Below are 50,002 nucleotides of genomic sequence, written 5' to 3' on the forward strand. Positions count from 1 at the left end.
AACCCGTCCTTGGGGGCTTGGCCGCGGCATCCATGCCGCGGACACCCCCGCAACCGGACCCACCCCGCCTTCGACAGATTTCTGCGATATGTCGGAACGGTGTTCTGTGTTGCTGTTGATGGGTGTCGACCTTGGTCGACACGTAGATCCACGCCATGCGTGGATGCTCTTCGATGAACTATCGAAATATTCGATTTCATGCAGATGGGGTTAGATCCATTTTCCGCAAGAAAACGGATCTGACCCCGGATTGATTTCCATATCTGACAGAAGTGTCGGCCAAGGTCGACACCTACCGACAGCTGCAGGAATCTGTCAGAGGCGGGGCGGTGTGGGTTGGCAGGACCGTTGGCGCCATGGATGGCGCCATCGAGCCCCCAAGGACGGGTTTACGGCGTGTCCTGCCAACCCACACCGCTCCGCCACCCCACGGAACCCCAGCTGTTGCTGTTGCTTTGGCTGTTGCCGTTGAGGTTGCCGGCCAGCGGCCGGCACTACTGCTTCGGCAGGTGCAGGGCGCAGCCCTGCCGAACCCCCTTTACCCCCGCGGTCGGCCGCGCGAGGGCACCAGTGCGAAGGTATCCACCGCCAGCTTCTCGGCATGGTTCAACCACGCGCGGATTTCCAGATCATCCACTTCGTGGTCGAGCCCGAATGACACGTTGATCTTGCCATCGGCATCAGGCTGCACCCACTGTTGGGCCAGCACCACCTTGCGCTGCGAGGACACCGCTTCGATCCAGAAACCGCGATCCGGGCGCGTGCTCGCCACCAGCTGCAGCATGTACTGGCCGGCGCGGGTACGGCGGCCCTTCTGCGTGATCATGTGCGCCTGGCGCACGCTGGGGCGGGGGCCTTGGAAGGCATCCAGTGGTGCATCCACGTCGATGCCGTTGCGCAGCTGGCCATCCCGGTACAGCTTGATGCCGTTGTCGCGGTTCACCAGCAGCGCGCACCAGTCGCCGTCGGCCGAGCCATCCTCGAACGCGGTGCAGCGATCAACGTAGGCGAGCGTGTTGTCCGGGTCGGCATCGTCGAACTGGCGCGAGGTGTTTTCCAGGTACACCGATTTCAGGTCCCAGTCCTTGTCGTATTCCAGCAGCACCGGCGGCTGCACGTGCTGCAGGCCCACCACCACCTGGTCGTCGCTGTCGATCTTCAGCTGCCGCGTAGGCTCACCCAGCCACAGCGAGCGGGCGAAGGCCAGGTACTGCGGATAGTCGCGGCCGCCATCGCGGCGTGCCGCGGCGCTGGCACTCGGCGCGCGCTTGTCGTCCAGCAGCGAACGGCCAAAGCCCATCGTCTGCAGGTTCGGATCGAGCAGGCTGAGCAGGGTGGCCCCGGAATCCAGGGTCGAGCCGTCTTCGGCGGCCAGCTGGCGCGGGGCCACGCCATCACCGAGGAACAACAGCAGGTTCTCGCGCTTCTGCTTGGTCAGGATATGGCTGAGGTCATTGGGCATGGCCAGGTGATCGGAGGCGATCACGATCAACGTGTCCTTGCCGTACGGGCTGGCCTGGATGCGTTCGACCAGCTGCGAAATCAGGCGGTCGGTGCACTTGAGCGCATTGAGCATGCCGATGTTGCCGTACTGGCTCTGGTAGCGCTCGCCCTTGCAGGCCACCGGCAGGTGCCCGGCCGGGTGGTGCGTGTCCATGGTCAGCGTGGTCAGCATGAACGGCGCATCCTGTCGCGACAGCTGCTCGAAGCGCTGGTAGGCGGTGTCCAGCAGCACGTCGTCATGCACGCCCCACGCCGAGTAGTGGATACGGCCGATCTTCTTCTGCTGCTTGAACCACGCCAGGTCATGCACTTCATCGAAGCCGTGGCTGGCCAGGAACTGGCCCTTGCCGGCGAACTGGCCGTTGGCACCGCCCAGGTAATGGTTGGTGTAGCCCTGCTGCTTGAGGTAATCGCCCAGGCATACGGCCTTGGGCAGGAAGCTGCCCATGCGGTCCATGCTGTTCTCATCCCCCTGCGAGGTGGTCAGCGGCACGCCGCACATCGACGACACCAGGCCGGCAATGGTCCAGCCACCGCCTTCGGCCGAGGCCAGCCCGCGTACATCCAGCGACCTGGCCGCCAAGCGGTTGAGATTGGGCATCAGGCCGGGAAACACGGCCTCATCCAGATAGGTGCGCTCCAGGCTCTCGCCGTAGATCCAGACGATGTTGCGTGGGCGCTGCAGGGCCTGCGTGGGCACCTGGTATTCGGGGGCGATACGGGCGAAATCCACCGGGCGCAGCTGCTGGTACAGGCGTTGGCCATCGCGGGCCAGTGGGCTGATCATGATTGTGGCCACCCACAGCGCGGCGAAACCGGCAAACCATGCACCACCGGCCGTGGGGCGGCGCCAACGCTTCACCCGCGTAGCGAACAGCGGCAGCAGCGACACGGCGGCCAGCACGATGAAGCCGGCGATATAGCCCTTGAAGTCGGCGACACCGGCGCCTTCCATGTCCGCACCCAGGTGGTACAGGGTGGCGGCGTTGAGTCCGTCACCGGACAGCTTGTCGATCAGCCACCAGGCACTGAGCGCCAGCAGCAACAGCGAGAACAAGCCTGCTTTCCACCACACCCATTTTGCGGACGCGAGGAACAACCAGGACAGCAGCAACAGCGACAGCAGCAGAATCCAGAGCATAGGCAGCTTCGGCAGTGACGGGGTGGCGATGGACGTCGTACCGACGCGTGTCCATCCGACCGGCGCTGCTGCAAGCACATCTGCATGACAGGCCGATGACCCGATAGTGCATGCACGAACCTGACTGAAATGTTTGTTGAAATCGTGCGCGCGATATCACGCTGCGAACGTAAATCGAGCGTGAAAACTCACGCTCGATTGCATTAAAAAACTGCATGAATGCACTGTTTTCGCTGATCCACGTCGAGCGTGGATGCGACACTATCGATGCCCGCGTTCCTCGCGCGAACGCGCACGGCGATCGAACAACAATGCGCTGGTCACGATGCCCAGCCCAAGCACCACGCCGATCAGCAACAGCACCAGTGCGATGGCGGGATAGCCCAGCACATGCCAGCCGGTGTCGATCTTCATCATCATTGCCGCCGCCATGATCAACGCGGCGCTGATGATGCCGGCGGCCACGCGGTTGGCGATCTTCTGCAGGTTCTCCATCAGCCGCGATTCTTCCAGCCCGGTCACCTTCATCTGCAGGCGGTTCTCGGCCAGCAGCGCCATGATGTCCGACAGCTTGCGCGGCCCGTCGCGCAGCAGTTGCTGCAGCTCCATCGCCTCGCTGGCCAGGTTGGCGGCCGACAGCGATTTTTTCAGGCGCGCGCGCATCACGTGCTGCAGCTGGCGTTCGACGATGCGGCGCGTGTCCAGATCCGGTGCCAGCAGGCGGCATACGGTTTCAAGGTTGAGCAGCGCCTTGCCGAGCAGGCTCAGCTCCGGCGGCGTGCGCAACCCGGATGAGGTGGCGATGCGCACCATGTCCAGCACCACGCGCCCTTCGGAGAAATTCGCGCTGGCGGCATAGCGTGCGATCAGCTGGCCGGTCTCGCGCAGGTAGCGCTCCTCATCGAATGCCTCCAGCCGCGTGCTGATGCTGATCAGGTCGTCGGCCACTTCCTCGCCGCGGCCATCGACGGCGGCAAACAGGATCTTCAGCAGGCGCTCGCGCAGCCGCGGCGGCATGTGCGCGACCATGCCCAGGTCGAAGATGGCCAAGCGCCCATCAGGCATCACCCGCAGGTTGCCGGGGTGCGGGTCGGCGTGGATTTCGCCGTGCACGAAGATCTGGTCCAGATAGCCGCGGATCAGCGCCGCCGCCAGCGGGTCCATCGCCTGTTCGGTGCGGCGCACATCGGGAATGGCATCCACGCGTACGCCGGTGGCCAGTTCCATGGTCAGCACGCGATGGCTGCTGTAGTCCCACAGCGGCTGCGGAATCCACAGGCGCCGGAACGGCTTCAGGTGCCGGCCGAAGCGCGACAGGTTCTCGGCCTCGGCGTGGTAGTCCAGCTCCTGCATCAGCGTCTTGGCGAATTCATTGAGCCAGTCGCGCAGGCGCACGCGGCGACCGATCTGGGTCAGATGGTCGGCGGCCAGGGCGAAGCTGCGCAGCACTTCCAGATCCGAACGCAGCTGCGCGGCCACCTCGGGCTTCTGCACTTTCACCGCCACCTCGCGACCGTCGTGCAGCACCGCGCGATGCACCTGGGCGATGGACGCACAGCCGAGCGGCTGCGGATCGAATGCGGCGAACAGCTTGTTCACCGGTGCACCCAGTTCCTGCTCGACGATGGCGTGGATGCGTTCGACCGGAATCGGCGCCACCTTCTCCTGCATGCGCTCCAGCGCGGTGGCGAACTCCACCGGCACCATGTCCGGACGGGTCGACAGCATCTGCCCCAGCTTGACGAAGGTGGGCCCCAGCGCTTCCAGGTCACTGACGAACTGCTCCGGATTGCCGTCCGGTGGCACGTCGGTGTGGCTGCCGGCAGCGTCCAGGTTCATGCCGGAGAACACGCCGGAATGGCGGTAGCGCATCAGCAGGCGCAGGATCTGGCTGCGCCGGTTCATGCCCCTGATCAGCGGCGGATTGCCTGTGGCGGTGGACGGATTGCTCAAACGACACTCCTCGAAGACGACGACCCGATGTCCGTGATCCCGCCGCCGGCGGGACCGGATTACGCTTCCAGTGTCCCTGCCGCCCGGTGGGCGCGCGGTGAACCCGCTACCGCAGGTGGCGCCTGATCGGTCAGAATCCGCTCATTCCCTTTACTGGATCCCCCATGGCCGGTGCCAGCCTGTTTGCCCTGCTTGACGATATCGCCTCCCTGCTCGACGACGTCTCGGTGCTGACCAAGGTCGCCGCCAAGAAGACCGCCGGCGTGCTGGGCGACGACCTGGCGCTGAACGCGCAGCAGGTAACCGGCGTCAACGCCAACCGTGAATTGCCGGTGGTGTGGGCGGTGGCCAAGGGCTCGCTGGTGAACAAGGTGATCCTGGTGCCGGCGGCGCTGGCGATCAGCGCGCTGGAAGCCTGGCTGCACAGCCGCGGCTGGAACGTGCCGCTGATCGTGCCGCTGATGATGATCGGCGGCGCCTTCCTGTGCTTCGAGGGCGTGGAGAAGCTGGCGCACCGGTTCCTGCATTCTGCCGATGAGGACGCCGAACACCAGGCCGAGCGGCGCAAGGCGCTGGCCGATGCGCAGGTGGACATGGTCGCGTGGGAAAAGGACAAGGTGAAGGGCGCCATCCGCACCGACTTCATCCTCTCGGCCGAAATCATCGTGCTGTCGCTGGGCGTGGTTGCCACGGCGTCGTTCATCAACCAGGTCAGCACCCTGGTGGTGATCGCGCTGGCGATGACCGTGTTCGTCTACGGGCTGGTCGCCGGCATCGTCAAGCTGGACGACCTGGGCCTGTACCTGTCGCGCAAGGGCGCGGCGCTGGCGGCAGTCGGCCGTGGCCTGCTGGTGTCGGCACCGTGGCTGATGAAGTTCCTGTCGGTGGCCGGTACCGCGGCGATGTTCCTGGTCGGTGGCGGCATCCTGGTGCACAACGTGCCGGCGCTGCACCACGCGGTGCAGGCGCTGGGCGGTGAAGGCCAGTGGGGCTGGCTGGTCAACGCGCTGGGCAACATGGTGGTCGGCATCATCGCCGGTGCCATCGTGCTGGCGGCGGTGACCGGGTTCCAGAAGCTGCGCGGCAAGTAAGCGCCGGCCCGCTGCGCGGAAGAGGCCGACCTTGGTCGGCGGTTTGTTGTCCGCGCGTGCCAACCAAGGTTGGCACCTACCCAGCGGTTTCCGGCGCCTTGCCCGGTAGAGGCTGACCTTGGTCGGCGGTTTTATTCCCCGCGCGTGCCAACCAAGGTTGGCACCTACCCAGCGGTTTCCGGCGCCTTGCCCGGTAGAGGCCGACCTTGGTCGGCGGTTTTGTTCCCGCAAGCGCCAACCAAGGTTGGCACCTACCCGCGAGCTAGCCCGCGTGTACCCGGTTCTTGCCTTGGCGCTTTGCTGCGTACAGCGCGTCATCGGCGCGCCGCAGCAGCGTATCGGCATCGTCTCCCGGCTGCCATTGCGCCAGGCCCGCGCTGAAATGCACGGGGATGCGCCGCTCCTGCAGGGTCAGCACGCGATGCGCCAGTGAGCGCTGCAGCCGCTGCACCGTGGCCATGCTGTCCGCGCCGGGGGTTTCGGGAAGCACCAGCACGAACTCGTCGCCGCCCAGCCGGGCGATGCCATCAGTGGCACGCAGCAGCAGGCGGCACACCGCCACCAGGTGCTGCAGCAGCGCGTCGCCGCCGGCATGGCCGTGTTCGTCGTTGGTCTGGTGGAAATCATCCAGGTCGATCACCGCCAGTCCGAGCGGCGAGTGGTTGCGTGCGGCGCGGGCCAGCTCGCGCTGCAGCAGTTCATCCAGGCCACGCCGGTTCAGGGCCTGGGTCAACGGATCGATACGCGCCAGATCGCCGGCCGCGCGCAGATCCTGTTCCAGCTGGTTGATGCGCTGTTCGGCGCGTTCCACTTCCTGCCGCGCGCTGGCCAGGTGATCGCGCGCCTGCGCCGCCTGCTGCTGCACTTTGCCGGTGTCCTGCATCACTTCCTGCAGCAGGTGGTTGAGGTCGGCGATGCTGCGCGCCTCGCGCAACTGCAGCGCGTAGCTGCCGATGCGGTCGTGGTATTCACCGGTGCTGGCAGCCATGCCATCCATGCGCTCGATGAACTCGCCCATCAAGCTGCGCATGGCCGCTTTCGAATCGTCGATTCCCTGCCGCAGCAGGCCCTGCTTGTAGATCACCTCGCGCAGCTCGGCGCGGGTGCGCTCGACCGATTCGGCTTCCAGCGGCCCGGCCAGCAACTGGCGCACGGCCGCGATCTGGCCCTGCAGCCAGCTGCGGTCATCCAGCAACTCGCTGACGTTCTCCAGCAGCAGGGCGAACAACTCAAGCAACAACGCCTGCTGCTCCTGCCAGCTTTCGGCGCGCACGCCAATCTGGTGGCCCAGCTCGCGCGCGCCCTGTTCGATCGGTTCCAGTGCCGCGCCCGGTTGCCATTGGCGCAGGCGTACGGCCAGGGCCTGCGCCTGCTCGCGCAGGTCGGGATCGTGCTGCAGCAGCGCGACCACCGCGCCGCCCAGCAGCAACCGCAGCTGCTCGGACAGGCGCAGGCTGTCGGGCTGGCCATCGGGCGAGTGCTGGTCGATGGTGCGGATGTATTTATCGATCAGCTGCCGCATCGCCCGGCCATAGCGCGGCCAGTCGGCACTGGCCTGCGCCGATTGCAGGCGATCACCCATGTCGCCCAGTTCACCCGGCAGGGTGGCCATGCCATTGGCGAAGGCGGCCAGCAGCGGCTCGGGGGCATCGGCCCCGGCAAACAGCTGCTGCAACGCCACGCTGCTACCGCCCTGCAGTACCACCCGATCGCCGCGCCCGTCATCGACCACCGCGCGCACGCGCGCAGGCGGCCCGATGGCGGTGCCGGGGGCAGGGCGGGGGTCGGGCTGGTCCGTCATGGAACGCATCCTGGGATGGCAGGGGGCTGGTCACAGCATATCGGCGCAACCGGCGGTGGCTTGAACCGATAGGATGGGCGACAGGATGCCGCAGTGGAGGTGGGTATGCGTGTGATGTTGCTGGGGGCGACGGGACTGGTCGGAGGCCACGCCCTGTCGCAGCTGCTGGCTGACCCCCGCTGCAGCGCCGTGGTCGCGCCCAGCCGTCGCCCGCTGGCTGCGCCGCACGGGAAACTGCACAACCCGGTGCTCGACTTCGCCCGGCTGCCCGATGCGCCGGACTGGGCCCGGGTGGACGCGGTGATCTGCGCCCTGGGCAGCACCATCGCCCAGGCCGGCAGCCGCGAGGCGTTCCATCGCATCGACCACGATTACCCGCTGGCCTTCGCCCGCCTGGCCCTTGCGCAGGGTGCCCAGGCCTTCGCGCTGAACTCGGCCGCAGGCGCCAACCCGCGTTCGTCGATCTTCTACAGCCGGGTCAAGGGCGAGCTGGAGCGCGACCTGCGCGCGTTGGGTTTCCCGTCGCTGACGCTGGTGCGGCCGGGGCTGATCGGCGGCGAGCGGCAGGAGGTCCGCCGTGGCGAACACTTCGCGCTGCAGGTGCTGGGTGTGCTGGGGCTGGTGTTGCCACGTGCTTGGCGGATCAATCCGGCACCGGTGATTGCCCACGCGCTGGTGGATGCGGCGCTGGCGGCAAAGCCGGGCGAGCACGTGGTGCCGTCGCGCGATCTGGTCGGCTGATGTCCCGCGCGCTGCGCCTGAACCAGCTGCTGCAGGTGCTGCGCCGCCATCGCCGGCCGGTGGCCGGGCAGGCGCTGGCCGAAGAACTGGGCATCAGCCTGCGTACGCTGTACCGCGATATTGAAACGCTGCGCGAGCAGGGCGCCGATCTGCGCGGGGAAGCCGGTGTCGGCTACCAGCTGGAACCGGGCGATGTGCTGCCGCCGCTGACCTTGCCACCGGCCGAGATCGACGCGCTGGTGCTTGGCCTGCGCTGGGTGGCGGCACGCACCGAGCCGGCCCTGGCCGAGGCCGCGCGTGATGCCCTGGCGCGCATTGCGCATGTGCTGCCGGCGGCGCGACGCGAGGCGCTGCGTGACAGCGGCCTGCGGGTGGGGCCATCGCGAACGACGGCCAAGGTACCCCCGGCGCGGCTGCAGGCCGTACGCGAAGCGGTGGGCACGCAGCAGCGGCTGCAGTTCGCCTATGAAGATGCGCAGGGCCGGCGTACCGAGCGCGTGGTCTGGCCGTTCGCACTGGGGTACTTCGATGAAGTGCCGATGCTGGCGGCGTGGTGCGAGGGCCGCGAGGACTTCCGTCATTTCCGCCTGGATCGTATTCGCCATGCGCGTGCGTTGGAAGAGCACTACCTGGTGCCACGCGCGACCTTGTTGCGGCGCTGGCAGAAGGCGCAGGGCATCGCTCCGGATTGGCTGGACCGTTCGTGATGTATCCGCTTTGGTAGAGGCCGAGCCTGCTCGACCGCTTCTGGTCGTTGCTCTGGCTTTGGTAGGTGTCGAGCTTGCTCGACGCTGCTGACAGGATCTGTCAGCAGGGCAGGGCCACCATGACCGCTCCCAACCAAGGAGCTTTCCCATGTTCAAGCCAAGCACCCTGCTGCAGTACGTGCGCGACGTTGCCACCAGCGCCACCTTCTACAGCGGCATCCTCGGCACGGCACCGGTCGAACAGTCGCCCGGCTTTGCCCTGTTCCTGCTCGGCGATGGCGCCGCGCTCGGCCTGTGGCAGCGCGACGACGTGCAGCCGCCAGTGCATGCGCGGGCTGGCGCCGCCGAACTGGCGATGGTGGTGGCCAATCCTGATGAAGTGCGGCAGTTGCACGATGCCTGGCGCGCACTCGGTGTGCAGATCGCCCAGGCGCCGGTAACGCTGGAATTCGGGCACACCTTCGTCGGTGTCGACCCCGATGGCCACCGCCTGCGTGTCTACAGCCGCGCCGAGGGCATGGTCGCGCGCGATTGATCCAGGAATTTCGTATAGCAGAGCCCAAGCTCGGCTTGTTTCATGCCTTCATCCACGCATGGCGTGGATCTACTGAAAAGCAGCCGAGCATGGCTGGGCGACATAGTGGAGCAGGCACAAAAAAACGCCGGGCAGTGCCCGGCGCTTTTTCAGGTCATGTGCCAACCAAGGTTGGCACCTACCGATCAGCTGGCCAGCGCCAGATCGTCCATCATCGCGCGCAGGAAGCGGGCCGCTTCACCGCCGGTGGCGGCGCGGTGGTCGAAGGTCACCGACAGCGGAATGACCTTGTGCGCTTCCACGCCGCCCATCACCGGGGTCATCTGGTGGCGGGCACGGCCGGCACCGACGATGGCCACGCACGGCGGCACCACGACCGGGGTCGCGTAGCGGCCGGCGAACATGCCGAAGTTGGACAGCGAGATGGTGTAGCCGCTCAATTCCGAGGCCGCGATCGAACGCGCTTCCACCTGCTCGCGCAGACGGTTCACGCCTTCACGGATGCCACGCGCGTCGAGCATGTCGGCGTTGCGCAGGGCCGGCACGAACAGGCCGTCGTCGGTATCCACGGCGATGCCGATGTCCACCTGCGCGTGCAGGGTGCGGGTCAGCGCTTCACCGTCGAACCAGGCGTTCATCGCCGGCACCTTCTGCGCGGCGACCACGATCGAGCGCACCAGGCGTGCGGTGACGTCGTTGCCCGGCAGCCAGGCGTGGATGTCGGCGTCGTCGTTCAGCGTGGTCGGCACGACCTTGCTGTGCGCATCGGCCATGACGCGGGCCATGTTGCGGCGCACGCCCTTCAGCGGTTCCGGCTGGCCCTTGGCGACCACGCCCGGCGGCTGGGTGCGCATCGGCTTGCCGGCAGCGGACAGCGGGGTACGTGCGTCGGACTGTACCGGTGCGGCCACCTGGGCCGGCGCCGGTGCGGCGGTAGCCGGTGCAGCAACCGCTGTCGGTGCCGTGCCGATCTTCGCGCTGCCGTCGGCGGCGGCCTGCTTGACGTCGGCCATGGTCACCGCGCCGTCGGCGCCGGTGGCACGTACGCGGCTCAGGTCCACGCCCAGCTTGCGGGCGGTGGCCCGCACCGCCGGCACGGCCTTGACGCCGCCCACGGCCAGCGCCTGTTCGGCATGCACAGCGTTGGAGCTCTGCATCGCGCCGACCACGGTGCCGGCGTCATCACGCTCGGCGGCAGCCGGCTTGGCTTCTTCTGCAGCTACCGGGGCGGCTGCGGTGGGCAGCGGCGGCGGCGTCGGAGCTGCGGCGGCAGCCGGTGCGGCATGGCCGTGGCTGTGGCCGGTGTCCTGGCCGTCAGCACGCTGCGGCAGGTTCGGGTCCAGCGCGAAGCTGGCCAGCACCGCGCCGGTCGTGATGATGTCGCCGGCAGCGCCGGACAGCTTCAGGACCGTGCCGGAGAACGGCGAGGGCACTTCGACGACGGCCTTGGCGGTCTCCATCGAGACCAGCGGCTCGTCCAGCTTGATCACATCGCCTTCCTTGACGAACCACTCGACGATGGTCGCGTCCGGCAGGCCTTCGCCCAGGTCGGGCAGGTTGAAGTTCTTGGTCTGGCTCATTTGCAGTTCTCTTCCAGCAGTTCCAGTTCGCGGGCAGGCAACCAGCCCGTCGCGCCATTGGCGCGCTCGGACCACCACCACCCGCCGTGTTCGTGATGAAGCTTGACCATCTCGCCGTTCTCCACATCCAGCTCGCGGGCGTCGTAGTCGCGCAGGGCTTCGGCGCGACCATCGTCCAACAGCTGCAACCACGCTACCGGTGCCCATCCGGCGCGCCCATCGCTGGTGCGCACCCAGGCAAACGCCGGCCATTCCTCGTCACGTACGCCTACTTCGACGATCTGGCCGGTGCGGAACCGGAGCGGGTTGGGATACTGGCTGCGGTAAGCCCCGAGAAGGCGGGCCCGCATGTCAGCCTGCCGCCACCGCGCGCTTGGCCGCCGCCACGATCCGCTCCACGCTCGGCAGATACTTCATCTCCAGGCGGAACAGCGGAATGTGGGTGTCGTAACCGGTGACGCGCTCGACCGGAGCCAGCAGGTCGTAGATCGATTCCTCGGCCAGGCGTGCGGCGATTTCCGCGCCGAAGCCCGCGGTCTTCGGGGCCTCCTGCACGATCACGCAGCGGCCGGTCTTGGCCACCGACTCGGCGATGGTGGCAAAGTCCAGCGGACGCAGCGTGGCTACGTCGATGACTTCGGCACTGATGCCTTCGCCGGCCAGCTTGTCGGCCGCTTCCAGCGCTTCCTTCACCTGCGCGCCCCAGGTCACCAGGGTCACGTCGGTGCCATCGCGCAGCACGAAGCACACGTCCAGCGGCAGGGCTTCGCCGTCGTTGACGACCACTTCCTTGTACTGGCGGTAGATGCGCTTGGGCTCCATGTAGATCACCGGATCCGGCTCGCGGATCGCGGCCAGCAGCAGGCCATACGCGCGCTGCGGCGAGGACGGCAGCACCACGCGCAGGCCCGGCACGTTGGTGAAGATCGCTTCGTTGGCCTCGCTGTGGTGCTCCGGCGCACGGATGCCGCCACCCCACGGCACGCGCAGCACCATCGGGCAGTGCAGGCGGCCACGAGTGCGGTAACGCAGGCGCGCGGCGTGGCAGATGATGTGGTCGACCATCGGGTACATGAAGCCATCGAACTGCGCTTCGGCCACCGGCTTCATGCCCTGTGCGGCCAGGCCGATGGTGAGGCCGGCGATGGTGGTTTCATCCAGCGGGGTGTCGAGGATGCGGTCGGCGCCGAAGCGCTGCTGCAGGCCGGCGGTGGCGCGGAACACGCCGCCGTTGACGCCCACGTCTTCGCCCAGCACCAGCACCGACTTGTCGTGCTCCAGCTCCCAGGCCAGCGCCTGGGTGATGGCTTCGATGAGGGTGATCGGGGTGTCGGTCATGTTCTGTTCTCCGCGCGCGACGGCAGCGCTGTCGGCGGCGTTGGTATGCGCGCTGGACGCGCCGTTCTTGATCTCATCCATGGCGCTGCTCCAGGGCGATCGCCTGGGCACGCTGGGCCAGCAGGTCCTGCGGCGGGTCGGCATAGAGGAAATCGAACATCGCCTCGACCGGCTGCACCGGCGTGTTGAGGTACAGGTTCACTTCCTCGTCCACGCGCTTGCCGCACTCGGCGGTCCAGGCAGCTTCTTCTTCCTCGCTCCAGACACCGGCGTTGGTCAGGTACTTGCGCAGGCGCAGCATCGGCTCGCGCTGCCAGGCATCCTTCACTTCGGCGTCGTCGCGGTAGCGGCGGGCGTCATCGGCGGTGGTGTGGTCCGACAGGCGATAGGTCATCAGTTCCAGCACGGTGCCGCCGTCGCCGGCCAGGGCACGCTCGCGCGCCTGCAGCATGGCGGCCATCACCGCGATCAGGTCGTTGCCGTCCACCTGCAGGCAGTGCAGGCCGCCGGCCAGGCCCTTCTGTGCCAGCGTCTCGGCACCGGTCTGGGCCGAACGCGGGACCGAGATGGCCCAGCCGTTGTTGACGATGCACAGGATCAGCGGCAGCTTGTAGGCACCGGCCGAATTCAGTGCCGCGTAGAAGTCGGTCTTGGAACTGCCACCGTCGCCGCATACGGCCACCGCGATCTGCGGTTCCTTGTTGAGCTTGAACTTCAGCGCAGCGCCTGCGGCGTGCAGGCACTGGGTGGAAATCGGCACGCAGAACGGGAAGTCCTTGGCGGCATTGCCGCCGTAGTCGTTGCCGCGCTCGTCGCCGCCCCAGTACATCAGCACGTCGTGCGGGCGCACGCCGCGCATGAACATCGCGCCGTACTCGCGGTAGGACGGTGCGAACACGTCGTCCTTCTGCATCGAGGCGCCGATGCCCACATGCGCGGCTTCGTGGCCGAGGCAGGCCGCGTAGGTGCCCAGCTTGCCGGTGCGCTGCAGCGCGATCGACTTGCCGTCGAACACGCGCACGAACAGCATCTGCTTGAACATCGGCAGCAACGCGCGTGGGTCGCGCAGGGCTTCGGGCAGGTCATCGCGGACGAGCGTGCCGTCCGTGTCCAGATACTGCAGGTATTCGATCTTGAACTCAGCGGCAACCGTCATTGCGTACTGCACCTTCGACAGAGAAGTTACAAATGATATGAATCGCCATGTTAAGGAATGCGTACGAAAAAGCCGTCCTGCGGCGCAGCACGGCCCACCGGCCTTTGTACCCCCTTCCGGGCGCATGATGCCAATAACTTCAACGTATTCAGCCATTGCTGCAAAGCATCACAAGCGACGCTGGGCTGAGCGCCAGTAGAACGGCGCAAACGGTTCCACGCGCAACCACCGTTCCACAGGCCTACCGCACGCCCCGGTACGGTCATCGCGGCTGCCAGCGCGGCGGCAACGCGCTACCCTTGCCGCCCCCGATCTGGTCCCGCCCATGTCCGTCGACAACAACCAACGCGATCTCGAAGCCGGTATCCACACCGATCTGCAGGGGCGGCTGACCTACGGCGGCTACCTGCGGCTGGACCAGCTGCTCAGCGCGCAGCAGCCGCTGTCCAACCCGCCGCATCACGACGAGATGCTCTTCATCATCCAGCACCAGACCTCCGAGCTGTGGTTGAAGCTGCTGGGCCACGAGCTGGGTGCGGCGATCGGTTTCCTGCAGCGCGATGAGGTCTGGCAGTGCCGCAAGGTGCTGGCGCGCAGCAAGCAGGTGCTGCGCCAGCTGACCGAGCAGTGGTCGGTGCTGGAAACGCTCACCCCGTCCGAGTACATGGGCTTCCGCGACGTGCTGGGTCCGTCCTCGGGCTTCCAGTCGCTGCAGTACCGCTACATCGAGTTCCTGCTGGGCAACAAGAACGCGCAGATGCTGCAGGTGTTCGAGCACGACACGGCCGGGCAGGCGCAGCTGCGCACCGTGCTGGAGGCGCCGAGCCTGTACGAGGAATTCCTGAAGTACCTGGCCCGCTTCGGCCACGCCGTGCCGGCGGTGTACGAGGCGCACGACTGGACCCAGCCACACGTGGCCGACGACAGCCTGCAGCCGGTCTTCGAACGCATCTACCAGGACACCGACCGCTACTGGCGCGAGTACGCGCTGTGCGAGGACCTGGTGGACCTGGAAACGGCCTTCCAGCTGTGGCGGTTCCGCCACATGCGCACGGTGATGCGGGTGATCGGCTTCAAGCGCGGCACCGGCGGCTCGTCCGGCGTGGGCTTCCTGGCCAAGGCGCTGGAACTGACCTTCTTCCCTGAATTGTTCCAGGTACGCACCACCCTGCAGGCCGCGCCCCCGCCGGATCTGGCCTGATCCCCATTCAGCTTGGCCGCCCGCGGCTGGCTGGATCGTTTCAGATGCAAGTTCAGCGAGCAGGCTGCGACCTGCCTCAAACGGCGTGTATTTGACGTGAACGCCAGAAGTCGGTGATCCTCGCGCGTTGCTTCACCGCACATCGGACGTGCCTCCATCCACCGAACCAGGAATTCCGCATGAGCGTAAACGCCACTGCGAACACCCCAGAGCCGGCGCTGCCGGACTTCAACACCACGATGGGCCACCCGCGCCCGTTGTGGATGCTGTTCATGACCGAGTTCTGGGAGCGCTTTGCGTTCTACGGCATCCGCTGGGCGTTGGTGCTGTACATCGTTGCTCAGTTCTACAACGGCAATGCCGCCGGTGAAGGCGACGCCAGCCGCATCTACGGCGCCTACCTGGCGCTGGTGTACGCCGCAGCGATCTTCGGCGGTTACGTGGCCGACCGCGTGCTGGGGTACCAGCGATCGATCCTGACCGGCGCGATCATCATGGCCGTCGGCCTGTTCATGATCTCGCTGCCGCAGGAGCACATCTTCAAGCTCGGCCTGGCCACGATCATCGTCGGCAACGGTCTGTTCAAGCCCAACATCTCGACCATGGTCGGCAAGCTGTACGGCCTGAAGGACGAACGCCGCGACTCGGGCTTCACCATCTTCTACATGGGCATCAACATCGGCGCGATGATCGCCCCGGTGCTGACCGAGTACCTGGCCCGCAAGGTCTTCGGCACCTCGGAAATGCCGTCCTACAAGGTCGTGTTCATCGCTTCCGGCGTGGGCATGCTGATCTCGCTGGTGTGGTTCTACATCGGTCGTGCCGGCCTGAAGGGCATCGGCGCACCGCCGGCCGGTGCCGAAGGCTTCGGCCGCATCGTCATGGTGCTGGTCGGTTCGCTGTTCGCCATTCCGGTGGCCTACTTCCTGCTCGCCACCGGCGCCACCGCGCTGGCCTGGATCCTCGGCGTGATGTTTGCCGCGCTGGCCGTGCTGCTGCTGGTGGAAGGCATCCGCGAGGGCAAGGTGCAGCGCGACCGCGTGATCGCCATGCTGATCATCTTCGCCTTCAACGTCATGTTCTGGATGTTCTTCGAACAGGCCGGCAGCTCCTTCACCTTCCTGGCCGAGAACATCGTCAACCGCCAGCTGGGTGATTGGACCTTCCCGACCGCGTGGTTCCAGTCGGTCAACTCGGTGGCGATCATCACCCTGGCGCCGATCATCGCGTGGATCTGGGTGGCCCTGGGCCGCGCCAATCCGTCCATCCCGCGCAAGTTCGGCCTCGGCCTGCTGTTCAACGGCGCGGCCTTCGCCCTGCTGATGTTCGCCCTGTCGACCATGGTCGTGGACGGCAAGATCCCGTTCTGGACCCTGTTCATGGTCTACGTCATCCAGTCGGTCGGTGAGCTGTGCCTGTCGCCGATCGGCCTGTCGATGGTGACCAAGCTGGCGCCGGTGCGCCTGGTCGGTTTCGGCATGGGCGGCTGGTTCCTGTCCACCGGCATCGGCAACAACCTGTCGGGCATCTTCGCCGGTGCGGTCAGCGGTGAAGGCGGCATGACGGTCGAATCGGCCCTGAAGGGGTATACCTTCGGCTTCTGGGCCTTGATCGGTTCGGGTGTGGTCCTGTTCCTGGTCGCGCCGCTGATCAACAAGCTGATGCATGGCGTGAAGTAATGAGAGGGCAGTGGGCATGCGTACATCGTTCGGTGGTGCAGTGGTGGCAGTGGTGTGTGCGGCGCTGATCGGCGCCTGTTCGCAGCCTCAACCTCCCGCGGCCCCCGAGCCCACGCAGCCCCTCGACACCCGCCCCACCGAGCCACCGGTCGCTGACCCCAGCGAACCGGTGGCCTCGGGCAACACCCCGGCGGCGGCCGACATCGCCGCCATTGCCGGGCTTGGCGCGCAGTTCGACCCGGCCCGCAATCCCGTTGCCGACCTGGAAACGGCCAAGGTCGAGGCCCAGCGCGGCAACAAGCGCATCATCCTGGAAGTGGGCAACGCCGCGTGCGAGCCCTGCCATGCGCTGGATGAAGCCGTGGAAGGCAATGGCGATCTGCGCCGCTTCCGTGATGCCCACTACGTGTGGGTGAAGGTCAACGACAGCGCCGAGAACCCGAACGCGGCGTTCCTCGGCCAGTTCCCGCCGCTCGAAGGCGAGCACCCGCACCTGCTGGTGATCGATGCCGACGGCACCCTGCTGGCGCCGCAGCCCAGCGAAGCGATGCGCAAGGGCAATGCCGTGCAGACCGCACGCGTGATGGCGTTCCTCAAGCAGTGGGCGCCTGACCGGTAGCGCCCGGCGTTTCCCGCCCGCTGCCCGGCCATCCACGCGTGGCGTGGATCTACAGATCATTACCCTTCGGCCGTTAATGGCAAGGACCTCACTGCGCCACCCGGCGCGACCGGAGCGCCCATGCACAGCGACCACGCCGAACGCCTGCCCGAACCTGCCAGCCCGTTGGCCGAAGGAGAGGCACCCGATGGCGTGAGCCTGCCTGCGCAGGAAGCCCTGCTGGATGACGCCGGCACCGGCGAAGACACGCTGGAGTTGGCACCGCCGCGGCATCGGCTGCCGCAGATCGCCCTGCCCGACAACGTGGTGCTGAAAGGCGCGGTGCAGAAGCTGGTGGAACAGAAGGCGCGGCTGGATCGACTCGCCGCCGAAGGACAGCTGGCCGGCCTGCTGCCGCCGGAATGGCACGGCAACGGCGTGCGTGCGATCGACCTGTCCAGTTTCGTGCAGGGCGTGCTGCCGTTCCTGCAGCCCGCTGAGCGTGGTGAAACCGCACCGGCCCGCCTGCCGGTGCGCCATGTGCTGGGCGACGACAGCCGCTGGGGCCTGGCCGATGTGCCCGAACCGAAGTCACTGGCCTGGTACCTGGCCAGTGATGACCGCGCCAACGCGGGCAGCAAGGATGTCGCCGAGGCCTATCTGGTCGGCGCGCTTGGGCTGGCCTGGATGCAGGAAGGGCGCAGCCGTCCCGGCTTCCTGCGTGCGATGGACCAGGACAGCCTGGCGGCCCGGGTGACCATGCTGGGCTACCCGCCGCCGAGCGAGCTGGCGTTGTACAGCGTGACCGCACACGGCCAGCCGCAGATCTGGTGTGTGCATGGGCGGCGCAGGCTGCGCCCGCTGGTGGCGCCATGGCTGAGCGTGCCGCTGCTGACCGCCTATGGCGTGCCGGCACCGGTGGCGTGGCCGGGCAGCTTCCCGCCCGTCGAGGCCGTGGCCGAGGCGATTGCCGCCGCCCGTCCGGGCAAGCTGCTGCCGGAAGTGGATCTGGGCAGAGTGGTGGCGAAGATCGCCGAAGATGCCTCGTCCGAAGCGTGGCAGCCGGTCAGCCTGCTGCAGCTCAACACCTGGTCGCCGCGCTGGCCGTTCTTCCTGGGCACCTTCGTCGGCCTGCCGTCGCTGCTGCTGGTCACTGCCGCACTGGCGTTGCCCGGGGCGGTTGAAGCGGCCACTGTTGCTGCCTCGCTGGGCTTTGCCGGTGGCGCCATCGGCGCGCTTGCCGTGCCGTGGATCCATGCGCGGCGCAAGCATCTGAGCTGATCGAGCGGGTCATCCCCGCATGGCGTGGATCTGTCGATCCTTGCTGCGTGGAGGCTAGGGATCGATGTCTTCAGCAGTGAGTTCCATGCGTTGCCGGGCACGCTCGGTGGCGGCCTGCAGTCGTTGCTTGAGGACTTCCCGGGAGGGAAGGGAGGTCAGGTACTCCGCCACATGGATGCCTGAGCGGTCCAGCTCCAGCAACTCGATCTGGCCTGCCTTCTTGCCTGTGCAAAGGATGATGCCCAGCGGCGCCTCTTCCCCTTCCTCTCGTTCATAACGATCCAGCCAACGCAGATAGAGCTCCATCTGGCCCTTGTACGCTGGCTTGAAGTCACCGATCTTCAATTCGACGGCCACCAGCCTGCGCAGGCGGCGGTTGTAGAACAACAGGTCGAGATGGAAGTCATCGTCGTCGATCTGGATGCGTTTCTGGCGGGCGACGAAACTGAAGCCTGCCCCAGTTCGAGCAGGAACCCCTGCATTTCACGCAGGATGGCGCCTTCCAGTTCCTGTTCGTCCCAGCAGTCCTTCAACCCGAGAAAATCCAGTACGTAAGGGTCGCGCAGGACCAGGCCTGGGGAGAGCTGCTGGTTCCTGCGCAACGCCGACAGCTCATTGGCGATTGTCTGTTCGGGCTGGCTGGAGAGTGCTGTGCGTTCGTACAGCATCGAATCGATGCGCTGGCGCAACATGCGGACACTCCAGCCTTCCGTGCTGGCCATCTGGGCGTAGAAGTCGCGTTTGAGTGGATCAGACAGCGGAATCAGCGCGATGAAATGGGTCCAGCTCAATTGTCGTAGCAGTGATACGACAATCTGCTCGTCGGCAAATGCGATGGAGAACTGCACCATCCTGCGCAGGCTCTTTTCACCGAACGAGCCGCCGAACTCGGTAGACAGCGTTCTTGCGATGCGCTTGAACAGGACCTCCCCATAGCGTGCCCGATGTCCACCCATCTGATCGACATGGATGCGACGTCCTATACGCCAGTAAAGCAGCGTCAGTTTGACATTGACGGTCCTGACCATTCCGGCGCGGGCCGTGGATATCAGTGTCCGGATATCAGCCAGCAGGTCGTTGGTATGCGGCAGGGTGGGGCGCGGTGTGTCATCCATGAGGTGCTTTCCATCAGGGTCAGGGCTCGGCAATCACCCGCAACGCACTGGCATAGCCCTTGGCGAGACTGGTCAGGTCAAGCAGCCGGTTCAACGACAGCAGCAGGCCTGGCTGGCAGGCCCTCAGTCGATGATGCTCAAGCCAGGCCTCGGTGACGGTTTCCAGTGTGGCCAAGGCCTCATCGATGCGCTGCAGGTCGGCATCGCGGTCGATGGGCCCGGTGGTGGGGTGATGGGGGCGTGTCATGGCGAAGCTCCTTAGCGGGCCGCCGGGAAGGCGGCAGGCGGTGCGTGGTTGAAAGACCGCTCAAACGCGAAAACGGTGGGCACCAGGCCCCACGCACCGCCCGCCATAGGGCAGACCCGGCTGCAGAATGGCGCCCACCGTAAGATGGGCACCATGGGTGCAGCGTCGTTACGCGTTTGAGTGACGGGCTTTCAACCCCGGCAGCGGAGCGCCGCTGCGTTCCCACCCTCAGGCCTGTGCAGCCCGCCGTCCAATAGGCAATGCCACTCGATACGCGAATGTCGATACAGCCGCTCCGTCGGTCATGACTCTACCGGCCCGATGCCGAAACATCAGGTGGTAAACGCGACACGTTGAGTCGAACCCGGCTGAAAGACCGTTCGTCGGCGGGCCATGAACACCGCGCGTTGCACGTCATCAATGGCCTGCGCCGGATCCCTCACAGCGCAGCCCACGACATCATCCACGCGTGGCGTGGATCCATGTGTCGACCAAGGTCGACACCTACCAAGGGCGGCGAGGGCGCCGCCCCGAAGGGGTCAGACCCCTTCGCCCATCCGCTCCAGGCCATCGCCGGCCAGGCGCAGGATCAGCTTCTCCAGCACCTGCTCCTCTTCCTCGCTCAGCACCGACATCAGCTTGCGGGTGATCTCGATCACCATCGGCGCGATCGTCTCGTATACCTCGAATCCCGCCGCCGACAGCGCCAACACCGAACGGCGGCGGTCATCGCCATGCGTCTCACGCTTGATGAAACCGCGCTCCAGCAGGCGGGCCACCGCGCGGCTGACCGCGACCTTGTCCATTGCCGTGCGGTCGGAGACCTCGCTGGCCGACGAGCCGGGGTACAGCGCCAGGATGGTGATCACCCGCCACTCCGGAATGGCCAGGCCATAGCGGTCGCCGTACAGCTTGGCGATGTTGCCGCTGACCCGGTTGGACAGCACGCTCAGCCGGTACGGCAGGAACTGTTCCAGGTCGAGCAGGACGTGGGAGGCACGCAGGCGGGTGGAAACGGGATCGGCGGGGCTCATGTTGCGGTGCACCTTGCTGGTGGTTTCAAGTGTAACTATAAGTGTTGGGTCCGTACCCTGCATTCTCGCCGGGTCCAACCCCGCCCGCACCTGGTTTGTGCCGATGCGGCACCGATTCGGAGCCACGCCATGAATACCGCAGTCCCGTCCGCCTCGCATCCCAACCCCGGCATGCAGGTCACCACCTTCGAAAACCCGATGGGCATCGACGGCTTCGAGTTCGTCGAATTCGCCGCACCGGCCGGCCGTGGTGCCGAGCTGCACGAGTACTTCCGCAAGATGGGCTTCAGCGCGGTGCTCAAGCACAAGCAGCGTCCGATTACCGTCTATCGCCAGGGCGACGTCAACTTCCTGGTCAATGAAGACCCCGATTCGTTCGCCGCCGACTTCGCTGAAAAGCACGGCCCGTGCGCCTGCGGCTTCGCCATCCGCTTCAAGAAGCCGGGCGCGGAGGTCTACCAGACCGCGCTGGGCAATGGCGCCGAAGCCATCGCCTTCAAGCCGGAGAGCAAGGCGGTGAACGCCCCGGTCATCAAGGGCATCGGTGACTGCATGCTGTACCTGGTGGACCGCTACGGCGATGCCGGCAGCATCTTCGATGGCGACTACGAGCTGATCGCCGGCGCCGAGCTGCGCCCGAAGGGCTTCGGCCTGACCTTCATCGACCACCTGACCCACAACCTGTACTTCGGTAACATGCAGCAGTGGTCGGACTATTACGAGCGCCTGTTCAATTTCCGCGAGATCCGCTACTTCGACATCAAGGGCCTGAAGACCGGCCTGGTGTCCAAGGCGATGACCGCGCCGGATGGCATCGTGCGCATTCCGCTGAACGAATCGTCCGACCCGAAGAGCCAGATCAACGAGTACCTGGACGCGTACAAGGGCGAGGGCATCCAGCACATCGCCTGCTTCACCGAGAACATCTACGAAACGGTCGAAGCCATGCGCGCGCAGGGCGTGGATTTCCTCGACACGCCGGAGACCTACTTCGATGTGATCGACCAGCGCGTGCCGAACCACGGTGAGGACGTCGCCCGCCTGGCGAAGAACAAGATCCTGATCGATGCCGACCCGGAAACCCACCAGCGCAAGCTGCTGCAGATCTTCACCCAGAACTGCATCGGCCCGATCTTCTTCGAGATCATCCAGCGCAAGGGCAACGAAGGCTTCGGCGAAGGCAACTTCACCGCGCTGTTCGAGAGCATCGAACGCGACCAGATCCGCCGCGGCGTGCTGTAAGGTTTCCACAACGGCACCTTCTCCACCGGTAGCGCCGGGCCATGCCCGGCGGCTTTCCCCAGGCTTCCAGGAACCCCCATGTCTCCCTCCATCACCGCCCGCGGCTACCAGTCCGGTTTCGGCAACGAGTTCGCCAGCGAGGCCGTGCCCGGTGCGCTGCCCGTCGGCCAGAACTCGCCGCAGAAGGTGGCCCATGGCCTGTATGCCGAGCAGCTGACCGGTACCGCATTCACCGCACCGCGCGGCAGCAATCGCCGCAGCTGGCTGTACCGGATCCGTCCGGCGGTTACCCACGGTGAGTTCACTCCCTTTGCGCAATCGCAGCTGCAGTGCGATTTCAGTGCGCAGCCGGCTTCGCCTAACCAGCTGCGCTGGAGCCCGCTGCCGCTGCCGGAACTGCCCACCGATTTCGTCGAAGGCCTGTACACGATGGGCGGCAACGGCTCGCCCGACGCGCATGCCGGTGTCGGCATCCATCTGTACGCGGCCAACCGTGACATGGTCGGCCGCTACTTCTACGACGCCGACGGCGAACTGCTGATCGTGCCGCAGCTGGGCAGCCTGCGCCTGCTGACCGAGCTGGGCGTGATCGAGATCGAACCGCAGCAGATCGCGGTGATTCCGCGCGGCGTGCGCTTCCGCGTCGAGCTGCCGGATGGCCCGAGCCGCGGCTACATCTGCGAGAACTTCGGCGCACTGCTGAAGCTGCCCGACCTTGGCCCGATCGGTTCCAACGGCCTGGCCAATCCGCGCGATTTCGAGACTCCGCATGCCGCGTTCGAAGACGTCGACGGCGATTTCGAACTGATTGCCAAGTTCGACGGCCGCCTGTGGCGTGCGCCGATCAATCATTCGCCGCTGGACGTGGTCGCCTGGCACGGCAACTACGCGCCGTACCGTTATGATCTGCGCCGCTTCAACACCATCGGCTCGATCAGCCACGACCACCCGGATCCGTCGATCTTCCTGGTGCTGCACTCGCCCAGCGACACCCCGGGCACCAGCAACATGGACTTTGCGATCTTCCCGCCGCGCTGGCTGGTGGCGCAGAACACGTTCCGCCCGCCGTGGTTCCACCGCAACATCGCCAGCGAGTTCATGGGCCTGGTGCATGGTGCCTACGACGCCAAGGCCGAAGGCTTCGTGCCGGGCGGTGCGTCGCTGCACAACTGCATGAGCGGCCACGGTCCGGATGCCCCGACCTTCGACAAGGCCTCCAATGCGGATCTGTCCAAGCCGGATGTGATCAAGGACACCATGGCCTTCATGTTCGAGACCCGTGGGGTGATCCGCCCGACCGCGCAGGCGCTGGCAGCAAGCCACCGGCAGGGCGATTACCAGCAGTGCTGGAACGGCCTGCGCAACAATTTCCGTTGATCGTCTGCATCCACGCATGGCGTGGATCTACCGGAAAGCGCGATACCGCATCCACGCATGGCGTGGATCTATCGGGAAGCGCGATACCGCATCCACGCATGGCGTGGATCTACCGGAAAGCGCGATATCGCATCCACGCATGGCGTGGATCTACCGGGAAGCGCGATATCGCGTGTACGCGTAACGTGGATCCATCCGGGCACGTGATGTAGTAGATCCACGCCATGCGTGGATGCTGTTCACCGGTTCAGGCAATGGCCGCGAACGCGCTGCAATGCTCCACCGGCAGCGCCTCCATCAGCCGCTGCCGCACGCGCTGGCAGTACCCTTCCGAGGTCAGCGCCGGCAGCACCTGCAGCGCCGATTGCATCACCCGCAGCACCTCGCCTTCGGCACGCGCCTGCTGCAGGTCGCGGAACAGCGCCGCTGCGTTGGGATGCCGCTGCATCTCCAGGATTCCCAGCACATAGATGCGCGCGGCGACCAGCGAGCGGCGGCGCTCGACTGGCGCCGCAGAAGCGGCAGTGACTGACGGCGCCAGCGGAGCCGCCATCGCAACCGGCGCAGGTGGCGTGGAGGCGGGTGCGTCCGCAGCGGTCACCAGGTAGCCGCTCTGGATCAGCTGGATCACCATCGCTGCCGCGTCCCGCCCAAGCAGTGCGGTCAGCTCGGCGATGCTGCGCTGGCCATCACACAGGATCAGCAGGCGTCGCTGGCGCATGTCCAGCGGTGCGCGGTGGGCCTGCAGCGCGGTTCGGGCGAGGTCGGTCTTGCGCGGTTGCATGGGGAGGACAGCCAAGTCGGTGCTCGCCCAGCCTGAATGAGGGCGATGAAACCGCGATGACAATGCAGCGCCTGCACGCCGGCTGCGGTAGCGTGCACCCACCCTGTGCCAAGGATCCGCACCGATGAAGCATCTCCCGATGGCCGGCCTGCTGCTGTTGTCGTTGGCCGCCTGCAACCGTAGTCCCGACACCGCCGCACCGGCAGCGCCGCCCGCGGCCACCGCACCGGCGAAGGATGCCTCCGTTCCCGCCGACGCCGATCTGGCCACCGCTTCGCCGGTGGATCCGCGCAGCGACAGCCCGGCACGCCTGGATGGCTTCGGCGGCGCCACGCTGGGCGCAGGCATCGCCGAGGTCCGCAGTGGCTTCGGCACCCCCTTGCAGGGTCTGGGTACCGACGCCACTGGCAAGCCGCTGCCTGCCGACGATGCCAATGAAGGCTGCTACTTCCTGCGCCCGCAGGGGGCCGAAGACCCGCGCCTGATGTTCGAGGCGCGCAAGCTGGTCCGCTACGACGTACGCAGCCCGTCCATCGTCGCTCCCGGTGGCGGCCGGGTCGGCATGACCCTGGGCGAGCTGCAGGTGCTCTATCCCGAGCGCGCCGACGTCGGCCCGGACAAATACGACGACAAGGCCCAGCACCTGCGCGTGCGCCCGGCGCAGGAGGGGGCGGCGATCATCGATTTCTCCCTCGGCGCTGACGGCAAGGTCGGCGCCTGGCGGGTCGGCAGGACCCCGCAGGTGGACTACGCCGAAGGCTGCGGCTGATCGGCCATCCTCGGCTCACCCGCCGCGGGTGGGCCGAGCGTAGAATCGCGCCACGACCGCTGGGGAGCGCCCGATGATCGCTATTGCCATTGCCTGGTTCCTGCTCGGCCTGCTGTTGCTGGCCCTGGGTGGGGACTCCATTGTCAAAGCCGTGTCCGGCCTGGCGCAGCGTTTCGGCGCCAGTGCATTCACCGCAGGCCTGCTGTTGCTGGGTATCACCACCTCGCTGCCGGAGCTGGCGGTCAACGCCCGCGCGCTGGTGGTGGGCCAGCCGGAGCTGGCCTGGGGCAATGCCGTCGGCAGCAGCGTGGTCAACCTCGGCCTGACCCTGGCGGTGGCCGCGATGGTCGCGCCGTTGCTGCTGCGCGCGCGCCTGCAGGCCGTGCTGTGGTGGGGGCTGCTGGCCGCGGGCCTGCTGCTGATCGTGTTCGGGCTCGATGGCCGCCTGCTGCGCTGGGAGGCCGGCGTGCTGGTGGCCGGGTTCGTGGTGGTGCAGTTCCTGCTGCTGCGTCGCGGACGCCATGAGAGCGCCGAGGTACAGGCGATCATTGCCGAGTCGGCCCTGAGCCGCACCAGCCTGCCGTTGAACGTGCTGCGCCTGCTGGTTGCCGCACTGGCGTTGTATTGGGGCGCGCGCCTGGTGGTCGGTGCCGCCGCTGATTTCGGCGCCGCGCTGGGCTGGACGCCGCTGCTGGTGGGTCTGCTGCCGGTGGCGATCGGCACTGCGTTGCCGGAGGTGGCGGCCGCGGTCGCGGCAGCACGCCGTGGTCACGGCGACATGGTGCTGGGCCACGTGCTCGGCTCCAGCGTGGTCAACCTGATGCTGGTGATCGGTGCGATGGGGCTGCTGCAGCCGCTGGCGTTGCCAGCCTCGTTCGTGCGCCTGGAACTGCCGGCGGTGCTGGCCTTCGCACTGGTGCTGTACCCGATGCTGCGCGGCGACCTGCGCATCAGCCGCATCGAAGGTGCGGTGCTGCTGGGCGCGTTCGTGGCCTGGCTGGGGCTGGAAATCGCGCTGGTCACACCGGTCTGAGGTAGTGCCGGCCGCTGGCCGGCAACCTCGGCGAACTCGCAGCCAGGCATGGCCTGGCTCTACTGGCGGTTATCCGGGGTCGTGCCGACCAACGGTCGGCACCCACCGTCAACGCGCGGTGGTTTCCTCTTCCCGCTCCGGTTCCGGCGGGGGCAGCTGCTCGTCTTCGGCACGCTCGTTGCCCGGCAGGCTGGGGCGCGTTTCCATCAGCAGCGACAGTGCGGCCTTGGCCATCAGGTGCGCGCTGATCGGTGCGGTGATGAACAGGAACACGGTGATCAGCAGCTCGCGCGGCTGCGGGTCCTGGCCCAGGAAGATGTGGTAGCACACCGAGCACACCAGCACGCAGCCCACGCCCAGCGTGCTGGCCTTGGTCGGTGCGTGCAGGCGCTTGAAGAAGGTGGACAGCTTCACCAGGCCCAGTGCGCCGACCAGGATGAAGAAGCAGCCGAACAGCAGCAGGATCGACAGCGCGATCTGGATGAAGGTGATCATTCGACGATGTCCCGGCGCAGCACGAACTTGCTCAGCACCACGGTGCTGCCGAAGCCGAGCATGGCGATGATCAGTGCCGCCTCGAAGTAGATCGCCGAATTGAGGTACATGCCGAACAGCATCAGCTCGGCGATGGCGGTCACCGACAGCGTATCCAGTGCAAGGATGCGGTCGGGCACGGTCGGTCCGCGCAGCAGGCGCCAGGTGGCCAGCAGCATGGCCAGGCCGACCACGTGCATGCACACCACCAGGGTGGTCTGGATGATCTGGAATCCAGTCATGGGAAGATCTCCATCAACGGGGCTTCATAACGGCGCTTGATCGTGTCGATCAGCTCCTGCGGGTCTTCCAGGTGCAGCACGTGCACCAGCAGGAATTTGCGGTCGTCGCTGAGGGCGGCCGACACCGTGCCGGGGGTCAGGGTGATCATGCTGGTCAGCGCGGCGATGCCGTGGATGTTGGCGATGTCCAGCGGCAGCCAGATGAAACCGGGGTGGATGTTCTTTTCCGGGCCCAGCACCTGGATGGCCACGCGGATGTTGGACATCAGGATGTCCCACAAGGTCACGAACAGCAGCTTCGGCAGCGGCCGCAGTGTGCCGATGCGGGCGAACTCGCGGTCCAGGCGCGCGGCGAACAGCGGAATGACCACGCCCAGCAGCAGGCCCAGCAGGAACTGGCCGAGCGTGAAGCTGTCGGACATCAACAGCCAGAACACCACCACCATCACGCTCAGCGCGGGCGAGGGCAGCAGGCGGCGGATCGGGGAACGCTTGGCGGTCATGGCTGGCGGATCTCCGGCGTGGTCGCGCGCAGCTGCTGCACGTAGTCGCCCGGCTGCAGCAGCTGGGTGGCGATGGCGTCGGTGTGCTGCATCAGCGGGGCAGCGAACAAGGTCATGCCGATGCCGTAGGCCAGCAGGATGCAGGCGGCGAACAGCTCCACACGGCGCAGTGGTGCCTTGCGCGGTGGCGGTGCATCGGGATCGGGCAGCGGCACGCGCCAGAACAGGCGGATGCCGCCGCGGGTCAGGCCCATGATGACCAGCAGGCTGCTGACCAGCACTGCGGTCCACACCGCGCCGGTGTACTGCGCCGGCATGCCGGCCAACAGCGCGGCCTTGGCCAGGAAGCCGGACAGCGGCGGCAGGCCGGCCACCGACACCGCCGCAATCAGGAACAGCACGGCCGGGGTCTCCTTGCCGGGCATCGGTGCGATCACTTCCTTGCGGTCGCTGGCGCCGCCACGGCGGCGTCGGATCAGGTCGGCGACCAGGAACAGTGCGGCGGCGACGAAGCTGCTGTGCGGCAGGTAGTACAGGCCGGCCGACAGCACCTCAGGCGTGCCCACCGAGAAGGCGATGAACAACGTGGCCGCCGAGACGATCACCAGATACGAAATCAGCACTCGCAGACGTGCGGCGGCCAACGCGCCCAGGCCGCCCAGCACCAGCGTCGCTACGCCGGCCCACAGCAGCCAGTCGCGGCCGTAGCCGGCCATCGCCCCCGCATCCTCGCCGAACCACAGCATCTGGATGCGCAGCACGGCATACAGGCCCACCTTGGTCATGATCGCAAACAGTGCCGCCACCGCAGCCGGTGCACGCGCATACGATTCGGGCAGCCACAGGTACAGCGGCATCAGCGCGGCCTTGGCACAGAACACCAGCAGCAACAGGCCCATCGTCGCCTTCACCAGGGTCAGCTGCGCAGGCGGCACTTCGGCGATGCGCTGCGACAGCTCGGCCATGTTCAATGAACCCAGCGAGGCGTACAGCAGGCCCAGTGCGATCAGGAACAGGGTCGAGGCGGTGACGTTGAACACCACGTAGTGCAGGCCGATGCGCATGCGCAGGCCACGGCCGCCACTGAGCAGCAGGCCGTAGGAGGCGATCAGCATCACCTCGAAGAATACGAACAGGTTGAAGATGTCGCCGGTCAGGAAGGCGCCGTTGAGGCCGACCAGCTGGAACTGGAACAGCGCATGGAAGTGCGGTGCGCGCCGGTCCCAACCCGAACACGCATGCAGCAGGCAGGGGATGGCCAGCAGCAGGGTGGTCAGCAGCATCCACGCCGACAGCCGGTCGGCCACCAGTGCGATGCCCAGGCGCGACGGCCAGTCACCCAGCAGGTACACGCGGATGTCGCCGCCAGCGGTGTCGGCGAACAACAGGCCGACCACCACCGCCAGCGCGCCCAGCGCGGTCCACGCCACGGCGCGCTGCACCTTCGGCCCATAGCGGCGGTGTTCGACGAACAGCGACAGCGCAGCGCCGAGCAGCGGTACCAGGATCGGCAGGATCACCAGATGATTCATGCGCGGTCCTCGCCCCGGCGCGGCGGTGCATCGTCGTCCGGCTCGTGCGCGTCCACGTGGTCACTGTGGTTGTCGCTGCGGCTGCGCATGGCCAGCACGATGCTGACGGCGGTCATCGCAAAGGCAATGACGATGGCGGTCAGCACCAGCGCCTGTGGCAGCGGATCGGTGTAATTGCCCAGGTGGCTTTCCACGCCTTCCTGCAGCACCGGCGCCTTGCCCTGCACCACGCGGCCACCGGCGAAGATCAGCAGGTTGGTGGCGTAGGACAGGAAGGTCATGCCGAGGATCACATCGAAGCTGCGCGCGCGCAGCAGCAGGTAGATGCCGATGGCGGTCAGCACGCCGATCGCAGAGGCCAGGGCCAGTTCCATCAGTGCATCTCCCCCGTTCGTGCCGAGCGGCGTTGCAGGTCGATCTCGCCCTTGCGCGCGGTGCGCGTCCGCGAGGGTTTGACGGTGGCCATCATCGACAGCATCAGCATCGCGCCACCGAACACCACCAGGTACACGCCGATATCAAAACCAATCGCGCTGGCCAGCGGTACATCGCCGATCAACGGCAGGTGCAGGTCCAGGTGGCCGCTGGTCAGGAACGGCACGCCGAACAGCATCGACGCGGCGCCACTGAGGATGGCGATCAGCAGGCCGGTACCGATGCAGCGGATGTAGTCGAAGCCGAAGCGTGACTCCACCGAGGCGGTGCCCTGGATCACGTACTGGATCAGCAGCGGCACCGCCAGCACCAGGCCGGCGATGAAGCCGCCGCCTGGCGCGTTGTGGCCGCGCAGGAACAGGAAGATGGAGACCGTCAGGGTCAGCGGGAACATGATCTGGGCCAGATCGGCCGGCACCGGCAGCTTGATCGGCGGACCGGGCATGATCTGCTCCGGCGCCATCCGCGTGCGACGCAGCAGCGCATGCACGACCAGTGCGGCAATGCCGAACACGGTGATCTCGCCGAAGGTATCGAAGCCGCGGAAGTCGACCAGGATCACGTTGACCACGTTCTGGCCGTACGCCTCGGGCAGGGCGCGGGCAAGCAGCTCGCCGGCCATGGTGTTCGGCGGCAGGGTCATCGCGCTGTAGGCCAGCGCGCCCAGGCCGGCACCGGCCACGATCGCGATCAGCGCATCACGGCGCTTGCGCCAGCGCGGCCGCTCCGGGCCGGACTGTGCCGGCAGGTAGTTCATGCCCAGCAGCATCAGCACCAGGGTCACCATTTCCACCAGCAGCTGGGTCAGCGCCAGGTCCGGTGCGGACAGGAACACGAAGGTCAGCGCCACCATCAGGCCGACGCCGCCGACCAGCAGCACGGCCAGCAGGCGCTGCTTGTACATGCGCAGGGTCGCCACCGCGCAGGACATCATCACCAGCCACAATGCCCAGCCCAGCAGCGGTATCGGCTGCGGTCTGGTCCATTCCGGCGAGGCCGGGTTGGCGATGTAGGGCGCGGCGGCGACCACGATCGCCACCAGCACCAGGCCCAGCAGCATGCGCTGCAGGCTGCCGTTGGCGATGCCGGCGGTCAACCGCTGCGCACCGGCCGACAGCAGGTCCAGCTGGTGGTGGAAGACGTTGCGTCCCGGCGTGGTGTTGGTTACCGCGTGCAGATCGATCAGCTTGCGCAGGCCGAAGTAGAGGGCCACGCCACCGACCACGCCAGCGGCGCTCATCGCCAGCGGCAGGTTGAAGCCATGCCAGATCGACAGGTTGTACTCGGGCATCGCGCTGCCGAGGATCGAGGCGGCTGCCGCGTGCAATACCGGGGCCACGGTCACGGCCGGGGCGATACCCACCGCCACGCAGATCACCACCAGGATCTCCACCGGCACCTTCATCCAGCGCGGCGGCTCGTGCGGCACGCGGTCCAGTCCATGCGGGCCCTTGCCGAAGAACGTGTCGTGCACGAAGCGCAGGCTGTAGGCCACGCCGAACACACCGGCCAGCAGCGCGGCGATCGAGACCGCCGTGCGCATGGTGTCGGTGCCGCCCGCCGAGAGCGCTTCGGCGAACAGCATTTCCTTGGACAGGAAGCCGTTGAGCAGCGGGATGCCGGCCATCGCCAGCGAGGCGATGATCGCCAGCGCGCTGGTGAACGGCATCAGCCTGCGCAGGCCACCCAGCTTGCGCATGTCACGGGTGCCGGTCTCGTGGTCGATGATGCCGGCGGCCATGAACAGCGAGGCCTTGAAGGTGGCGTGGTTGATGATGTGGAACACGCCGGCGACCACCGCCATCGGCGTGGACAGGCCGAACAGCAGGGTGATCAGGCCCAGGTGCGAGATCGTCGAATAGGCCAGCAGGCCCTTCAGGTCATGCTGGAAGATCGCGTTCCAGGCACCGATCAGCAGGGTGATCGCACCGATGCCGCTGACCGTATAGAAGAACAGATCGCTGCCGGCCAATGCCGGATGCAGGCGCGCCAGCAGGAACACCCCCGCCTTCACCATGGTGGCCGAGTGCAGGTAGGCCGACACCGGGGTGGGCGCGGCCATCGCATGCGGCAGCCAGAAGTGGAACGGGAACTGCGCGCTCTTGGTGAAGATGCCCGCCAGCACCAGGAACAGGGCATAGGGGTACAGCGCGCTGGCGCGGATCTGCTCGCCGGCGGCCAGCACCACGTCCAGGTCGAAGCTGCCGACGATGCGGCCGATCAGCAGCACGCCGGCCAGCAGCGCCAGGCCGCCGCCACCGGTGATCACCAGCGCCATCCGCGCGCCCTCGCGCGCGTCCTGGCGGTGCGACCAGAAACCGATCAGCAGGAACGAGCTGATGCTGGTCATTTCCCAGAAGACCATCAGCAGCAACAGGTTGCCCGACAGCACCATGCCCAGCATGGCGCCCATGAACAGCAACAGGTAGGTATAGAAGCGGTGCGCGTTGTCCTGGCTGCTGAGGTAGTAGCGCGCATACAGCACCACCAGCGCGCCGATGCCCAGCACCAGCCCCGCGAACATCCAGGCCAGGCCATCCAGGCGCAGGGTGAAGTCCAGGCCGATCTGCGGCAGCCACGGCACCATCGTGCGCACCACCTGGCCATCAAGCACCGATGGGGTCAGCCAGGCGAGGATCGCCAGCCCGCCCAACGGCGCCAGCGCCGCCAGCCAGGCAGCAGTCGAGCGCGAACTACGGGGGAAGGCTGCGACAGCCACTGCCATGAGGAACGGCAGGGCCAGCAGCAGGGGCAGGCTGGGGAGCATGCAGGGAATCCATGATTCACGAGCAGGTCAGGGAGCATAACAGGCTGCCAAATGTCGCCGAAACCCATTGAACAGCGATCAATTGCATGTAACGTGCGCTGATTCATTTTTTCTGCGATGCAGCATGCCGCGCGGATGACCCATCAGGACCCGGTGGGCAGGTCCACCCTACGCCCACGCAGGGACAGCGCAGCCCCTGTCGCACAGGGACCGCCGCCGCTGGGCGGGGCAAAGTGAGGAGGTCACCGCGGCAGGCTGGCAGGCGCGCCGTGCAGTGTCGGTGACGGGATCTGCCCGTTCAGGAAACGAAGGCGTCGACGCGGCGACGCTGGTCAGTAACGCCAGTCGAGCTTGCGATAGGCCTTGGCCATCACCCACGCCGGGCCGATCAGCAGGTAGGTCAGGTCGGTCAGGAAGCTGGGCTTGCGGCCTTCGAACTTGTGGCCGATGAACTGCGCGATCCAGGCGACGACGAATACGCCGATGGCCAGCGAGCGCAGGTTGTGCAGGCCGATTTCCGCTTCCAGCAGCCGGCACAGGCAGCCGAACACGAAGAACTGGATGAGCATGCCGATGCCCAGCGGACGCGACAGCTTGTTGTAGAAGCACCACGCGCTGAACATCGCGAACGCCGACCAGATGCCGTACTGGAACCAGGTGATCAGCGGCGGCACGCACCACAGCAGGGCCACCACCGACCACAGGATCGCCGGCACCGCCACCACGTGGATGCGCTGGTTGACCACATTGCGGTGGTCGTCGGAGTAGCTGGCGAAATAGCGGTCGATCGGACGCGCAAGCTGGGTGCTGGTCTGCATGTGGCCAGCATACCCCGGGCGGGGCCGGCAGTAGAGCCAGGCCATGCCTGGCTGCATGTTCGCCGGGGTTGCCGGCCAGCGGCCGGCACTACCAACCGGCAGTAGAGCCAGGCCGTGCCTGGCTGCAGGTTCGCGGGGTTGCCGGCCAGCGGCCGGCACTACCAACCGTCAGTAGAGCCAGGCCGTGCCTGGCTGCAGGTTCGCCGAGGTTGCCGGCCAGCGGCCGGCACTACCAACCGCCAGTAGAGCCAGGCCATGCCTGGCTGCAGTTTCGCCGGGGTTGCCGGCCAGCGGCCGGCACTGCCAACCGCCAGTAGAGCCAGGCCATGCCTGGCTGCAGGTTCGCGGGGTTGCAGGCCAGCGGCCTGCATTACCAACCGCCAGTAGAGCCAGGCCATGCCTGGCTGCAGTTTCGCCGGGGTTGCCGGCCAGCGGCCGGCACTAGCGCTCAGAACGCCCCCGCCACGCGGGCCGGGGGCGCAGGGGAATCAGTCGACGCTGATCCCGGCCAGGCGCTGCAGCGCCTCGGCGTACTTGGCGCGGGTGCGCTCGATGATCTCCGCCGGGATGCTCGGGCCCGGGGCGGTCTTGCCCCAGTCCAGCGTCTCCAGGTAGTCACGCACGAACTGCTTGTCGTAGCTCGGCGGGCTGGTGCCCACTTCGTACTCATCGGCAGGCCAATAGCGCGAGGAATCCGGCGTCAGCATCTCGTCCATGATGTACAGGCGACCGTCGGCGTCGGTACCGAACTCGAACTTGGTGTCGGCCAGGATGATGCCGTGCTCGCGTGCGTAATCGGCCGCGAACTTGTAGATGCGCAGCGTCGCGTCGCGCACCCGCTCGGCCATTTCCGCACCGACCGTCTTCACCATCGCGTCGAAGTCGATGTTCTCGTCATGGTCGCCAACGGCGGCCTTGGTCGAGGGGGTGAAGATCGGCTCGGGCAGCTGCTCGGCCTGGCGCAGGCCGTCGGGCAGCTCGATGCCACTGACCTTGCCGGTGCGCTGGTAGTCCTTCCAGCCGCTGCCGATCAGGTAGCCACGGGCGATGGCTTCCACCGGTACCGGCTTCAGCTTGCGGGTGACCACCGCGCGCTTGGCGTACAGGGCCGCGTCCACGCCCTCGGGCAGCACGCTGGCCACATCGATGCCGGTCAGGTGGTTGGGCATCAGGTGCGCGGTCTTGGCGAACCAGAAGTTGGACACCTGGCAGAGCATCTCGCCCTTGCCCGGGATCGGGTCGGGCAGGACCACATCGAACGCCGACAGGCGATCGGTGGCGACCATCAAGAGGTAGTCCCCCGGTGGGGTACCGGCCGGCAGTCGCTCGCGCGGGATATCGAACACATCACGCACCTTGCCGCGGTGGCGCAAGGGCAGGCCGGGGAGATCGGATTGCAACAGCGTGGTTGGCACGGGCACTCCTGGGGCTTCGTCGAGACGGCTGCCCAGGGGACCCGGCGGGCCCGCAACTGGTCAGCGGGCGGCCTAGTGTAAAGCGGTCCGGGCCCGCTGTGACGTAAAATGAGCGTCCATTTCGTCGGCCGACCCCGGAGCGCCATGCGCTGGTACGGAAAACTGCTCGGATTCATCGCCGGCGCCCTGCTGTTCCGGCCCAATCCGCTGTTCGGCGCGGTGGTCGGCCTGTTGCTGGGGCATGCCTTCGACAGCGACTGGTTCCGCCTGAACAAGGAGAACCCGTACCGCGAGCTGGGGCTGACCTCCGAGGCCACCGATGCCGAGATCGAGCGCGCCTACCGCAAGCTGATCTCCCAGTACCACCCCGACAAGCTGGGCGGCGCCGCCCCCGAGCTGCAGCAGCAGGCCGAGCAGAAGTCGCGGCGCATCAACGCCGCCTACGACCGCATCAAGACCCTGCGCAAGCGCTGACCCCATTGCCCCGCCTGCGGGCGGGAGACCCCTTTCCCCGTTCCGAAGGCCCCGGCCATGTCCAACTGCCTCATCGCTCCTTCCATCCTCTCGGCCAACTTCGCCCGCCTGGGCGAGGAAGTCGACAACGTCCTGGCCGCAGGTGCGGACTGGGTCCATTTCGATGTGATGGACAACCACTACGTGCCCAACCTGACCATCGGCCCGATGGTCTGCCAGGCGCTGCGCAAGCACGGCGTCACCGCGCCGATCGACGTGCACCTGATGGTCGAGCCGGTCGACCGCATCATCCCGGACTTCGCCGAGGCCGGTGCCACCTACATCAGCTTCCACCCGGAGGCCAGCCGCCACGTGCACCGCACCATCCAGCTGATCCGCTCGCTGGGCTGCAAGCCGGGCATCGTGCTCAACCCGGCCACCCCGGTGGACATCCTCGACTGGGTGCTGGACGACCTCGACCTGGTGCTGCTGATGTCGGTCAACCCGGGCTTCGGCGGCCAGGCCTTCATTCCGTCGGCCTTGGACAAGCTGCGCGTGGTGCGCCAGAAGATCGATGCCAGCGGCCGTGACATCCGCCTGGAGATCGATGGTGGCGTGAAGGCCGACAACATCGGCGAGATCGCCGCCGCTGGCGCCGACACGTTCGTCGCCGGCTCGGCCATCTTCAACGCCAAGACCAGCTACCAGGACGTGATCGCGCAGATGCGCGCCAATGTCGCTGCGGCACGCTGACAAAAAGGGGACGGAGGGGATTAAGCTCGTTCAATTCCCTCCGTTCCCTCTTCGCCCATGGCACTGTTGAACATCCGCCCGGCCACCGTCGCCGACGCCGGCCTGATCCTTCGGTTCATCCGTGAACTGGCGATCTACGAGAAGGCCGAGCATTCGGTGCAGACCGACGAGATCGGCATCGCCGAAAGCCTGTTCGGCGCCGACGCCACCGCCCGCGCGCTGGTCTGCGAGGCCAACGGTGAAGCCATCGGCTACGCGGTGTATTTCTACAGCTATTCCACTTGGCTGGGGCGCAAGGGCATCTACCTGGAAGACCTGTACGTGAGCCCGGAAAAACGCGGCTCCGGCGCGGGCAAAGCGCTGCTGAAGTACATCGCCCGCCAGGCGGTAGCTGAAGGTTGTGGTCGCTTCGAATGGTTAGTGCTGGACTGGAACACGCCGGCCATCGAGTTCTACACCGCAGCCGGCGCCAGACCGCAGGACGAGTGGACGGTGTACCGGCTGGAAGGTGAGGCGCTGAAGGCATTCGCCGGGTAGGCCGTGTCCTGGTGACTGGTGTGCCGATGAAATACGCCATTGCCGCACTCCGCCAGCGGCTGCCGGCCTCGATTGCCGTCTGCAGGCAGGCGCTGGAGGCTGCCGGCGGTGACCTGTCACAGGCGCACGCCTTGGTGGTTGATCAGCTCGTGGCCGATTACGGGCACCGCACAGGGTTGGGGGTCGCCGAGGCCGCCATCGAGCTGCAGGCCGCTGGCCATGACGTGGAACGCGCCATGATGCTTTGGCGTCGCCGCCACCCATCACCGCCACCGCGGCCATTCGCGGCGCTTGAAAAGGGATGGGCGCTGGCAGCGGAGCTGGCTTCGGTGGACACCGGGTTGCGCTGCTTCGCCCATGTCATTCCCGGCGAACAAGACACCTACGAGCTGCGCATGATCACCCAGGCCGCACACTTCACCGAGACCGCCTATGGCTTCGACTACGACTACGCCATGCAGGACGCGCAGACCCGGGTGGAACGCAGGTTCGTGACCGGAATTCCGGCGCTCAACCTTCTGTTGCAGGAGTACGCAATTGATGAAGCGATGTTGTGCAGCATCGATGCCTTCGACAGCTGCCTCCTGCACGGTCCCATCGAGGCTTACCTGTAAGCCGATATGCAGCGCCGCGCAGCGAAAAAAAAAGCCACGCCAAACGCTGGCGTGGCCTTGCTGCATGCGTGGGAGGCTGATCCTGCCTCCATCCGTCGTCCCTGCTATGGCCTTCCATTCTCCCGGTGGCCGATGACACCTGCGTGACATGGCGCACGGGCGAGTCCAGCGCCCTGACCTGAACGGTGGCCGCTGCCTTTCACTGGCCCCGAACGCGCGGTTGCTAGCCTGTGCCGCCCTTCCCTGGAAGCACCGCATGAGCACACCGCGCTGGCGCCTGATCCTCAACGGCAAGTCCGCAGGCAACGATGACCTGCGCGAGGCCGTGGGCCACTGGCGCGAACGCGGCGTGCAGCTGGAAGTGCGGGTGACCTGGGAAGATGGTGATGCCGAGCGCTATGTCGCCGAGGCCATCGACCACGGCGTGGACGTGATCGTGGCGGCCGGCGGCGACGGAACGCTGAGCGCGGTGGCCGAGACGCTGGCCCATCGCGACGAACCGGCTGAGGCGCTGCCTTCGCTGGCGCTGGTGCCGATGGGTACCGCCAACGATTTCGCCACCGCTGCTGGCATTCCGGTGGAGCCGCAGGAGGCCTTCGCGCTGATTGCCGGCGGCCACCCACGCCCGATGGACCTGCTGCGCGTCGATGCCGACGGCAAGCCATGGTGGTGCGCAAACCTCGCCAGCGGTGGCTTCGGTACCCAGGTCACGGTGGAAACCGATGCCGGCTTGAAGAAGATGCTCGGCGGACTGGCCTATGTCATCACCGGCATCGCCAAGCTCGGCCGCATCGAACCCATCACCGCACGCCTGAGCGGGCCGGACTTCCAGTGGGAAGGCGGGTTCATCGCACTGGGCGTCGGCAATGGCCGTCAGGCCGGTGGTGGCCAGCAGCTGTGCCCGCAGGCACTGATCGATGACGGCCTGCTGGATGTCACCGTGGTGCCGGAGCTGGAGGGTGAAGTCGCAGCCACCCTTGGGCAGATGCTGACCGGCGGCAAGGAGGCGGCGCTGGAACGTGTCGCCACGCGCGCGCAGCTGCCGTGGCTGCAGATCGACGCACCGCAGCCGTTGACGTTGAACCTGGACGGCGAACCGGTGCAGGCACGCCGCTTCCGCATCGACTGCGTGGCGGGCAGGGTGCGGATGCATCTGCCGGATGACTGCGTGCTGCTTTACGGCAGCTGAGACAGGAATCAGAGCAGCGGAATGTCTTCTTCCTTGCTTGGGAATTTGAAGGCCTCGCGCTTCCTGCGGATATGTTCGGGCATCGGCGGGCGGGGGATGTTGCGCTCAGCCAGCCATTGCTGGCATTTCTTCTGCCACGGCAGGTTGTCCGGCGTGGTGATTTCCCAGTAGATGTCCTCGACCATCTTCTGCCGGCCAGGCTGGCTGGACCCTTCCGGCTTTGCAATCGCTGGATCAGCACCATGTTCCAGCAGCCAGTATGCGTAGTCGAAGCCGCCTCGCGTCGTGTACCAGCTCAGGACCGTGTCATCGCCCAGGCTTTTCAGGCTGGACTCATTGATGTTCGCTCCGTTTTCCACCAGGACCTGCACATTTTTCCACTGATTTCCGCTGAGGAAGGCCTGCAGAAGCAACGTTTCGTTGTTGACGTTTCGCGTATTGGGGTTTCCGCCGTGTTTCAGCAGAAGCTCCAGGTAGCGCGGGTCATCCATCTTGGCCGCGTAGACCATCGCGTTGTCGAACCTGATCAGTTCTCCATTCATCTGCTTTGACTCGCGCGCATTGGGGTCTGCGCCGGCCTCCAACAATGCCCTGAGCCCTTCAATGTTGCGGGCTCGCAGGGGCCACGCGATCAACGGAATGCCATCCCGATTGGAGAATGTTTTATCCGGATCGATTTTTTCATCCTTGATAAGGCGCTGGATGGATTCGACGTCGCCATGCTCGGCGGCAATGGCGAGTCGCAATGCCCCGCCGTCAAAGTAGTCGCTGGCCCCGTGTGCGGAGGAGACGGAGCAGCCCGTAGCCAGGAGAAGTGCGACCCATGCCACGCAAATGAGCAGCTTTGTCGTCATGTTGTGAAGAACGACGGACATGGTCTTCCTGTTGAACCGGTGAGGACGTGACATTAGCAAAATGTTCTGATAATCCATAAGTCTCGCGGATCGAGATACGCGGCTTTCATAGTGCAATGGAGTTTGCCATGAGTGGTGCAGACGTTGAGGCGCGCTCGCGCGCCGTCCAGGAACAGAATCTTCTTGTTGAGAAACTGCGTGAAAGTGGGAATGACAAGGAGGCGGATCGTCTCCAAGAGACGTATCACGCTCGTGAAATGTCAGGCCTGGCGGCTGATGTGTATCGAGCCGCGAATCATGAGGGCCAGGCGCCGGTTGGCTGGGCGCGTGCTAGCAGCGATCCAGCCGCACTTCGTGCCGCTGGAATCGACATCTCGAATGACGATCTAAAAGAGTTGCTGCAGCCCAGGTACTCTGGGTTTCGCGCTGAAATCTATCTCCCTGACAAGCGCGTTCTAGGCGAGGATGCGAAGCCCGTCATCGTGTACAAGGGCTCTACGGGGCAAATTGTCGATCCGTCTTCGCCTAGTGGACGGCGCGAATCCGGTGGCGAGGATTTCCTCAACAACGGTCAGCAGGGCATCGGCATGCGCAGCGATTACTACGATCGCGCCATGCGTCTTGCCTCCATCGTCAATCAGGAGCGCCCCGGTGGCTTCGAAATCGCCGGTCACTCCCTCGGTGGCGGCATGGCGTCCGCCGCGTCCGCAGTCACCGGCGCACGTGCCACAACGTTCAACGCCGCCGGCCTGCATCCGGCCACCCCGGCGCGTTTCGCCAAGGACAACGGCCTGCCGACCTTCGATACGCAGCAGACCGTGCATACCTACCAGACCGCCGGTGAAGTGCTGAACGATGTGCAGAACGGCATGCACCGCTTGAGCGAGCAGCAACGTCGTGGCTACGGCGTGCTTGCCAACGAGCTGGGCATGGTGCTGAAGGATCCGGCCATGCAGAAGGTCGTCGGTGAAAAGCTGCGCGAGATGCTGCCCCCGGGGGCGCAGACCTCCGCCGCACAGTTCATCGAACAACTGGCGAGCCAGCCGGGCCAGCAGGCGCTGCGCGATATTCCGCTCGCGGCAGGGCGTCTGGAATTGTTGCTTGAGCCCAAGACCCGCGATGCGCAAGGGGCACTCGTCGATCGCCCGCACGTGGCGCCGCCCAGCCAGGTGGCGGAACTGGCGGGGCCGTTGTCCACTGTCCTGCATGCCACGGCCTACGGTATGCGTAGCGGTCGCCTGGCCGGCGAGCAGGTCGAGCGGGCGGGCGCTGCCACTGCCCAGGTGCTGGACAGAACGGGCGATGGCGTCGAGCGTGTGCTGAAGACCGAAGGCATGGTCATCGGCCAGGTGGTGAACATGGGCTCGGCCAGCCTGCAGTTGGGTACCCGGGCGACGAGCACGGTGGTTGCTTCGGGGCGCGAACTGACCGGAAGCATCGAATCCACCCTGCACCGCGTCGAATCGCAGACCCGCTCCCATGGCCTCTCCGCACTATCGTGGGTCGCTGGCCGGGTGGGCGCGGACAACCTCGCCGGCAGGCTTGCCAGGCAGGCCGAAGACGTCGGTGACCACGGCGAGCAACATGCGCAGCATGCGACGAAACAGGCCCTTGCCGATGCAGCAGGCACGCGCGCGGCGGGCGAGCGCGTGGCCGCCGCCATCAACCACGACGGCCAATGGGTCGCTGGCAAGCTGCAGAACGGGTTCGCCACCGCCGGCGCCCATGTTGACCGCGGCTATGACCTGGTGGCCTCCCATGTGAAGGGCATTACCGACAAGGCGCCGATCACCCTGTCCGCGGTAGGTGGTGCTGCGGTGGGCATCGGGGCTGCTGCTGCGACCCACTTGCCGACCGGCAACCTGGCGTTGGACGCAGCGAAGCTGCACAACCTCGACAAGTCCGAACGCGTCATCCGCGGAATGATGCCGGCCTTCAGTGAGGCGACCGCTCGCCATGGCATGGATCCGACGGTCATCCCCAGCCTGGACTCGGAACTGATCAAGCAGGAGGCCGCCGCCCGGAAACTGGTCGAGCAGCCCCCGCACGTCCATCCTGCCGCCGAACCCTCGGCGCAGGTGATCGGCATCGACCATCCCTCCCATGCCGGCAACCCCCTGTTTGTGGGTGCCCAGACCGGGGTCCACGCGCTGGACCGCGCCCACAACCGGGTGCCTGACCTGCAGAGCGACCAGCTCGCCGGCGCACTGGCCGTGCAGGCCAGGCGCGAGGGGCTGGAGTCCATTTCCCACGTGGTGCTCAGCGACGACCATAGCCGCGCCTTCGCGGTGGATACGCCCGACCTGAACGCCGCGCACCGTCGCCATGCCCACGTCGAAGTGGCGGCGGGCATGGCCCAGCCGTTGAGCGCGAGCACCGCCCAGATGGACGCGATCAATGCCACTCGCGAGCAGGCGCAGGGGGTGTCGCTGGCCCAGCAGCAGGTGCACGAGACCCAGGAACAGGCACGGCGGATGGGCTAGGGCGGCGCAAACCGCCCGTCGCCAAAGGGTTTCCCTGCGGCCAAAGCTGCGATACAGTCATTGGGTGTCCAGCCTGACGACCCCGCATACCCTTTCTTCCGCACGCCGTTGGTGGCGATGGTGGCCTGTTGCCGTCGTCCGTCCCCATAACGCTGTGTCCCGGAAGGAAAGTCGTCTTGATCTCGCACGCTCAGTTTCAGCAGCAGGCCGCTGAAGGCCACACCCATATTCCCGTTGTCCGCGAAGTGCTGTCCGACCTGGACACGCCGCTTTCGGTCTATCTGAAGCTCGCCGACGGCCCCAATACCTACCTGTTTGAATCCGTCGAAGGCGGCGAGCGCTTTGGTCGTTACTCGATCATCGGCCTGCCGGCACGTCGCGTGTACGCCTTCCACGGCCACACCCTGACGGTGCGCGAGGACGGCCAGGTGGTGGAAACCCGCGAGGTGGCCGATCCGTTTGCCGAGGTCGAGGCGCTGCGCAGTGCTCACTCGGTGCCGAAGCTGGAAGGCCTGCCGGGCTTCACCGGTGGCCTGGTCGGCTGGTTCGGGTTCGAGTGCATCGGCTACATCGAGCCGCGCCTGGCATCGCCGGCCGGCCGCGACGAACTGGGCACTCCGGACATCCTGCTGCTGCACTCCGATGAGCTGGCGGTGTTCGACAACCTGAAGGGCCGGCTGTACCTGATCGTGCATGCCGATCCGCGCCAAGCGGGCGCCTTTGAACAGGCCCAAGCGCGCTTGGACGCATTGGCGGCCAGGCTGCGCGCGCCGGGTGCCGGCTATCCGGCACCACTCACCAGCGACGTGCTGGACGAGTCCGATTTCGTTTCCGGTTTCACCCGCGAAGGCTTCGTCGATGCGGTCCAGCGCAGCAAGGAGTACATCCGTGCCGGCGACATCTTCCAGGTGGTGCTCAGCCAGCGCCTGAGCGTGCCGTTCAAGGCGCGCCCGGTGGATGTGTATCGCGCGCTGCGTGCACTGAATCCGTCGCCGTACATGTATTTCCTCGATGTCGGCGACCTGCAGGTGGTCGGCTCCTCGCCGGAAATCCTGGTGCGTCTGCAGGACGGTGAAGTGACCGTGCGCCCGATCGCCGGCACCCGCCCGCGCGGCGCCACGCCGGAACTGGACCAGGCGCTGGAAGTCGAGCTGCTGGCCGATCCGAAGGAACGCGCCGAGCACCTGATGCTGATCGACCTGGGCCGCAACGACGCCGGCCGCGTGTCCAAAGCCGGTACCGTGGAAGTGGGCGAGCAGTTCGTGATCGAACGCTACAGCCACGTCATGCACATCGTCAGCGAAGTGACCGGGCAGCTGCAGCCGGGCCTGAGCTACGCCGACGTGCTGCGCGCCACCTTCCCGGCCGGTACGGTCAGCGGCGCGCCGAAGATCCGCGCGCTGGAAGTGATCCGCGAACTGGAACCGATCAAGCGCAATGTCTACGCCGGCAGCATCGGTTACATCGGCTGGCACGGCGATGCCGATACCGCGATCGCGATCCGCACCGCCGTGATCAAGGACGGCCGCCTGTACGTGCAGGCCGGCGCCGGCATCGTCTACGACTCGGACCCGGACAAGGAATGGGACGAGACGATGAACAAGGGCCGCGCGCTGTTCCGTGCCGTCGCCCAGGCCGCCAAGGGCCTGTGAGTTTCCCCGTGCTGTGGCCTGCGCCGCAGCACCCCTCGCTGTTTCCGTTCAAGACAAGGAGTACCGCATGAAGCTGCTGAGCGCATTGCTGTGGTCGTCGCTGCTGGCCACGATGGCCCCGTCTGCCTGGGCGCAGGCCAACACCATTCCCTCGCAGCCGCACCTGCTGGTGAAGGGCGAGGGCGCGCGAACGGTGATGCCGGACCGGTTCGGCCTGCAATTGAACATCGAAGAGACCGATATGGATGCCGATGCCGCGCGTCGCCGCGTGCAGGACAACGTCGCCCGCGTGCTGGCGCTGTTCAAGCAGCACAAAGCGGTGGACGGCAGCGTGCGCGCGGACAACCTGCGCATCGGCCCCGCCACGCGCTATGAGCAGAGCCGGCAGGTCTTCATCGGTACGCGCGTGTCACGCCAGCTGCGCGCCAGCTTTGCCAGCGTGAAGGCGATGCAGGATGTGCTGGGTGCGCTGAAGGCCAATGAAAACGTACAGGTCAGCAGCCTGGCCCCGACGTACTCGGGCGAGGTGGCGCTGCGCCGTGAACTCAAGGGCGAGGCCGCAGCCAAGACCCGCGAGTCCGCGCAGGGCCTGGCCAAGGCCTACGGCACCCAGCTGCGCGGTCTTTACAGCATTTCCGATGTGGCGCCGAACTTCGCCTACGGCATCCAGGCAGGCAGCTGGCCCAGCAGCGGCGATCTGGTGACGCCGCCTTCGCCGCCCTCGCCCGAGGCGCCGATGAACAGCATCGAGACCACGGGCTCGCGCCTGCCCGAATCCATCGAAGCCGGCCCCATCACCTACACCGAAAACGTGTACGCCATTTTCCTGATAAGCGACGGAACCTGACCATGTTGTGGATGATCGACAACTACGACAGCTTCACCTACAACCTCGTGCAGTACCTGCAGACGCTGGGTGCCGAAGTGAAGGTGGTGCGCAACGATGCGATGAGCGTGGACGAGATCGCCGCGCAGAACCCCGAACGTATCGTCATTTCGCCCGGCCCGTGCACGCCCAACGAAGCGGGCGTGTCTCTGGAGCTGATCCGGCGCCTGGGGCCGACCACGCCGATCCTCGGCGTGTGCCTGGGCCACCAGGGCATCGGCCAGGTCTACGGCGGCACGGTCATCCGCGCCGGCAACATCATGCACGGCAAGACCTCGCCGATCCGCCATGAGGGCAAGGGCGTATTCGCCGGCCTGCCGGACGGTTACCAGGCCACCCGCTACCACTCGCTGGTGGTGGACAAGAACAGCCTGCCCGATGCGCTGGAAGTGACTGCGTGGACCGAGAACGAGGATGGCTCGATCGAAGAGATCATGGGCCTGCGCCACCGCCAGTTCCCGGTGGAGGGCGTGCAGTTCCATCCCGAATCGATCCTCACCGAGCACGGTCACGCGCTGCTGCGCAATTTCCTGCAGCGCCCGGCTGCCTGATCCAAGGAGTATTCCGATGAGCTTCTCCCCCCAGGAAGCCCTGCAACGCACCATCGAACACCGCGAAATCTTCTTCGACGAAATGGTCGACCTGATGCGGCAGATCATGCGCGGCGACGTCTCGCCGATGATGACCGCCGCCATCCTCACCGGCCTGCGCGTGAAGAAGGAAACCATCGACGAGATCGCCGCCGCGGCGACAGTGATGCGCGAATTCGCGCTGGCCGTGCCGGTCGCCGATACCACCCACCTGGTCGACATCGTCGGCACCGGTGGCGATGGCTCGCATACCTTCAACATCTCCACCTGCGCGATGTTCGTTGCTGCTGCCGCCGGCGCGCGCGTGGCCAAGCATGGCAACCGCAGCGTGTCGTCCAAGTCCGGCAGCGCTGATGCGGTCGAGGCATTGGGCGCGGCGATCGAGCTGCAGCCGGCGCAGGTGGCCGCGGCCATCGAACAGACCGGCATCGGTTTCATGTTCGCGCCGATCCACCATCCGTCGATGAAGGTGGTGGCGCCGGTGCGTCGCGAGATGGGCGTGCGCACCATCTTCAACATCCTCGGGCCGCTGACCAACCCGGCCAGTGCACCGTCGGTGCTGATGGGCGTGTTCCATCCCGACCTGGTGGGCATCCAGGCGCGCGTGATGCGCGAGCTGGGTACCGAGCGTGCGATGGTGGTCTGGGGCCGCGACAACATGGACGAGATCTCGCTGGGCGCCGGCACCCTGGTGGGTGAGCTGCGCGACGGCAAGGTGCGCGAGTACGAGATCCATCCGGAAGACTTCGGCATCGCCATGTCGGCCAGCCGCAACCTGCGCGTGGACGGCCCGGAGCAATCCATTGCCATGCTGCGCGCGGTGCTCGACAACGAGCCGGGTCCGGCGCTGGACATCGTCGCCCTGAATGCGGGCGCAGCGTTGTACGTGGCCGGCGTAGCCAGCGATATCGGCGACGGCCTGGCCCGTGCCCGCGCGGTCATCGCCGATGGCAGCGCCCGTGCCCGCCTGCAGCAGTATGTCGATACCACCCGCGCGCTGGTTGCCTGAGCGCGCGGTTCAGCCTGACCCACCCGATGGCCGATAATGGTCGTCCTCACCGCCCCAGCACCGACCCGACGACGATGAGCGATATCCTGCAGACGATCCTGGCCCGCAAGGCCGAAGAAGTAGCCCAGCGCCGCGCCCAGCGGCCGCTTGAGGAGCTGCAGGCCGCGCTGGCCGATGCGCCACCGGTGCGCGGTTTCGTGCGCGCGCTGCAGGCCGCCGTCGCCAATGGCGATCCGGCGGTGATTGCCGAAGTGAAGAAGGCCAGCCCGTCCAAGGGCGTGATCCGCCCCGACTTCCGCCCGGCCGACATCGCGGTCAGCTACGAGTTCGGCGGCGCCAGCTGCCTGTCGGTGCTGACCGATGTCGATTTCTTCCAGGGTGCCGATGCCTACCTGCAGCAGGCCCGCGACGCCTGCACGCTGCCGGTGCTGCGCAAGGACTTCGTGATCGACGCCTACCAGGTGGTCGAGGCGCGCGTGCTCGGCGCCGACTGCATCCTGCTGATCGTCGCCGCGCTGGACGATACGCAGCTGGCCACGCTGTCCGAACTGGCGATGTCGCTGGGCATGGACGTGCTGGTGGAAGTGCATGACATCGACGAACTGGAACGTGCACTGCAGGTGCCGGCGCCGATGATCGGCATCAACAACCGCAACCTGCGCACTTTCGAGGTGTCGCTGCAGACCACGCTGGACATGCGCCTGGCCGTGCCGCGCGATCGCCTGCTGGTCACCGAGAGTGGCATTCTCGGCCCGCAGGACGTGGCGCTGATGCGCGATGCCGGCATCCACTCGTTCCTGGTCGGCGAGGCCTTCATGCGCGTGGAAGAGCCGGGCGAGGGTCTGCGTCAGCTATTCTTCGCAGCATGAAAACGTACTATCCAACGCCGCGCGAGGATGCGCCGCTGGTGGTCTTCGACTTCGACCACACCCTGTATGACGGCGATTCGGGTACCCACCTGTTCGCCTCGCTGATCAAGCGCAACCCGCTGCGGATGCTGGCGGCGCTGCTGGTCACCCCGATCGCCGGGCCGATGGTGGCGATGCTGCCGACCCGCCGTGCCGGTATCTCGGTCTATGTCTGGATCGGCAGTTTCGGGCTGCACCGCGCGCGTGAGTTCAACAAGGTGATCGACGCCTACGTGCTGCGCAACGAGGCGCAGATGCGCGCCAAGCTGTTGCCGCAGGCGCTGGAGGTGTTCGCCGCGCATCGTGCCAAGGGCGACCGCGTGGTGGTGGCCACCGGTGCGCCGCCGGAGTTGGCCCGTGCGATCCTGGCCTTTGTCGCTCACCAGGACGTGCCGGTGATCGGCACCGAAGTGGGGCCGCGTCTGGGCGGGGTAGGGCCGACCCGACACTGCCACAACGAAGAGAAGATGCGCATGCTGCGCGAGCGCGGCTACGGCGACATCGACGTCGCCTATTCCGACAGCACCGCCGATCTCCCGCTGCTGCTGGCGGCGAAAGCGCCGGTGGTGGTCAACCCGAAGCCGGCCAAGGTGGAATTCTTCCGCCGCGTGCTGCCGGCCGGCACCCGCATCCTCAACTGGGGCTGCGTGGACCGCGGTGGCGACAAGGCGTAATCGATCCCGCCTGCCCGCCGGGCAGGGACCCGGTAGTGCCGGCCGCTGGCCGGCAACCTGGCACGCGTTTCCGGAGTTCATGAGGTTGCCGGCCAGCGGCCGGCACTACCGAAGCCCACGCGGGTAGCGCCGGGCCACGCCCGGCGGGCGGTCAGCGGCCCAGGTACCCGAACAGCGCATGGCCCACCTGGAACAGGCTGATGCCCAGCACCAGCACGCCCACTGCGACCAGCACCCAGCGTTCCTTCACCCGTTTCACCAGCACCGCCGCCACCGGCGCCGCCATCATGCCGCCGATCAACAGGCCGGCGACGATCTGCAGGTGCTGCACCCCCATCGACAGCAGGAACGTGGCCGAAATGGTCAGGGTGACCACGAACTCGGCCGCGTTGACGGTGCCGATCGTGGTCCTGGCCTGGCCACCGCGGGCGAGCAGGGTGGAGGTGGCCACCGGGCCCCAGCCGCCGCCGCCGCTGGCATCGAGCAGGCCAGCGAAGAATCCCAGCACCGGCACCCGGCGGATCTCGCCCTTGGGCATCCAGCGGCCAGCCGCGCGGGCCAGGATGATGATGGCCAGCACCAGCAGGTACAGGTAGATCAGCGGGCGGATCAGGTCGCCAGGGACCTGTGTCAGGACGTACGCGCCGAGTGCACCACCCAGTGCGCCGGGCAGCGCGAGGCGGAAGAACAGGCGTTTGTCGACATTTCCTGCTACCAGATGCGACACACCGGAGGCCCCGGTGGTGAACACCTCAGCGGTATGGACGCTGGCGCTGACCTGTGCGGGAGGCAGCCCCATGCTGAGCAGCACCGATGAAGAAACCAGCCCGAAGGCCATGCCCAGCGCACCATCGACCAGCTGTGCGCCAAGGCCGATGAGGATGAACCACCAGAATTCGCTGCTCAGTTCCATGGATCGAGCCTAGCGGAAGCGGGTGTGCGGGACATGCGATGGTACGTCGCACGTATGGCGATCCGCCGGGCATGGCCCGGCGCTACCGGCGCAGGTCTTGTGGTAGCGCCGGGCCATGCCCGGCGGACACCGGGTGGTCAACGGGTGCCGTACAGCACCACGGTCTTGCCGCGGGCGTGCAGCAGGCCGTCGGTCTGCAGCTTCTTCAGCACCCGGCCGGCCATTTCGCGCGAGCAGCCGACCAGGCGGGCCAGTTCCTGGCGTGAGACGCGCAACTGGCTGCCCTGCGGATGGCTCATCGACTCCGGCTCCTGCGCCAGATCGTGCAGGGTGCGCACGATACGGTCGGTGACATCCAGGAACGCCAGGCGGCTGGCCTTGCGGCTGGTGTCCAGCAGGCGCTTGGAGATCTGCTGGCCCAGCGCGTACAGCAGGCGCGGGGCATCGGCCGACAGCGGGCCGAGGAACAGCTGATGCAGGCGCTCGTAGCTGATTTCGGCCAGCTCACAGGCGGTGCGGGTGCGCAGGATCACCTCGCGGCGGTCCGACTCCACGAACAGGCCCATCTCGCCGACGAACTCACCGGCGCCGAAATAGCCCAGCACCAGCTCGCGGTCCTCCTCCTCCTCGGCCATGATCGAAACCGAGCCGCTGATGACGTAATACAGGGTTCCCGCCGGGTCACCGGGTCGGAAGACGTCGGTACGGGTGGGATAGCGCCGCCGGTGGCTGTGTGCCAGGAAGCGGTCGATTGTTGCGATGTCCAAGGCCAATGGGCTGCTAGCTAGGCGCACGGTTGACACGATAGGGGCGCTCCCTCTGCGCATGAACGGATTCACGGGGTCGATAGCGGAGCTTAACCAGCGCAATTGTTAAGGGCAAACAGTGTGCCAGAACCTGAGCGTCTTCACGTTCCCCCTGGAGACACTTATGCCGCATAATTCCCCCTTTCCCTTCTTACACAGGAATCGACCGCCGTGGTCAAGCCGTTGCCTCGCCTGAGGTTGCAGGGTTTCAACAACCTCACCAAGGCGCTGAGCTTCAACATCTATGACGTGTGTTACGCGCGCACCGAAGAGGAGCGTCAGCGTTACATTGAATACATCGATGAAGAGTACAACGCCGACAGGCTTACTCAAATCTTGACCGATGTCGCTGAGATCATCGGCGCCAACATCCTCAACGTGGCGCGCCAGGATTACGATCCGCAGGGTGCCTCGGTGACGATCCTGATCTCCGAAGAGCCGGTGATCGACAAGAAGCAGGCCGGCAAGGAGTTGATTTCCGATGCCGTGGTCGCGCACATGGACAAGTCGCACATCACCGTGCACACCTATCCGGAAACGCACCCGCAGGAAGGCATTGCCACCTTCCGCGCCGATATCGACGTGGCTACCTGTGGCGTCATTTCGCCGTTGAAGGCACTGAACTACCTGATCGAGAGCCTGGAATCGGACATCGTGATCATGGACTACCGTGTCCGTGGCTTCACGCGTGATGTGAAGGGCAAGAAGCACTACATCGATCACAAGATCAACTCGATCCAGAACTTCCTGGCCAAGAACATCAAGTCGCGTTACGAGATGTTCGACGTCAATGTCTACCAGGAAAACATCTTCCACACGAAGATGCACCTGAAGGACTTCGACCTGGACCAGTACCTGTTCGAGGAAAAGGCCAAGAACATCTCGTTCAAGGAACGCATGAAGATCGAAGCGCTGCTGCGTCGTGAGATCGAAGAGCTGTTCCACGGCCGCAACCTGGCTGAGTGACCCATGTGCGATGCCGGCAGGCATCGCCACCCAGGCGGGACGCCCCGCCCCGTGGAGCCTGCGCTTGGCGCAATCTTCAGTTCCACGGCGATGTACCGACCTACGGCCCGGTGTGAAAACACCGGGCCGTTTCGTTTTTCCCAAAAAGGTAAGGAGCCCCCACCCATGCCCTGGATCTACCTGCTGCTGGCCGGTCTGTTCGAGATCGGATTCGCCCTTGGAATGAAGTACTCCGAAGGTTTCAGCAAACCCGTGCCGACCGCCCTGACGGTGGTGTCGGCGCTGATCAGCCTGTATTTGATGAGCCAGGCGATGAAGAACATTCCGGTCGGCACGGCCTATGCGATCTGGACCGGCATCGGCGCCATGGGCGTGACCGTACTGGGCATCTACCTGTTCAACGACAGCGCCTCGCCGGCACGCTTGGCCTGTGTGGGCCTGATCGTGGCCGGCGTGATCGGCCTGAAGCTGGTATCACCGAATTGATCCCGGTAGTGGGGGGGGGGGGGGGGGGGGGGGGGGGGGGGGGGGGGGGGGGGGGGGGGGGGGGGGGGGGGGGGGGG

47 protein-coding genes and 1 pseudogene are annotated in these 50,002 nt (G+C 66.4%); 26 read left to right on the plus strand and 22 right to left on the minus strand.

Annotated elements, in window-relative coordinates:
- Positions 1–538: 538 nt before the first annotated feature.
- Positions 539–2,644, minus strand: coding sequence for a phosphoglycerol transferase I (locus AC3WTC_RS15890; RefSeq protein ID WP_492711903.1), 2,106 nt, complete (start codon positions 2,642–2,644; stop codon positions 539–541).
- A 261-nt stretch (positions 2,645–2,905) separates the two neighbouring features.
- Entirely contained in the window at positions 2,906–4,549 is a 1,644-nt protein-coding gene (locus tag AC3WTC_RS15895; protein ID WP_223483053.1) for an ABC1 kinase family protein, read from the minus strand.
- A 212-nt stretch (positions 4,550–4,761) separates the two neighbouring features.
- Between AC3WTC_RS15895 and AC3WTC_RS15900 the strand changes: the two genes are divergently transcribed.
- Positions 4,762–5,688, plus strand: coding sequence for a DUF808 domain-containing protein (locus AC3WTC_RS15900; protein ID WP_025874576.1), 927 nt, complete (start codon positions 4,762–4,764; stop codon positions 5,686–5,688).
- Positions 5,689–5,950: 262 nt separating this feature from the next.
- On the opposite strand, the gene AC3WTC_RS15905 is transcribed toward AC3WTC_RS15900, so the two are convergent.
- Positions 5,951–7,489: a GGDEF domain-containing protein gene (locus tag AC3WTC_RS15905; protein WP_032976627.1), complete on the minus strand. Its 1,539-nt coding sequence runs from the start codon at positions 7,487–7,489 to the stop codon at positions 5,951–5,953.
- Positions 7,490–7,594: 105 nt separating this feature from the next.
- Here AC3WTC_RS15905 and AC3WTC_RS15910 point away from each other — a divergent pair, with 105 nt between their 5' ends.
- The 3 genes from AC3WTC_RS15910 to AC3WTC_RS15920 all read left to right on the plus strand — a co-directional run bounded on the left by AC3WTC_RS15910 (position 7,595) and on the right by AC3WTC_RS15920 (position 9,472).
- Entirely contained in the window at positions 7,595–8,230 is a 636-nt protein-coding gene (locus AC3WTC_RS15910; protein ID WP_492711904.1) for an NAD-dependent epimerase/dehydratase family protein, read from the plus strand.
- A complete protein-coding gene (locus AC3WTC_RS15915; protein ID WP_140228453.1) occupies positions 8,230–8,937 on the plus strand; it encodes a helix-turn-helix transcriptional regulator in 708 nt (235 codons plus the stop codon). Before AC3WTC_RS15910 ends, AC3WTC_RS15915 begins: the two co-directional genes overlap by 1 nt.
- 148 nt (positions 8,938–9,085) lie before the next feature.
- The gene (locus AC3WTC_RS15920) at positions 9,086–9,472 is read left to right on the plus strand and encodes a VOC family protein (RefSeq protein ID WP_492711906.1); all 387 of its coding nucleotides are present in this window, start codon (positions 9,086–9,088) and stop codon (positions 9,470–9,472) included.
- Between the two features lie 185 nt (positions 9,473–9,657).
- On the opposite strand, the gene AC3WTC_RS15925 is transcribed toward AC3WTC_RS15920, so the two are convergent.
- From AC3WTC_RS15925 to pdhA, 4 genes are read right to left on the minus strand one after another with little or no spacing between them, the layout of a single operon-like run.
- Complete coding sequence (locus AC3WTC_RS15925) at positions 9,658–11,052, minus strand: dihydrolipoamide acetyltransferase family protein (RefSeq protein ID WP_492711908.1); 1,395 nt, start codon at positions 11,050–11,052, stop codon at positions 9,658–9,660.
- On the minus strand, positions 11,049–11,402 hold the full coding sequence (locus AC3WTC_RS15930; protein ID WP_025874583.1) for an SH3 domain-containing protein: 354 nt from the start codon (positions 11,400–11,402) through the stop codon (positions 11,049–11,051). The genes AC3WTC_RS15925 and AC3WTC_RS15930 overlap by 4 nt, the downstream gene beginning before the upstream one ends.
- Before the next feature lies 1 nt (position 11,403).
- Positions 11,404–12,471: an alpha-ketoacid dehydrogenase subunit beta gene (locus tag AC3WTC_RS15935; protein ID WP_025874584.1), complete on the minus strand. Its 1,068-nt coding sequence runs from the start codon at positions 12,469–12,471 to the stop codon at positions 11,404–11,406.
- Positions 12,464–13,546 carry a pyruvate dehydrogenase (acetyl-transferring) E1 component subunit alpha gene (gene pdhA / locus AC3WTC_RS15940; RefSeq protein WP_032976633.1) on the minus strand — a complete coding sequence of 361 codons (1,083 nt, stop codon included), beginning with the start codon at positions 13,544–13,546 and terminating at the stop codon, positions 12,464–12,466. Before pdhA ends, AC3WTC_RS15935 begins: the two co-directional genes overlap by 8 nt.
- Before the next feature lie 325 nt (positions 13,547–13,871).
- Between pdhA and AC3WTC_RS15945 the strand changes: the two genes are divergently transcribed.
- The 4 genes from AC3WTC_RS15945 (at position 13,872) to AC3WTC_RS15960 (ending at position 18,305) form a co-directional block, all read left to right on the plus strand.
- Positions 13,872–14,747 carry a tryptophan 2,3-dioxygenase gene (locus tag AC3WTC_RS15945; protein WP_025874586.1) on the plus strand — a complete coding sequence of 292 codons (876 nt, stop codon included), beginning with the start codon at positions 13,872–13,874 and terminating at the stop codon, positions 14,745–14,747.
- Positions 14,748–14,926: 179 nt separating this feature from the next.
- On the plus strand, positions 14,927–16,426 hold the full coding sequence (locus AC3WTC_RS15950; protein ID WP_033832413.1) for a peptide MFS transporter: 1,500 nt from the start codon (positions 14,927–14,929) through the stop codon (positions 16,424–16,426).
- A gap of 16 nt (positions 16,427–16,442) precedes the next feature.
- Complete coding sequence (locus tag AC3WTC_RS15955) at positions 16,443–17,045, plus strand: thioredoxin family protein (protein WP_025874588.1); 603 nt, start codon at positions 16,443–16,445, stop codon at positions 17,043–17,045.
- A gap of 120 nt (positions 17,046–17,165) precedes the next feature.
- Positions 17,166–18,305 carry a hypothetical protein gene (locus AC3WTC_RS15960; RefSeq protein ID WP_088101782.1) on the plus strand — a complete coding sequence of 380 codons (1,140 nt, stop codon included), beginning with the start codon at positions 17,166–17,168 and terminating at the stop codon, positions 18,303–18,305.
- Positions 18,306–18,359: 54 nt separating this feature from the next.
- On the opposite strand, the pseudogene AC3WTC_RS15965 reads toward AC3WTC_RS15960, so the two are convergent.
- From AC3WTC_RS15965 to AC3WTC_RS15975, 3 genes and pseudogenes are all read right to left on the minus strand, one after another.
- Positions 18,360–19,420 (minus strand): annotated as a pseudogene (locus tag AC3WTC_RS15965) (PDDEXK nuclease domain-containing protein).
- A gap of 19 nt (positions 19,421–19,439) precedes the next feature.
- Positions 19,440–19,667 carry a hypothetical protein gene (locus AC3WTC_RS15970; RefSeq protein ID WP_080149671.1) on the minus strand — a complete coding sequence of 76 codons (228 nt, stop codon included), beginning with the start codon at positions 19,665–19,667 and terminating at the stop codon, positions 19,440–19,442.
- Positions 19,668–20,206: 539 nt separating this feature from the next.
- On the minus strand, positions 20,207–20,701 hold the full coding sequence (locus AC3WTC_RS15975; RefSeq protein WP_049467584.1) for a MarR family winged helix-turn-helix transcriptional regulator: 495 nt from the start codon (positions 20,699–20,701) through the stop codon (positions 20,207–20,209).
- A gap of 129 nt (positions 20,702–20,830) precedes the next feature.
- Here AC3WTC_RS15975 and hppD point away from each other — a divergent pair, with 129 nt between their 5' ends.
- Positions 20,831–21,943: a 4-hydroxyphenylpyruvate dioxygenase gene (gene hppD / locus AC3WTC_RS15980; RefSeq protein WP_170919610.1), complete on the plus strand. Its 1,113-nt coding sequence runs from the start codon at positions 20,831–20,833 to the stop codon at positions 21,941–21,943.
- Positions 21,944–22,021: 78 nt separating this feature from the next.
- Positions 22,022–23,320 carry a homogentisate 1,2-dioxygenase gene (hmgA, locus tag AC3WTC_RS15985; protein WP_032976636.1) on the plus strand — a complete coding sequence of 433 codons (1,299 nt, stop codon included), beginning with the start codon at positions 22,022–22,024 and terminating at the stop codon, positions 23,318–23,320.
- Between the two features lie 247 nt (positions 23,321–23,567).
- On the opposite strand, the gene AC3WTC_RS15990 is transcribed toward hmgA, so the two are convergent.
- Positions 23,568–24,104, minus strand: coding sequence for a hypothetical protein (locus AC3WTC_RS15990; protein ID WP_492711912.1), 537 nt, complete (start codon positions 24,102–24,104; stop codon positions 23,568–23,570).
- Between the two features lie 124 nt (positions 24,105–24,228).
- Here AC3WTC_RS15990 and AC3WTC_RS15995 point away from each other — a divergent pair, with 124 nt between their 5' ends.
- The gene (locus AC3WTC_RS15995; RefSeq protein ID WP_492711913.1) at positions 24,229–24,873 is read left to right on the plus strand and encodes a hypothetical protein; all 645 of its coding nucleotides are present in this window, start codon (positions 24,229–24,231) and stop codon (positions 24,871–24,873) included.
- Between the two features lie 73 nt (positions 24,874–24,946).
- Complete coding sequence (locus AC3WTC_RS16000) at positions 24,947–25,906, plus strand: sodium:calcium antiporter (protein WP_492711914.1); 960 nt, start codon at positions 24,947–24,949, stop codon at positions 25,904–25,906.
- 108 nt (positions 25,907–26,014) lie between these two features.
- Here AC3WTC_RS16000 and AC3WTC_RS16005 read toward each other — a convergent pair whose 3' ends face one another.
- From AC3WTC_RS16005 to AC3WTC_RS16040, 8 genes are all read right to left on the minus strand, one after another.
- Positions 26,015–26,401 carry a Na+/H+ antiporter subunit G gene (locus AC3WTC_RS16005; protein ID WP_025874597.1) on the minus strand — a complete coding sequence of 129 codons (387 nt, stop codon included), beginning with the start codon at positions 26,399–26,401 and terminating at the stop codon, positions 26,015–26,017.
- Entirely contained in the window at positions 26,398–26,682 is a 285-nt protein-coding gene (locus tag AC3WTC_RS16010; protein ID WP_025874598.1) for a K+/H+ antiporter subunit F, read from the minus strand. The genes AC3WTC_RS16005 and AC3WTC_RS16010 overlap by 4 nt, the downstream gene beginning before the upstream one ends.
- Positions 26,679–27,185, minus strand: coding sequence for a Na+/H+ antiporter subunit E (locus AC3WTC_RS16015; protein WP_025874599.1), 507 nt, complete (start codon positions 27,183–27,185; stop codon positions 26,679–26,681). The genes AC3WTC_RS16010 and AC3WTC_RS16015 overlap by 4 nt, the downstream gene beginning before the upstream one ends.
- Positions 27,182–28,717 (minus strand): monovalent cation/H+ antiporter subunit D, encoded by a 1,536-nt coding sequence (locus AC3WTC_RS16020; protein WP_025874600.1) that lies wholly within the window; start codon positions 28,715–28,717, stop codon positions 27,182–27,184. The genes AC3WTC_RS16015 and AC3WTC_RS16020 overlap by 4 nt, the downstream gene beginning before the upstream one ends.
- Positions 28,714–29,091, minus strand: a complete 378-nt coding sequence (locus AC3WTC_RS16025; protein WP_025874601.1) for a Na+/H+ antiporter subunit C — start codon at positions 29,089–29,091, stop codon at positions 28,714–28,716. The genes AC3WTC_RS16020 and AC3WTC_RS16025 overlap by 4 nt, the downstream gene beginning before the upstream one ends.
- Positions 29,091–31,919 carry a monovalent cation/H+ antiporter subunit A gene (locus AC3WTC_RS16030; RefSeq protein ID WP_032976643.1) on the minus strand — a complete coding sequence of 943 codons (2,829 nt, stop codon included), beginning with the start codon at positions 31,917–31,919 and terminating at the stop codon, positions 29,091–29,093. The genes AC3WTC_RS16025 and AC3WTC_RS16030 overlap by 1 nt, the downstream gene beginning before the upstream one ends.
- Positions 31,920–32,251: 332 nt before the next feature.
- Complete coding sequence (locus tag AC3WTC_RS16035) at positions 32,252–32,737, minus strand: Mpo1 family 2-hydroxy fatty acid dioxygenase (RefSeq protein ID WP_025874603.1); 486 nt, start codon at positions 32,735–32,737, stop codon at positions 32,252–32,254.
- Positions 32,738–33,225: 488 nt separating this feature from the next.
- The gene (locus tag AC3WTC_RS16040) at positions 33,226–34,152 is read right to left on the minus strand and encodes a phosphoribosylaminoimidazolesuccinocarboxamide synthase (protein WP_032976644.1); all 927 of its coding nucleotides are present in this window, start codon (positions 34,150–34,152) and stop codon (positions 33,226–33,228) included.
- 144 nt (positions 34,153–34,296) lie between these two features.
- Here AC3WTC_RS16040 and AC3WTC_RS16045 point away from each other — a divergent pair, with 144 nt between their 5' ends.
- From AC3WTC_RS16045 to yegS, 5 genes are all read left to right on the plus strand, one after another.
- Positions 34,297–34,626, plus strand: a complete 330-nt coding sequence (locus AC3WTC_RS16045; RefSeq protein WP_107232903.1) for a J domain-containing protein — start codon at positions 34,297–34,299, stop codon at positions 34,624–34,626.
- Between the two features lie 57 nt (positions 34,627–34,683).
- The gene (gene rpe, locus AC3WTC_RS16050; RefSeq protein WP_025874606.1) at positions 34,684–35,358 is read left to right on the plus strand and encodes a ribulose-phosphate 3-epimerase; all 675 of its coding nucleotides are present in this window, start codon (positions 34,684–34,686) and stop codon (positions 35,356–35,358) included.
- A 57-nt stretch (positions 35,359–35,415) separates the two neighbouring features.
- On the plus strand, positions 35,416–35,895 hold the full coding sequence (locus tag AC3WTC_RS16055) for a GNAT family N-acetyltransferase (RefSeq protein ID WP_492711916.1): 480 nt from the start codon (positions 35,416–35,418) through the stop codon (positions 35,893–35,895).
- 11 nt (positions 35,896–35,906) lie between these two features.
- Positions 35,907–36,509, plus strand: a complete 603-nt coding sequence (locus AC3WTC_RS16060; protein WP_492711918.1) for a hypothetical protein — start codon at positions 35,907–35,909, stop codon at positions 36,507–36,509.
- A gap of 256 nt (positions 36,510–36,765) precedes the next feature.
- Positions 36,766–37,698, plus strand: a complete 933-nt coding sequence (gene yegS, locus AC3WTC_RS16065; protein ID WP_492711919.1) for a lipid kinase YegS — start codon at positions 36,766–36,768, stop codon at positions 37,696–37,698.
- Positions 37,699–37,706: 8 nt separating this feature from the next.
- On the opposite strand, the gene AC3WTC_RS16070 is transcribed toward yegS, so the two are convergent.
- A complete protein-coding gene (locus tag AC3WTC_RS16070) occupies positions 37,707–38,573 on the minus strand; it encodes an ankyrin repeat domain-containing protein (protein WP_258954245.1) in 867 nt (288 codons plus the stop codon).
- A gap of 107 nt (positions 38,574–38,680) precedes the next feature.
- On the opposite strand from AC3WTC_RS16070, the gene AC3WTC_RS16075 reads away from it, so the two are divergent.
- The 7 genes from AC3WTC_RS16075 to AC3WTC_RS16105 all read left to right on the plus strand — a co-directional run bounded on the left by AC3WTC_RS16075 (position 38,681) and on the right by AC3WTC_RS16105 (position 46,754).
- Positions 38,681–41,035: a Tle-like phospholipase domain-containing protein gene (locus tag AC3WTC_RS16075; protein ID WP_492711921.1), complete on the plus strand. Its 2,355-nt coding sequence runs from the start codon at positions 38,681–38,683 to the stop codon at positions 41,033–41,035.
- A 176-nt stretch (positions 41,036–41,211) separates the two neighbouring features.
- Positions 41,212–42,687: an anthranilate synthase component I gene (trpE, locus tag AC3WTC_RS16080; protein WP_099785640.1), complete on the plus strand. Its 1,476-nt coding sequence runs from the start codon at positions 41,212–41,214 to the stop codon at positions 42,685–42,687.
- Positions 42,688–42,754: 67 nt separating this feature from the next.
- Positions 42,755–43,534: an SIMPL domain-containing protein gene (locus AC3WTC_RS16085; protein WP_080149680.1), complete on the plus strand. Its 780-nt coding sequence runs from the start codon at positions 42,755–42,757 to the stop codon at positions 43,532–43,534.
- 2 nt (positions 43,535–43,536) lie between these two features.
- Entirely contained in the window at positions 43,537–44,124 is a 588-nt protein-coding gene (locus tag AC3WTC_RS16090; RefSeq protein ID WP_492711922.1) for an anthranilate synthase component II, read from the plus strand.
- A 16-nt stretch (positions 44,125–44,140) separates the two neighbouring features.
- Complete coding sequence (gene trpD, locus AC3WTC_RS16095; RefSeq protein ID WP_093818186.1) at positions 44,141–45,172, plus strand: anthranilate phosphoribosyltransferase; 1,032 nt, start codon at positions 44,141–44,143, stop codon at positions 45,170–45,172.
- A gap of 74 nt (positions 45,173–45,246) precedes the next feature.
- Positions 45,247–46,041, plus strand: coding sequence for an indole-3-glycerol phosphate synthase TrpC (gene trpC / locus AC3WTC_RS16100; RefSeq protein WP_100437005.1), 795 nt, complete (start codon positions 45,247–45,249; stop codon positions 46,039–46,041).
- Entirely contained in the window at positions 46,038–46,754 is a 717-nt protein-coding gene (locus AC3WTC_RS16105; RefSeq protein ID WP_033832397.1) for a haloacid dehalogenase-like hydrolase, read from the plus strand. The genes trpC and AC3WTC_RS16105 overlap by 4 nt, the downstream gene beginning before the upstream one ends.
- Before the next feature lie 151 nt (positions 46,755–46,905).
- Here AC3WTC_RS16105 and AC3WTC_RS16110 read toward each other — a convergent pair whose 3' ends face one another.
- The gene (locus AC3WTC_RS16110) at positions 46,906–47,667 is read right to left on the minus strand and encodes a sulfite exporter TauE/SafE family protein (protein WP_025874618.1); all 762 of its coding nucleotides are present in this window, start codon (positions 47,665–47,667) and stop codon (positions 46,906–46,908) included.
- Between the two features lie 137 nt (positions 47,668–47,804).
- Positions 47,805–48,494: a cAMP-activated global transcriptional regulator CRP gene (gene crp, locus AC3WTC_RS16115; protein WP_025874619.1), complete on the minus strand. Its 690-nt coding sequence runs from the start codon at positions 48,492–48,494 to the stop codon at positions 47,805–47,807.
- Positions 48,495–48,644: 150 nt separating this feature from the next.
- Here crp and speD point away from each other — a divergent pair, with 150 nt between their 5' ends.
- Entirely contained in the window at positions 48,645–49,439 is a 795-nt protein-coding gene (gene speD, locus AC3WTC_RS16120) for an adenosylmethionine decarboxylase (protein ID WP_025874620.1), read from the plus strand.
- A 165-nt stretch (positions 49,440–49,604) separates the two neighbouring features.
- On the plus strand, positions 49,605–49,925 hold the full coding sequence (locus AC3WTC_RS16125; RefSeq protein ID WP_025874621.1) for a DMT family transporter: 321 nt from the start codon (positions 49,605–49,607) through the stop codon (positions 49,923–49,925).
- Positions 49,926–50,002: the final 77 nt, after the last annotated feature.

The sequence above is a fragment of the Stenotrophomonas sp. FW305-C-20-S1 genome (assembly GCF_058783335.1).

What these genes read in the sequence shown, in the direction of transcription:
- AC3WTC_RS15890 (WP_492711903.1), bottom strand. Translation starts at nt 2,644, where the DNA reads ATGCTCTGGATTCTGCTGCTGTCGCTGTTGCTGCTGTCCTGGTTGTTC.
- AC3WTC_RS15895 (WP_223483053.1), bottom strand. Translation starts at nt 4,549, where the DNA reads ATGAACCGGCGCAGCCAGATCCTGCGCCTGCTGATGCGCTACCGCCAT.
- AC3WTC_RS15900 (WP_025874576.1), top strand. Translation starts at nt 4,762, where the DNA reads ATGGCCGGTGCCAGCCTGTTTGCCCTGCTTGACGATATCGCCTCCCTG.
- AC3WTC_RS15905 (WP_032976627.1), bottom strand. Translation starts at nt 7,489, where the DNA reads ATGACGGACCAGCCCGACCCCCGCCCTGCCCCCGGCACCGCCATCGGG.
- AC3WTC_RS15910 (WP_492711904.1), top strand. Translation starts at nt 7,595, where the DNA reads ATGCGTGTGATGTTGCTGGGGGCGACGGGACTGGTCGGAGGCCACGCC.
- AC3WTC_RS15915 (WP_140228453.1), top strand. Translation starts at nt 8,230, where the DNA reads ATGTCCCGCGCGCTGCGCCTGAACCAGCTGCTGCAGGTGCTGCGCCGC.
- AC3WTC_RS15920 (WP_492711906.1), top strand. Translation starts at nt 9,086, where the DNA reads ATGTTCAAGCCAAGCACCCTGCTGCAGTACGTGCGCGACGTTGCCACC.
- AC3WTC_RS15925 (WP_492711908.1), bottom strand. Translation starts at nt 11,052, where the DNA reads ATGAGCCAGACCAAGAACTTCAACCTGCCCGACCTGGGCGAAGGCCTG.
- AC3WTC_RS15930 (WP_025874583.1), bottom strand. Translation starts at nt 11,402, where the DNA reads ATGCGGGCCCGCCTTCTCGGGGCTTACCGCAGCCAGTATCCCAACCCG.
- AC3WTC_RS15935 (WP_025874584.1), bottom strand. Translation starts at nt 12,471, where the DNA reads ATGGATGAGATCAAGAACGGCGCGTCCAGCGCGCATACCAACGCCGCC.
- pdhA (WP_032976633.1), bottom strand. Translation starts at nt 13,546, where the DNA reads ATGACGGTTGCCGCTGAGTTCAAGATCGAATACCTGCAGTATCTGGAC.
- AC3WTC_RS15945 (WP_025874586.1), top strand. Translation starts at nt 13,872, where the DNA reads ATGTCCGTCGACAACAACCAACGCGATCTCGAAGCCGGTATCCACACC.
- AC3WTC_RS15950 (WP_033832413.1), top strand. Translation starts at nt 14,927, where the DNA reads ATGAGCGTAAACGCCACTGCGAACACCCCAGAGCCGGCGCTGCCGGAC.
- AC3WTC_RS15955 (WP_025874588.1), top strand. Translation starts at nt 16,443, where the DNA reads ATGCGTACATCGTTCGGTGGTGCAGTGGTGGCAGTGGTGTGTGCGGCG.
- AC3WTC_RS15960 (WP_088101782.1), top strand. Translation starts at nt 17,166, where the DNA reads ATGCACAGCGACCACGCCGAACGCCTGCCCGAACCTGCCAGCCCGTTG.
- AC3WTC_RS15970 (WP_080149671.1), bottom strand. Translation starts at nt 19,667, where the DNA reads ATGACACGCCCCCATCACCCCACCACCGGGCCCATCGACCGCGATGCC.
- AC3WTC_RS15975 (WP_049467584.1), bottom strand. Translation starts at nt 20,701, where the DNA reads ATGAGCCCCGCCGATCCCGTTTCCACCCGCCTGCGTGCCTCCCACGTC.
- hppD (WP_170919610.1), top strand. Translation starts at nt 20,831, where the DNA reads ATGAATACCGCAGTCCCGTCCGCCTCGCATCCCAACCCCGGCATGCAG.
- hmgA (WP_032976636.1), top strand. Translation starts at nt 22,022, where the DNA reads ATGTCTCCCTCCATCACCGCCCGCGGCTACCAGTCCGGTTTCGGCAAC.
- AC3WTC_RS15990 (WP_492711912.1), bottom strand. Translation starts at nt 24,104, where the DNA reads ATGCAACCGCGCAAGACCGACCTCGCCCGAACCGCGCTGCAGGCCCAC.
- AC3WTC_RS15995 (WP_492711913.1), top strand. Translation starts at nt 24,229, where the DNA reads ATGAAGCATCTCCCGATGGCCGGCCTGCTGCTGTTGTCGTTGGCCGCC.
- AC3WTC_RS16000 (WP_492711914.1), top strand. Translation starts at nt 24,947, where the DNA reads ATGATCGCTATTGCCATTGCCTGGTTCCTGCTCGGCCTGCTGTTGCTG.
- AC3WTC_RS16005 (WP_025874597.1), bottom strand. Translation starts at nt 26,401, where the DNA reads ATGATCACCTTCATCCAGATCGCGCTGTCGATCCTGCTGCTGTTCGGC.
- AC3WTC_RS16010 (WP_025874598.1), bottom strand. Translation starts at nt 26,682, where the DNA reads ATGACTGGATTCCAGATCATCCAGACCACCCTGGTGGTGTGCATGCAC.
- AC3WTC_RS16015 (WP_025874599.1), bottom strand. Translation starts at nt 27,185, where the DNA reads ATGACCGCCAAGCGTTCCCCGATCCGCCGCCTGCTGCCCTCGCCCGCG.
- AC3WTC_RS16020 (WP_025874600.1), bottom strand. Translation starts at nt 28,717, where the DNA reads ATGAATCATCTGGTGATCCTGCCGATCCTGGTACCGCTGCTCGGCGCT.
- AC3WTC_RS16025 (WP_025874601.1), bottom strand. Translation starts at nt 29,091, where the DNA reads ATGGAACTGGCCCTGGCCTCTGCGATCGGCGTGCTGACCGCCATCGGC.
- AC3WTC_RS16030 (WP_032976643.1), bottom strand. Translation starts at nt 31,919, where the DNA reads ATGCTCCCCAGCCTGCCCCTGCTGCTGGCCCTGCCGTTCCTCATGGCA.
- AC3WTC_RS16035 (WP_025874603.1), bottom strand. Translation starts at nt 32,737, where the DNA reads ATGCAGACCAGCACCCAGCTTGCGCGTCCGATCGACCGCTATTTCGCC.
- AC3WTC_RS16045 (WP_107232903.1), top strand. Translation starts at nt 34,297, where the DNA reads ATGCGCTGGTACGGAAAACTGCTCGGATTCATCGCCGGCGCCCTGCTG.
- rpe (WP_025874606.1), top strand. Translation starts at nt 34,684, where the DNA reads ATGTCCAACTGCCTCATCGCTCCTTCCATCCTCTCGGCCAACTTCGCC.
- AC3WTC_RS16055 (WP_492711916.1), top strand. Translation starts at nt 35,416, where the DNA reads ATGGCACTGTTGAACATCCGCCCGGCCACCGTCGCCGACGCCGGCCTG.
- yegS (WP_492711919.1), top strand. Translation starts at nt 36,766, where the DNA reads ATGAGCACACCGCGCTGGCGCCTGATCCTCAACGGCAAGTCCGCAGGC.
- AC3WTC_RS16070 (WP_258954245.1), bottom strand. Translation starts at nt 38,573, where the DNA reads ATGTCCGTCGTTCTTCACAACATGACGACAAAGCTGCTCATTTGCGTG.
- AC3WTC_RS16075 (WP_492711921.1), top strand. Translation starts at nt 38,681, where the DNA reads ATGAGTGGTGCAGACGTTGAGGCGCGCTCGCGCGCCGTCCAGGAACAG.
- AC3WTC_RS16085 (WP_080149680.1), top strand. Translation starts at nt 42,755, where the DNA reads ATGAAGCTGCTGAGCGCATTGCTGTGGTCGTCGCTGCTGGCCACGATG.
- AC3WTC_RS16090 (WP_492711922.1), top strand. Translation starts at nt 43,537, where the DNA reads ATGTTGTGGATGATCGACAACTACGACAGCTTCACCTACAACCTCGTG.
- trpD (WP_093818186.1), top strand. Translation starts at nt 44,141, where the DNA reads ATGAGCTTCTCCCCCCAGGAAGCCCTGCAACGCACCATCGAACACCGC.
- trpC (WP_100437005.1), top strand. Translation starts at nt 45,247, where the DNA reads ATGAGCGATATCCTGCAGACGATCCTGGCCCGCAAGGCCGAAGAAGTA.
- AC3WTC_RS16105 (WP_033832397.1), top strand. Translation starts at nt 46,038, where the DNA reads ATGAAAACGTACTATCCAACGCCGCGCGAGGATGCGCCGCTGGTGGTC.
- AC3WTC_RS16110 (WP_025874618.1), bottom strand. Translation starts at nt 47,667, where the DNA reads ATGGAACTGAGCAGCGAATTCTGGTGGTTCATCCTCATCGGCCTTGGC.
- crp (WP_025874619.1), bottom strand. Translation starts at nt 48,494, where the DNA reads ATGCGCAGAGGGAGCGCCCCTATCGTGTCAACCGTGCGCCTAGCTAGC.
- AC3WTC_RS16125 (WP_025874621.1), top strand. Translation starts at nt 49,605, where the DNA reads ATGCCCTGGATCTACCTGCTGCTGGCCGGTCTGTTCGAGATCGGATTC.